Annotated in this window: 60 protein-coding genes and 1 other RNA gene (1 of these 61 only partly in view); 53 read left to right on the top strand and 8 right to left on the bottom strand. The window is 54.2% G+C overall.

Annotated elements, in window-relative coordinates; all coding sequences use genetic code 11:
• The first annotated feature begins 2 nt into the window (after positions 1-2).
• The 21 genes from folE (at position 3) to QWT68_RS06245 (ending at position 17,027) form a co-directional block, all read left to right on the top strand.
• Positions 3-566, top strand: a complete 564-nt coding sequence (gene folE, locus QWT68_RS06345) for a GTP cyclohydrolase I FolE (protein ID WP_040286735.1) — start codon at positions 3-5, stop codon at positions 564-566.
• A gap of 72 nt (positions 567-638) precedes the next feature.
• Entirely contained in the window at positions 639-860 is a 222-nt protein-coding gene (gene mtrB / locus QWT68_RS06340; protein ID WP_040286734.1) for a trp RNA-binding attenuation protein MtrB, read from the top strand.
• Positions 861-900: 40 nt separating this feature from the next.
• Positions 901-1,611: a heptaprenyl diphosphate synthase component 1 gene (locus QWT68_RS06335; RefSeq protein ID WP_040286733.1), complete on the top strand. Its 711-nt coding sequence runs from the start codon at positions 901-903 to the stop codon at positions 1,609-1,611.
• Positions 1,612-1,633: 22 nt separating this feature from the next.
• On the top strand, positions 1,634-2,329 hold the full coding sequence (locus QWT68_RS06330; RefSeq protein ID WP_290150218.1) for a demethylmenaquinone methyltransferase: 696 nt from the start codon (positions 1,634-1,636) through the stop codon (positions 2,327-2,329).
• A gap of 29 nt (positions 2,330-2,358) precedes the next feature.
• Entirely contained in the window at positions 2,359-3,333 is a 975-nt protein-coding gene (locus QWT68_RS06325; RefSeq protein ID WP_040286731.1) for a polyprenyl synthetase family protein, read from the top strand.
• A 99-nt stretch (positions 3,334-3,432) separates the two neighbouring features.
• Positions 3,433-3,879: a nucleoside-diphosphate kinase gene (gene ndk / locus QWT68_RS06320; protein ID WP_040286730.1), complete on the top strand. Its 447-nt coding sequence runs from the start codon at positions 3,433-3,435 to the stop codon at positions 3,877-3,879.
• Positions 3,880-3,957: 78 nt separating this feature from the next.
• Entirely contained in the window at positions 3,958-4,728 is a 771-nt protein-coding gene (locus QWT68_RS06315) for a CheR family methyltransferase (RefSeq protein WP_290150217.1), read from the top strand.
• A gap of 114 nt (positions 4,729-4,842) precedes the next feature.
• Positions 4,843-6,024, top strand: coding sequence for a chorismate synthase (aroC, locus tag QWT68_RS06310; protein WP_290150216.1), 1,182 nt, complete (start codon positions 4,843-4,845; stop codon positions 6,022-6,024).
• A 2-nt stretch (positions 6,025-6,026) separates the two neighbouring features.
• Complete coding sequence (aroB, locus tag QWT68_RS06305; RefSeq protein WP_290150214.1) at positions 6,027-7,133, top strand: 3-dehydroquinate synthase; 1,107 nt, start codon at positions 6,027-6,029, stop codon at positions 7,131-7,133.
• Positions 7,130-7,498, top strand: coding sequence for a chorismate mutase (aroH, locus tag QWT68_RS06300; RefSeq protein ID WP_290150212.1), 369 nt, complete (start codon positions 7,130-7,132; stop codon positions 7,496-7,498). Before aroB ends, aroH begins: the two co-directional genes overlap by 4 nt.
• A 20-nt stretch (positions 7,499-7,518) precedes the next feature.
• A complete protein-coding gene (hisC, locus tag QWT68_RS06295; protein ID WP_290150210.1) occupies positions 7,519-8,610 on the top strand; it encodes a histidinol-phosphate transaminase in 1,092 nt (363 codons plus the stop codon).
• Positions 8,611-8,614: 4 nt separating this feature from the next.
• Complete coding sequence (locus QWT68_RS06290; RefSeq protein ID WP_290150209.1) at positions 8,615-9,727, top strand: prephenate dehydrogenase; 1,113 nt, start codon at positions 8,615-8,617, stop codon at positions 9,725-9,727.
• Positions 9,728-9,750: 23 nt separating this feature from the next.
• Positions 9,751-11,037 carry a 3-phosphoshikimate 1-carboxyvinyltransferase gene (gene aroA, locus QWT68_RS06285; protein WP_290150459.1) on the top strand — a complete coding sequence of 429 codons (1,287 nt, stop codon included), beginning with the start codon at positions 9,751-9,753 and terminating at the stop codon, positions 11,035-11,037.
• A 51-nt stretch (positions 11,038-11,088) separates the two neighbouring features.
• Positions 11,089-12,360: a tetratricopeptide repeat protein gene (locus QWT68_RS06280; protein WP_290150208.1), complete on the top strand. Its 1,272-nt coding sequence runs from the start codon at positions 11,089-11,091 to the stop codon at positions 12,358-12,360.
• A 1-nt stretch (position 12,361) separates the two neighbouring features.
• Positions 12,362-12,916 carry a ReoY family proteolytic degradation factor gene (locus QWT68_RS06275; protein WP_290150207.1) on the top strand — a complete coding sequence of 185 codons (555 nt, stop codon included), beginning with the start codon at positions 12,362-12,364 and terminating at the stop codon, positions 12,914-12,916.
• Between the two features lie 49 nt (positions 12,917-12,965).
• On the top strand, positions 12,966-13,412 hold the full coding sequence (locus QWT68_RS06270) for a YpiF family protein (RefSeq protein WP_040286722.1): 447 nt from the start codon (positions 12,966-12,968) through the stop codon (positions 13,410-13,412).
• Positions 13,413-13,598: 186 nt separating this feature from the next.
• Positions 13,599-14,105, top strand: a complete 507-nt coding sequence (locus QWT68_RS06265; protein WP_179860774.1) for a Rieske (2Fe-2S) protein — start codon at positions 13,599-13,601, stop codon at positions 14,103-14,105.
• Between the two features lie 19 nt (positions 14,106-14,124).
• Positions 14,125-14,799: a menaquinol-cytochrome c reductase cytochrome b subunit gene (gene qcrB / locus QWT68_RS06260; protein ID WP_040286720.1), complete on the top strand. Its 675-nt coding sequence runs from the start codon at positions 14,125-14,127 to the stop codon at positions 14,797-14,799.
• Between the two features lie 39 nt (positions 14,800-14,838).
• Entirely contained in the window at positions 14,839-15,603 is a 765-nt protein-coding gene (locus QWT68_RS06255) for a menaquinol-cytochrome c reductase cytochrome b/c subunit (protein WP_040286719.1), read from the top strand.
• Positions 15,604-15,672: 69 nt separating this feature from the next.
• Positions 15,673-16,296, top strand: a complete 624-nt coding sequence (gene lhaT, locus QWT68_RS06250; RefSeq protein WP_290150458.1) for a lipoprotein heptaprenylglyceryl N-acetyltransferase LhaT — start codon at positions 15,673-15,675, stop codon at positions 16,294-16,296.
• A gap of 59 nt (positions 16,297-16,355) precedes the next feature.
• Entirely contained in the window at positions 16,356-17,027 is a 672-nt protein-coding gene (locus QWT68_RS06245; RefSeq protein ID WP_040286718.1) for a zinc metallopeptidase, read from the top strand.
• Between the two features lie 59 nt (positions 17,028-17,086).
• Here QWT68_RS06245 and QWT68_RS06240 read toward each other — a convergent pair whose 3' ends face one another.
• Positions 17,087-17,959, bottom strand: coding sequence for a YitT family protein (locus QWT68_RS06240; RefSeq protein ID WP_040286717.1), 873 nt, complete (start codon positions 17,957-17,959; stop codon positions 17,087-17,089).
• A 107-nt stretch (positions 17,960-18,066) separates the two neighbouring features.
• Between QWT68_RS06240 and QWT68_RS06235 the strand changes: the two genes are divergently transcribed.
• From QWT68_RS06235 to QWT68_RS06165, 15 genes are all read left to right on the top strand, one after another.
• Complete coding sequence (locus tag QWT68_RS06235; protein WP_040286716.1) at positions 18,067-18,405, top strand: nucleotide pyrophosphohydrolase; 339 nt, start codon at positions 18,067-18,069, stop codon at positions 18,403-18,405.
• Complete coding sequence (gene dapB, locus QWT68_RS06230) at positions 18,402-19,205, top strand: 4-hydroxy-tetrahydrodipicolinate reductase (protein ID WP_040286715.1); 804 nt, start codon at positions 18,402-18,404, stop codon at positions 19,203-19,205. Before QWT68_RS06235 ends, dapB begins: the two co-directional genes overlap by 4 nt.
• A 27-nt stretch (positions 19,206-19,232) precedes the next feature.
• On the top strand, positions 19,233-20,366 hold the full coding sequence (gene bshA, locus QWT68_RS06225; RefSeq protein ID WP_040286714.1) for an N-acetyl-alpha-D-glucosaminyl L-malate synthase BshA: 1,134 nt from the start codon (positions 19,233-19,235) through the stop codon (positions 20,364-20,366).
• 5 nt (positions 20,367-20,371) lie between these two features.
• Positions 20,372-21,553, top strand: a complete 1,182-nt coding sequence (locus QWT68_RS06220; protein WP_290150206.1) for a CCA tRNA nucleotidyltransferase — start codon at positions 20,372-20,374, stop codon at positions 21,551-21,553.
• Entirely contained in the window at positions 21,531-22,511 is a 981-nt protein-coding gene (locus QWT68_RS06215) for a biotin--[acetyl-CoA-carboxylase] ligase (protein ID WP_290150205.1), read from the top strand. Before QWT68_RS06220 ends, QWT68_RS06215 begins: the two co-directional genes overlap by 23 nt.
• A 238-nt stretch (positions 22,512-22,749) precedes the next feature.
• Positions 22,750-23,589 carry a 3-methyl-2-oxobutanoate hydroxymethyltransferase gene (gene panB, locus QWT68_RS06210; RefSeq protein WP_290150204.1) on the top strand — a complete coding sequence of 280 codons (840 nt, stop codon included), beginning with the start codon at positions 22,750-22,752 and terminating at the stop codon, positions 23,587-23,589.
• Positions 23,586-24,449, top strand: coding sequence for a pantoate--beta-alanine ligase (gene panC / locus QWT68_RS06205; protein ID WP_290150202.1), 864 nt, complete (start codon positions 23,586-23,588; stop codon positions 24,447-24,449). The genes panB and panC overlap by 4 nt, the downstream gene beginning before the upstream one ends.
• A gap of 4 nt (positions 24,450-24,453) precedes the next feature.
• Positions 24,454-24,834: an aspartate 1-decarboxylase gene (gene panD, locus QWT68_RS06200; protein ID WP_290150201.1), complete on the top strand. Its 381-nt coding sequence runs from the start codon at positions 24,454-24,456 to the stop codon at positions 24,832-24,834.
• A gap of 166 nt (positions 24,835-25,000) precedes the next feature.
• Complete coding sequence (gene dinG / locus QWT68_RS06195) at positions 25,001-27,775, top strand: ATP-dependent DNA helicase DinG (protein ID WP_290150200.1); 2,775 nt, start codon at positions 25,001-25,003, stop codon at positions 27,773-27,775.
• 77 nt (positions 27,776-27,852) lie between these two features.
• The gene (locus QWT68_RS06190; protein ID WP_290150198.1) at positions 27,853-28,338 is read left to right on the top strand and encodes a cell wall elongation regulator TseB-like domain-containing protein; all 486 of its coding nucleotides are present in this window, start codon (positions 27,853-27,855) and stop codon (positions 28,336-28,338) included.
• A gap of 38 nt (positions 28,339-28,376) precedes the next feature.
• On the top strand, positions 28,377-29,570 hold the full coding sequence (locus QWT68_RS06185) for a pyridoxal phosphate-dependent aminotransferase (RefSeq protein WP_290150197.1): 1,194 nt from the start codon (positions 28,377-28,379) through the stop codon (positions 29,568-29,570).
• A 45-nt stretch (positions 29,571-29,615) separates the two neighbouring features.
• Complete coding sequence (gene asnS, locus QWT68_RS06180) at positions 29,616-30,911, top strand: asparagine--tRNA ligase (protein ID WP_290150196.1); 1,296 nt, start codon at positions 29,616-29,618, stop codon at positions 30,909-30,911.
• A 27-nt stretch (positions 30,912-30,938) separates the two neighbouring features.
• Positions 30,939-31,652 carry a DnaD domain protein gene (locus tag QWT68_RS06175; RefSeq protein ID WP_040286704.1) on the top strand — a complete coding sequence of 238 codons (714 nt, stop codon included), beginning with the start codon at positions 30,939-30,941 and terminating at the stop codon, positions 31,650-31,652.
• Between the two features lie 5 nt (positions 31,653-31,657).
• Positions 31,658-32,311 (top strand): endonuclease III, encoded by a 654-nt coding sequence (gene nth, locus QWT68_RS06170; protein ID WP_040287260.1) that lies wholly within the window; start codon positions 31,658-31,660, stop codon positions 32,309-32,311.
• Positions 32,301-32,633, top strand: a complete 333-nt coding sequence (locus tag QWT68_RS06165) for a YpoC family protein (protein WP_040286703.1) — start codon at positions 32,301-32,303, stop codon at positions 32,631-32,633. The genes nth and QWT68_RS06165 overlap by 11 nt, the downstream gene beginning before the upstream one ends.
• Before the next feature lie 46 nt (positions 32,634-32,679).
• Here QWT68_RS06165 and QWT68_RS06160 read toward each other — a convergent pair whose 3' ends face one another.
• Together QWT68_RS06160 and recU are read right to left on the bottom strand one after the other, a co-directional pair.
• On the bottom strand, positions 32,680-35,538 hold the full coding sequence (locus QWT68_RS06160) for a PBP1A family penicillin-binding protein (RefSeq protein WP_290150195.1): 2,859 nt from the start codon (positions 35,536-35,538) through the stop codon (positions 32,680-32,682).
• A complete protein-coding gene (gene recU / locus QWT68_RS06155) occupies positions 35,538-36,164 on the bottom strand; it encodes a Holliday junction resolvase RecU (RefSeq protein ID WP_040286702.1) in 627 nt (208 codons plus the stop codon). Before recU ends, QWT68_RS06160 begins: the two co-directional genes overlap by 1 nt.
• A 183-nt stretch (positions 36,165-36,347) precedes the next feature.
• On the opposite strand from recU, the gene QWT68_RS06150 reads away from it, so the two are divergent.
• The 7 genes from QWT68_RS06150 (at position 36,348) to QWT68_RS06120 (ending at position 44,356) form a co-directional block, all read left to right on the top strand.
• Positions 36,348-36,728, top strand: coding sequence for a DUF1798 family protein (locus QWT68_RS06150; RefSeq protein ID WP_290150194.1), 381 nt, complete (start codon positions 36,348-36,350; stop codon positions 36,726-36,728).
• Entirely contained in the window at positions 36,715-38,997 is a 2,283-nt protein-coding gene (locus QWT68_RS06145; protein WP_040286700.1) for a DEAD/DEAH box helicase, read from the top strand. The genes QWT68_RS06150 and QWT68_RS06145 overlap by 14 nt, the downstream gene beginning before the upstream one ends.
• Complete coding sequence (locus tag QWT68_RS06140) at positions 38,987-40,270, top strand: ribonuclease H-like domain-containing protein (protein ID WP_290150192.1); 1,284 nt, start codon at positions 38,987-38,989, stop codon at positions 40,268-40,270. Before QWT68_RS06145 ends, QWT68_RS06140 begins: the two co-directional genes overlap by 11 nt.
• An 86-nt stretch (positions 40,271-40,356) precedes the next feature.
• The gene (gpsB, locus tag QWT68_RS06135) at positions 40,357-40,653 is read left to right on the top strand and encodes a cell division regulator GpsB (protein ID WP_040286698.1); all 297 of its coding nucleotides are present in this window, start codon (positions 40,357-40,359) and stop codon (positions 40,651-40,653) included.
• Positions 40,654-40,714: 61 nt separating this feature from the next.
• An RNA gene (gene rnpB, locus QWT68_RS06130) (RNase P RNA component class B) lies at positions 40,715-41,098 on the top strand.
• A 132-nt stretch (positions 41,099-41,230) separates the two neighbouring features.
• On the top strand, positions 41,231-42,358 hold the full coding sequence (locus QWT68_RS06125; RefSeq protein WP_040286697.1) for a THUMP domain-containing class I SAM-dependent RNA methyltransferase: 1,128 nt from the start codon (positions 41,231-41,233) through the stop codon (positions 42,356-42,358).
• 90 nt (positions 42,359-42,448) lie between these two features.
• Entirely contained in the window at positions 42,449-44,356 is a 1,908-nt protein-coding gene (locus QWT68_RS06120; protein ID WP_290150190.1) for an ATP-dependent DNA helicase, read from the top strand.
• Positions 44,357-44,399: 43 nt separating this feature from the next.
• Here QWT68_RS06120 and QWT68_RS06115 read toward each other — a convergent pair whose 3' ends face one another.
• Positions 44,400-44,852, bottom strand: a complete 453-nt coding sequence (locus QWT68_RS06115) for a chemotaxis protein CheX (protein WP_040286695.1) — start codon at positions 44,850-44,852, stop codon at positions 44,400-44,402.
• A gap of 147 nt (positions 44,853-44,999) precedes the next feature.
• Here QWT68_RS06115 and QWT68_RS06110 point away from each other — a divergent pair, with 147 nt between their 5' ends.
• The 3 genes from QWT68_RS06110 to QWT68_RS06100 are packed head-to-tail and all read left to right on the top strand — an operon-like array spanning position 45,000 to position 50,038.
• A complete protein-coding gene (locus tag QWT68_RS06110) occupies positions 45,000-48,605 on the top strand; it encodes a dynamin family protein (protein ID WP_290150189.1) in 3,606 nt (1,201 codons plus the stop codon).
• Positions 48,606-49,454 (top strand): sulfurtransferase, encoded by an 849-nt coding sequence (locus tag QWT68_RS06105; RefSeq protein WP_290150187.1) that lies wholly within the window; start codon positions 48,606-48,608, stop codon positions 49,452-49,454. It begins immediately after the preceding gene.
• A complete protein-coding gene (locus QWT68_RS06100) occupies positions 49,451-50,038 on the top strand; it encodes a metallophosphoesterase family protein (RefSeq protein WP_040286692.1) in 588 nt (195 codons plus the stop codon). The genes QWT68_RS06105 and QWT68_RS06100 overlap by 4 nt, the downstream gene beginning before the upstream one ends.
• A gap of 2 nt (positions 50,039-50,040) precedes the next feature.
• On the opposite strand, the gene QWT68_RS06095 is transcribed toward QWT68_RS06100, so the two are convergent.
• Positions 50,041-50,436, bottom strand: coding sequence for a ribonuclease HI family protein (locus QWT68_RS06095; protein WP_290150186.1), 396 nt, complete (start codon positions 50,434-50,436; stop codon positions 50,041-50,043).
• Between the two features lie 78 nt (positions 50,437-50,514).
• Here QWT68_RS06095 and QWT68_RS06090 point away from each other — a divergent pair, with 78 nt between their 5' ends.
• Entirely contained in the window at positions 50,515-50,703 is a 189-nt protein-coding gene (locus tag QWT68_RS06090; RefSeq protein WP_040286690.1) for a zinc-finger domain-containing protein, read from the top strand.
• Positions 50,704-50,746: 43 nt separating this feature from the next.
• On the opposite strand, the gene QWT68_RS06085 is transcribed toward QWT68_RS06090, so the two are convergent.
• Positions 50,747-50,950 carry a cold-shock protein gene (locus QWT68_RS06085; protein WP_040286689.1) on the bottom strand — a complete coding sequence of 68 codons (204 nt, stop codon included), beginning with the start codon at positions 50,948-50,950 and terminating at the stop codon, positions 50,747-50,749.
• Positions 50,951-51,082: 132 nt separating this feature from the next.
• Between QWT68_RS06085 and QWT68_RS06080 the strand changes: the two genes are divergently transcribed.
• Positions 51,083-51,715: an HD domain-containing protein gene (locus tag QWT68_RS06080; protein ID WP_290150185.1), complete on the top strand. Its 633-nt coding sequence runs from the start codon at positions 51,083-51,085 to the stop codon at positions 51,713-51,715.
• A gap of 18 nt (positions 51,716-51,733) precedes the next feature.
• Here QWT68_RS06080 and QWT68_RS06075 read toward each other — a convergent pair whose 3' ends face one another.
• Both QWT68_RS06075 and QWT68_RS06070 read right to left on the bottom strand, forming a co-directional pair.
• Positions 51,734-52,270, bottom strand: coding sequence for a transcription repressor NadR (locus tag QWT68_RS06075; protein ID WP_290150184.1), 537 nt, complete (start codon positions 52,268-52,270; stop codon positions 51,734-51,736).
• A gap of 24 nt (positions 52,271-52,294) precedes the next feature.
• On the bottom strand, positions 52,295-53,581 hold the full coding sequence (locus QWT68_RS06070) for a replication-associated recombination protein A (RefSeq protein WP_040286686.1): 1,287 nt from the start codon (positions 53,579-53,581) through the stop codon (positions 52,295-52,297).
• Between the two features lie 136 nt (positions 53,582-53,717).
• Between QWT68_RS06070 and cymR the strand changes: the two genes are divergently transcribed.
• The 5 genes in view from cymR to recD2 are tightly spaced (at most 16 nt apart) and all read left to right on the top strand, a layout consistent with a single transcriptional unit that may run on beyond the window.
• Positions 53,718-54,140 carry a cysteine metabolism transcriptional regulator CymR gene (cymR, locus tag QWT68_RS06065; RefSeq protein WP_040286685.1) on the top strand — a complete coding sequence of 141 codons (423 nt, stop codon included), beginning with the start codon at positions 53,718-53,720 and terminating at the stop codon, positions 54,138-54,140.
• A gap of 15 nt (positions 54,141-54,155) precedes the next feature.
• Positions 54,156-55,313 carry a cysteine desulfurase family protein gene (locus tag QWT68_RS06060; RefSeq protein ID WP_040286684.1) on the top strand — a complete coding sequence of 386 codons (1,158 nt, stop codon included), beginning with the start codon at positions 54,156-54,158 and terminating at the stop codon, positions 55,311-55,313.
• A 16-nt stretch (positions 55,314-55,329) separates the two neighbouring features.
• The gene (gene mnmA, locus QWT68_RS06055; protein ID WP_276327492.1) at positions 55,330-56,451 is read left to right on the top strand and encodes a tRNA 2-thiouridine(34) synthase MnmA; all 1,122 of its coding nucleotides are present in this window, start codon (positions 55,330-55,332) and stop codon (positions 56,449-56,451) included.
• A gap of 13 nt (positions 56,452-56,464) precedes the next feature.
• Positions 56,465-57,142, top strand: a complete 678-nt coding sequence (locus tag QWT68_RS06050) for a tetratricopeptide repeat protein (protein ID WP_040286683.1) — start codon at positions 56,465-56,467, stop codon at positions 57,140-57,142.
• Between the two features lie 10 nt (positions 57,143-57,152).
• Positions 57,153-57,671: the start of an SF1B family DNA helicase RecD2 gene (gene recD2 / locus QWT68_RS06045; protein ID WP_290150181.1), read on the top strand. Its footprint extends 1,950 nt past the window's final position; 519 of the gene's 2,469 nt are visible here — the first part of the coding sequence; the start codon lies at positions 57,153-57,155; its stop codon lies beyond the right edge, outside the window.

Below are 57,671 nucleotides of genomic sequence, written 5' to 3'. Positions count from 1 at the left end.
CCATGGAGGAAAATAATCTGCGCAAGATCGAACAGGCGGTGACGATGATCCTGGAGGCGATCGGTGAGGACCCGGGCCGGGAAGGTCTCCTGGATACACCGAAACGCGTAGCGAAGATGTACGGTGAAGTTTTTTCCGGCATGGATGAAGACCCGCGGGACTATTTCAAGACGATCTTCCATGAACAGCACGACGAAATGGTCCTGGTGAAAGACATTCCGTTCTACTCGATGTGCGAGCATCATCTCGTTCCGTTCTTCGGTGTTGCCCACATCGCCTATATTCCGCGTGACGGCGCCGTCGCAGGTCTCAGCAAGCTGGCAAGGGCTGTCGAGACGGCAGCAAAACGCCCGCAGCTGCAGGAAAGGATCACGACGACCATTGCGGATGCGATGATGGACATGCTGAAACCCCTTGGTGTATACGTGATCATCGAGGCGGAGCATATGTGCATGACGATGCGGGGAGTCAAGAAACCAGGTTCCAAAACCGTGACAACCGCCGCCCGCGGTATCTATGAACACGACGATGTCAAACGGTCGGAGATCCTGTCACTTGTAAAGTAGGCCGGGCTCCTTTGCGATAGGCGCTTTACCTGTGCTATGATAGACAGGATATGAAAGACGGGAGAGATAATCATGACTGCACCTGACTATATAATCATCAAGGCAGAAGAAGATGGTGTCAGCGTAATTGGGTTAACCCGCGGAAACGATACAAAGTTCCATCATACTGAGAAGCTGGATAACGGTGAAGTGATGATCGCCCAATTTACGGAGCACACATCCGCCATGAAAATCCGTGGGAAAGCAGAGATCACGACTGCCCACGGGATTGTCTCCAGTGAAGAGAGAGCCTGATCAGAGAGCGCAGCTCTTGCATTGGAATGGAGAAACAGTGATGAACAAACAGCAATTGGACACATTCATAGAAAATTATATGGCCGGCTTGCGGTCTGCATTGAAGGAACCGACCCTGGACCGGGAGATCGCGGATGTGCCGCTTGACCGGGACAAGGCCTTCTATCTGCTGCTTCCGCTGCTGAATGACGGGATGACAGCGGATAGACCAGCTGAGGAGGTCATGATCGCTGTAGGAGCCATCCAGGCTGCCTTGGATATCCATGACCGCATCGAAAAGAAGGGCGCAGCATCGGCTGTCCAGCAGCTGACGGTCCTGGCGGGGGATCATTTCAGCGGCGTCCATTACAAACTGCTGGCAGACATCGGGGAGTTCACTCTGATCCGTGAACTGTCACAGACCATTGGCCGTGTCAACGAACAGAAAGCCGCCCTGCAGACGGATTCCCGGCTGACCGCGGAGCGCCTGCTGTCCCGGCTGGCTGTCATTGAAACTGCGTGCATTTCGACTTTCTATGACCGTTACGGGTACGACAGGTACCGGAAACTGGCCGAGTACGCGCTTACATATATACGACTGCATGATCCCGAAGCCCTGAAGTCATTCGGCGTCGAAGAAGAGCTGGCACGCCGGGCGGTCGGACTGCTCGGTTCAAGATGGCAGTCGGAGACCGGGCAGGCTGCAGGGCTGTCCCCGGTCCTCGCGGATACAGTGCAGGATCGCCTGCATTCATTATCATCATCAAGCTGACCAATGAAAAGAGGGGATCCTTTTGAGTCAATCGAAAGAAGAAAAGGTACATTCCGTATTCCAATCCATTTCGAGTGAATACGACAAGATGAATTCAGTCATCAGTTTCAATCTGCACAAAGGCTGGCGTGCGGATATCATGGAACGTATGGATATCAAGCCGGGTATGAAAGCCCTGGATGTCTGCTGCGGAACGGCGGACTGGACGATCGCCCTCGCAAACGCTGTCGGCACGAACGGCACTGTCACCGGGCTGGACTTCAGCGAAGCCATGCTGTCGAGCGCGGCGCCTAAGACCGAAGACTATCCGAATATCACGCTTGTCCAGGGCAATGCCATGGAACTGCCATTCGAAGATAACACGTTCGATGTCGTAACGATCGGATTCGGTCTGCGGAATGTGCCGGACTACGAACAGGTGCTGAAAGAGCTGTACCGCGTCGTGAAACCCGGAGGCCTTGCCGCCTGTCTGGAAACATCACAGTCTCTCATTCCGGGATACCGGCAGGCATTCAGGCTGTACTTCCATTACATCATGCCGGTGTTCGGCAAGCTGTTTGCGAAAAGTTACAATGAGTATTCCTGGCTGCAGGAATCAGCAGACGACTTCCCCGGAAGGGAAGAGCTCGCGCATATGTTCAAGGATGCGGGGTTTGTCAGGGTCGACTATCGGCCATACAGCGGCGGCGTTGCTGCCGGACACATCGCAATCAAATAATATTATGCAGGCGGGAGAAGGGAATCATTTTGGAAAAATTGAAGGCGATGGCGTTATATACAGATTTCCGGAAGGAACTCATTTATATCGAGAAAGAGCTTGAGAATGCCGTTCAGTCGGATTCCCCGCTCATTCAGCAGGCGTCCATGCATCTGCTGAGAGCAGGAGGGAAGAGGATCCGTCCAATTTTCGTATTCCTTTCTTCAAAGTTCGGTTCGTATTCGATGGAACGCACAGCGAAAGTGGCGGTCTCGCTTGAACTTGTCCACATGGCCTCTCTCGTCCATGACGACGTGATCGACGATTCGGATATGAGAAGAAGCCGGAAGACCGTCAAAGCGAAATGGGATAACCGGATTGCAATGTACACCGGTGATTTCCTTTTCTCACGTGCACTGACGTCCATCGGCGAAATCGAAATGATTCCTGTCCACCGGCTGCTCGCGACAACAATGCTTGAAATCTGCAAGGGTGAGATCATCCAGTTCGATTACCAGAGGCAGACCGATCAGTCGCTGCGCGATTATCTGCGCCGTATCAAACGGAAAACGGCGCTTCTGCTGTCTTCCAGCTGTGAACTCGGCGCGCTCATTTCCGGCGCGGACGGTGACGTTGTGCGCAGACTGCGGAATTTCGGCTATTATGCAGGGATGGCATTCCAGATCGTCGATGATATACTGGATCTCACCTCATCCGACAAACAGCTCGGCAAACCGGCAGGATCCGATCTCCTGAACGGGCATATTACACTGCCGATCCTGTACATACGGGATGAGCCGGACTTCCAGCCGTATTTGACAAGCGCATTCGACGGCAGCCTGACTGAACACGAACGGTCTGCCATGCTGGACTACGTCCGCAAAAGCGGCGCTATCGAGAAAGCCCAGGCTGTCAGCGACCTCTATCTGCAGAAAGCCGCAGATGAAATCAAGTGGCTTCCGGACAGCGATGCAAAACAGGCATTCGAACAAATTGCCGATTTCCTCGGGAAACGGACGTATTGAGCATTGCCGAATAAAGAAAAAATTGAAAGATTGTCCTGTGTTTGATACTATTCAGTAGGGGCATCCCTGATTCGCAATGATAAGGAGAGATCATGTATTATGGAAAAAACATTTTTGATGGTAAAACCGGATGGCGTCCAGCGCGGACTTATCGGTGAGATCGTTAACCGTTTCGAAAGCAAAGGCTACCAGCTCGTCGGCGGTAAGCTGATGCAGATTTCACAGGAACTTGCCGAGCAGCACTACGGCGAGCACAAAGAGCGTCCGTTCTTCGGGGAACTTGTCGAGTTCATCACATCCGGTCCTGTATTTGCAATGGTCTGGGAAGGCGAGAATGTCATTTCGACAGCACGCCTCATGATGGGTGCAACAAACCCGAAAGATTCAGCACCGGGAACGATCCGCGGCGACTTCGCAGTCACTGTCGGCAAGAACATCATCCACGGTTCGGATTCACCTGAATCCGCTGAGCGTGAAATCGGCTTGTTCTTCAAGGAAGAGGAACTTACTTCCTACAAAAAAGATATCAACAGCTGGATCAACTAAATTCTTGCAAAAGCAGCCTAGCGGTTTCCGCCGGCTGTTTTTGTTATACATAACGAGCAAGGGAACGGGGGCAGAATCGTGTCGGATTATACGCAGTTCATAGCCAATGTGAAGAAGAAGACAGGAATCGACCTGTCTCTCTATAAAGAGGCACAGATGAAACGCCGGCTGACATCGCTGTATGAGAAACGGAAATGCCGGGACTTCATGGAATACTTCGAGCTCATCCGCAGTGATCAGGCGATGATGGATGAGTTTCTGGACAGGATGACCATCAACGTGTCTGAATTTTACCGCAACGGATCCAGATGGGAAGTCCTTGACCGTAAGATCATCCCGCAGCTGCTGGAGAATTCCAAAAAACTGAAATGCTGGAGTGCCGCCTGTTCGACAGGCGAAGAACCGTATTCCATGGCCATGGTTCTATCGAATCATATGCCGCTCCGCGAAGTATCCATCACAGCCACCGATCTGGACCAGGGTGTCATTGAAAAAGCGAAAGTCGGACTGTATCCGGAGCGTTCGCTGAAAGAGGTGCCGGCTGATGTGAAGAAGAAGTATTTCACACAGGAAGGCCAGTTCTTCCAGGTGACCGATGAAGTGAAACGTACGGTCTCCTTCAAGAAGCATAACCTGCTTGAAGACAGCTATGGCAGCGACTACGATCTGATCGTCTGCCGGAATGTCATGATCTATTTCACGGAAGAGGCGAAAGACCAGATCTATTCCAGCTTTGCGAAAGCTTTGAAGCCCGGCGGCATCCTATTTGTTGGCAGTACTGAGCAGATTTTCAGTCCCGACCGGTACGGCCTCGAGTCGGAAGATACGTTCTTTTATAAGAAATTATGAAAAAACCGGAGTTTTCCGGTTTTTTTCATTTAAACAAGTAGTCAACACGATTGTAGTTTGGTAAAGTGCTATCAATGGTCACATTCCAAGCGTGGCCAAAAGGGGGATGATCAGATGAGAGTACTGACAGCTGGTGAATCACACGGCCCTGAGCTGACAGCCATCATTGAAGGGATACCCGCACAGCTGCCGCTGACTGCGGAAATGATTACGAAGGAACTCAGCAGACGTCAGGGAGGCCATGGACGCGGACGGAGAATGCAGATCGAAAAGGATCAGGTCGTCATCTCATCCGGCGTCCGGCATGGGAAGACGCTCGGCTCCCCGATCACGTTGACAGTGGTCAATGATGATTGGAAACATTGGACATCCATCATGGGCATTGAGCCTCTTGGAGATGAGATCCGTCCTGAAGATATCAAACGGCAGATTACACGGCCGCGTCCGGGTCATGCCGACTTGGTGGGCGGCATCAAATACGGCCATCGGGATTTGCGGAATGTACTGGAACGGTCCTCTGCGCGTGAGACGACGATGCGTGTCGCAGCCGGAGCGGTCGCGAAACAGTTCCTGCGTGAACTGGGCATCCGGACAGCTGCACATGTCATTGAGATCGGAGGCATCACGGCAGACCCCGATACCGCCGCATCCTTGTCCGCAGACGAAATCAGGAAGCGCGTGGAAGAAGATCCGGTCTATTGTGCAGATCCTGCAGCTTCACCGGCCATGGTCGAGGCGATCGACGATGCGAAAGGCAGGGGAGATACGCTCGGAGGCGTCGTGGAAGTCGTGATTGAGGGCTGCCCGCCGGGAATGGGCAGTTACGTCCAGTTCGACCGTAAACTCGATGGCCGCCTCGCTGCTGCGATGATGTCCATCAATGCGTTCAAGGGTGTCGAATTCGGCATCGGATTCGAGATGGCCAAGCGTTTCGGCAGTGATGTACATGACGAAATCGCCTGGTCGGAAGAGAGAGGCTATTACAGGAAGACGAATCGTCTCGGCGGACTGGAGGGCGGAATGTCGACAGGAATGCCGATCATCATACGAGGGGTCATGAAGCCGATCCCGACGCTTTACAAACCGCTCGAAAGTGTCGATATCGACTCGAAAGAACCGTTCACTGCCACGATCGAACGTTCCGATCCTTGTGCGGTTCCTGCTGCTTCCGTAGTAGCGGAGCATGTCATCGCAACCGAGCTTGCCAAAGTGATCATCGAAGAATTCCGGTCATTTGAAATGGATGGCCTGAAAGAGGATGTCGACCAATACAGACGCTACGCGAAGGAGTTTTGACAATGGAACAGATCACTGTCCGTGCAGGCGGCACCCCCTATGACGTCCTGATCGGAACGGACGTCTACAGGCTTTTGCCGCGAGACTGCCGGGAACTGTTTGCAGGCAAGGACAAAGTAGCGGTATTTGCGGATGAAACAGCTGCCGGACTTCATTTGCACATACTTGAGGAAGCTCTGCAGGACACGGGGATCCCTTACATGGTGCGCCTGCTGCCGTCCGGTGAATCCTGTAAATCAGCGGACAGCTTCCTTGCGAGCCAGTCGTTCCTGCTGCAGAACAATTTCACCCGAAATTCCCTTCTTATTGCGTTCGGCGGCGGAGCCTGCGGTGATCTGACCGGATTCGTTGCAGCCACCTTCATGAGAGGGATTCCATTTGTGCAATGTCCGACGACCATACTTGCTCATGACAGTGCGGTAGGCGGCAAGACGGCCATCAATATGCCCGAAGGCAAAAATATGGTCGGTGCATTCCATCAGCCCGCAGCTGTCCTGTTCGAAACGGACTTATTCACCACGCTGCCGGACAGGGAAATCCGGTCGGGTATGGCGGAATTGCTGAAGCATGCATTCATCTCGGATGCCGGCTGGACGGAGTCATTGCTGAATAACCGCCAATTCCCGAAACTGCCCGCTTCCGAGCTTGAGGAAGAACTGGTGAAAGGAATCAGGGTCAAGACTGAAATCGTGGAACAGGATGTCTTCGAAGGCGGCCGGCGGAAGCACCTGAATTTCGGCCACACACTCGGCCATGCCGTGGAGGCTCATTTCGGGTACGGAACCCTCAGTCACGGTGAATGTGTCATGATCGGGATGGCATACAGCCTGCTGCTCAGTGAAACATACGGCAAAACGGACAGGCTGCTGACAGACCGGTTCATCCGTTTCGCTCTGGATGCTGCATATCCGATGGAGCGTATTCTGGAGATACCATTCGAACCGATCCTGACATATATGAAAAAAGATAAAAAGGCGGAATACGGCAACCTTGTTTTCGTGGTGCTGGAGCAGCCGGGCCAGCCATTCATCACACAAGTGCCGGAGGAGACGGCTGAATCAGCTTTTGCCGAACTCCAAAAACGGGTGGGAGAGGGGATGCGCAGATGACAGTCAGAGGAATCAGGGGAGCGACAACAGTCGTGTGCGATGAGGAGCAGGCGGTGCTGGAGGTAACAGCTCGTCTTGTGAAGCAGATGGCGCAGGAGAACAATCTGCTCCCGGATGATATCGCATCCGTCCTCATTTCCACTACAGTGGATGTGACATCGGCATTTCCGGCGAAAGCGGTCCGGACAATTGAAGGCTGGACGTATGTCCCGGTCATGTGCATGCACGAGATGGACGTGGCGGGCGGCATGCCGCTCTGTATCCGGGTGCTCATGCACGCGAATACATCCATCGGACAGAAAGATATCCGGCACGTCTACATGAATGATGCCGTGAAGCTGAGACCGGATCTTGCCGGGCAATAACTAAACCGAGGTGAATGCAGATGAAATGGAAAACCGCCCTGTCGGCTATGAAACCATACAAACCCGGGCGATCGATCGAAGATGTGCAGAAGGAATATGGCATCCGCACGATCGAAAAACTTGCGTCCAACGAAAATCCTTACGGCTGTGCGCCTTCAGTCCGAACCTTCCTGGAACAGGCACTCGTCCAGTATGAAATCTATCCGGAGACGGGAAGGCCGGCATTGAAGACCAAGCTATCTAAACTTATCGGTGCTGATGAGTCCATGATCCTGCTCGGGAACGGGTCCGATGATTTGATCACCATCATCTCCAGGGCACTGCTGACGCCGCAGAGCAATACGATCATGCCGTCTCCGACATTTCCCCAATATGCCCACAATGCCCGCATAGAAGGGGCGGACGTGCGCGAAATCCCGCTTATCGATGGCCAGCATGACCTCGATAAGTTCCTGGAAGCGACAGACGCGTCGACGTCCGTGATCTGGATCTGTTCACCGAACAATCCGACCGGTGACCTGCTGCCGTCCGACCGGCTTTTCAAGTTCCTGGAACAAGTGCCGTCCGATATTTTGGTCGTGCTGGATGAAGCCTATTACGAGTACATAACTGACAAAACCTATAAGGACCCGGTCCGATGGCTCGGGCAGTTCCCGAATCTGGTCATCCTCCGCACCTTCTCCAAAGCATACGGCCTGGCTTCGTTCCGGATCGGATACGCAATCGGTTCGCCGGCTGTCATTACGGAGCTGAACAAAGTCCGGAATCCGTTCAATACGGGCTCGCTCGCACTTGCTGCTGCGGAACAAGCGCTCGAGGATCAGGAATTCATCAGCCGCTGCCGTACGGAAAACGCCGAGCAGAAAAAACGCTTTGAACAGTTTGCGCGTGAGCATGGTCTGCATGTCAACCGGTCGGAAGCGAACTTCGTCCTGCTGGAAGTGCCGATGGATGCAGACGAAGCGGCAGAGCTGCTGCTGAAGGAAGGGTTCATCGTACGGAGCGGGAATCTCCTCGGGACTCCGAACCGCATCCGGGTGACAATCGGTTCTGAAGAACAGAATGACGGTTTTTTCAACGCATTGTCAGCAATACTTACAGACAGAGGGTAATAGGATGACAACACATGTATCGATCATAGGACTCGGGCTGATCGGCGGGTCACTGGCATTGGCACTGAAGCGCAGTCAGGGCGTCACAATTACGGGCTTCGACCGCACGTATAAGTCTGCGGACGAGGCATACCGCCGGGGGATCATCGATGCGGTCGCTCCGTCCGCCCGGGCGGCGGCAAAAGACGCTGATTTCGTAATTCTTGCCGTACCTGTTTCTGCGGCTGCAGCATTGCTGCAGGAAGCGGCTTCCTGGGAACTGAAGGACACGGTCATCGTGACCGATACAGGCAGCACGAAGCTGCCGATCATGGAAGCTGCGGATGGCCTGCTGGCCAGCGGAACCACCTTCATCGGAGGGCATCCGATGGCAGGGTCGCATAAGAGCGGTATCTCAGCAGCCATCGGCCATCTGTTCGAGAACGCTTATTACATCCTGACGCCGCCTCCCGGATGTGCTGAAGAAGACTTGAAACGGCTGCAGGACCTTCTGGCTGTGACGATGGGAAAGCTGGCTGTGCTGGATGCTGGTGAACATGACAAGATGACTGCGGTTGTCAGCCATTTCCCTCATATCATCGCTTCGTCCCTCGTCAACCTGCTGGCGGATCAGGAAGACAGCCGGCCGTTCATCAGACGCCTGGCCGCAGGCGGTTTCCGGGATCTTACCCGGATCGCTTCCGCAGATCCGGTCATGTGGCGGGATATCACACTACAGAACAGGACCGAATTAGCCGCGCAGCTGGATCGCTGGGCAGACGAAATGGCGCAGGTGGGACGGATGCTTGCACACAGCGACCCACAAGAAGTGGAAGCGTATTTCACGGAAGCGAAACGGTACAGGGACGAACTGCCGGCAGTCTCTGAAAATGCCGCACAGGGTGCGCTGTACATGCAATTCGATCTGCATATCGACGTACCGGATCATCCGGGCGTCATTTCGGAGATCACTCACATTCTGGCATCTCATGAAATCAGCCTGACGAACATCCGGATCGTTGAAACGCGTACGGATGTATACGGGATCCTGGTTATCAGTTTCCGCTCTGCGAGAGAGCGGAACCAGGCCTATGACGCACTTGGCAGTGAAACGGATTATTCCATGCAAATACTTTGACGGGGGTGCTTATAATGGAGAAAATGGATATACACGAAGTCTCATTCCACGGCGGCCCGCTGAAAGGGGAGCTGCGTGTCCCGGGAGACAAATCGATCTCCCATCGTGCAGTCATGCTCGGCGGGATGGCGGAAGGCACGACCACGATCAGCGGGTTTTTAGCAGGGGAAGACTGCCTGTCGACAATCAGCATATTCTCCCGGCTCGGTGCAGTGATCGAACGGGAGGGGACAGATGTGACGGTGAAAAGTCCGGGGATGGCGGGATGGAAATCATCTTCCCTCCCTCTGGATGCAGGCAATTCAGGCACGACAGCGAGACTGCTGCTCGGAATTCTGGCAGGCTCATCGGTCACGGCGACCGTCACGGGTGACCGGTATTTGTGCAAGCGTCCGATGAGACGGGTGACGGATCCGCTGGCTGCGATGGGTGCCGCTTTCGACTATGAAGGAGGCGGGGGCACCCTTCCGCTGACTGTGGAAGGAAGACAGCTGCAGGGCATCCAGTATGAGATGCCGGTCGCAAGTGCACAAGTGAAATCGGCTATCCTGCTCGCGGGCGTCTCGGCGGCAGGCACAACCACCGTGAAGGAAAAAACGGTATCCCGCGATCACACGGAACGGATGCTTGAGCAGTTTGGCGCTGCAGTCATTGCAGAGGATGGAAACGTGGCAATCGAGGGCGGTCAGCGGCTTACGGCGGCTTCGGTTAAAGTGCCGGGTGATATTTCATCCGCCGCTTTCTTCATGTGTGCAGCCGCCATGGTGCCGGGCAGTTCGGTTACGTTCAGGGGAGTCGGTCTCAATCCGACCCGTACAGGCATCGTCGATGTGCTGATCGGCATGGGAGCGGATGTTGTGCAGAATCCGGATCCCGATGCTGCAGGCGAGCCGTACGGCGACATAACTGTGAGTGCAGGCGGACTGAAAGCTGTGGAAATCGGTGGGGACCTCATTCCGCGGCTGATCGATGAACTCCCTGTCATTGCTCTCTTGGCGACGCAAGCGGAAGGGACGACTGTCATCAGGGATGCAGGAGAACTCCGTGTCAAAGAGACCGACCGGATCGAAGCGGTCTGTACCGAACTCCGGAAACTTGGTGCGGATATCGAGCCGACGCCCGACGGCATGATCATCAAAGGGCCGGCAAAGCTGAAAGGTGCCGTCCTGTCATCGAACGGAGACCACCGGCTCGGGATGATGGCTGCAATTGCCGCTCTTGCAGCGGACGGGCCTGTCTCAATAGAGGATGCCGGCTGCATCGATGTCTCCTATCCGGGATTCTTTGATGATCTGCAGTCTCTGATGTAACGTAAAAGACGATCAGCGTCGTGTATACAACATGCGCGGGAAGGTGAAACTATGGAACAGATACAGCAACTGGAAAGAAGCATCATGACAGGTGATCTTGAGGCTGTCGAAGAACTGGTGGGGCAGCTGGAGTCGGATCCGGATCTCGGGATGGTCTACGACAGTGCATCCCTGCTGATGGAAGTCGGTCTCGTTCCGCAGGCAGACCGCTTGTATGAGGCGCTGATAATCCAGATGCCGGACGCCGGGCAGCTTAAAATCGACCGCGCGGAAGCCTTCATGGCACTCGGCCGTGAAGACGAAGCCCTTCTGCTGCTTTCGGATATCAGGCCGGATGAAGAGGAATATGTGCAGTCACTCGTCCTGCTTGCCGATTATTATCAGACAATCGGGATGGCGGAGGTCGCATTGTCCAAGATCACCGAAGCTGAATCACTCGCTCCGGAGCAGCCTGTCATCCTGTTCGCCAAAGCCGAGCTGCTTCTCGGGAGCGGCAGATATGCGGAAGCCGCCCGTCTGTATCTCCTGCTTCAGGAACGGGGGGTGGAGGAGATGGCCGGGCTCGCGATCGAGGCCCGGATTGCGGAAGCCTTCAGTGCAGGAGCCGCCTATGAAGAAGCTCTGCCGCATTATGAAGCCCTGATCCAAAAAGGTGATGTCATGCCGGATACACTGTTCGGGGCAGCATACAGCCACTACCAGAGCGGACTTCCCCAGCAGGCGCTCACCTATCTGGATGAATTGCTTGAAATGGATCCCGATTACTTCTCTGCGTATATGCTGGCCGGCCAGGCAAGCCTGATGCTGGAAGAGAACGACCGGGCGCTGGAATACTTCACCGAAGGGATACGGCGTGACGAGTATGACAAAGAACTGCAGCTGGCAGCCGGCAAGGTTTCCCTGAAGCTCAGCCTGCCTGATGAAGCGGCAGCGCATTTTGCAGAAGCGCTGGCCCTCGACCCTGAATACACAGAGGCCAGGATTTCCCTGGCGTCGCTATATGAACAGCAGGGCGCCTTCGGGGAACTTCTCGATCTGCTGGAGGCTTCTCCTGAAGAGCAGCTTGAAATTCCGTTGCTGGCAGCATTCAAGGCGTATGCCGAAGAGGATGCCGAGCGGTTCGGAGAGGCATATGCTTCTTACACACAGGCATACACTGGCATGAAGGAAGACCCGGAATTCCTCGGGCGGTTCGCTTCGTTCCTGCTTGAAGAAGGCAGGCGTGAAGAGGCGGTCCGGATCGTCAGACAACTGACAGCTTTGGATCCGGGTCAATCCGAGTGGACGTCCTTTCTTGAGGATCAGGAAGAAGAGGAGGCATAAGATGGAAGCCATGATTCCTGTAGCTGCCAAAAAAGATTTCATCAGGTGGTTTTTGAAGCGCTATCGTCTGAAGCGCCGGGAATGCGTATGGATCTTGAATTACTTATTAAGCCATGAGAAGATTTTGGAGAATGTTCACTTCACCGAGGATGCCCATTTTTGCCCGCGTGCGATGGTCATTTCGGCTATTGAATCGAACGGCGTGCCTTTCCGCTTCTACAAAGGCAGCCTGATGACGACAGATGCGGAAAAATCGTTCCACGATCTGCGATTGCATCCTGACGAAAAGATGTTCATCCAGCTGAATTTCCAGAAAAGCAACAGTTCACCTCATTATGCGAGCGTCCTGGAAGAGAACCCATACTTTCCTGAAGATCAGCAGGTGAGCGAGCGCGACCGGAAGCTTGCCCGGCAGCTGCTGCATGAAAGTGCCGTGACCGCCTCCAAGGAAACGCTGATGAAGCAGGTCGATGCAGCCCTGGATGCAAACGATGAGGAGCGGTTCCTGGCGCTGTCCGGCATGCTGAATGAATTGAACGACATGAAAGAGCACTGACTCCGTCTGATCAGATGGAGTCTCTTCTCTATTAGAAAGGTGTGGCACCATGAATTGGAACGCAGAAGATATGAATGTTTTCCTGCAGCAGAAAGAATACATAGACACAGCGATCATCCCGCTCATCAAGATGGAAGTGGCGGAAGGACGCATGAAAGCCAGTGCGTCGGGCAGTGATTTCCTCATGAACCTGTCCGCCTATATGGAACAGCAGTTCAAAGGTAGGGTCATGGTGACACCTCCTTTCTCGTATTCCCCGTCCATGGACATGCAGTCATTCGGCAGCATGCTGTCGAACGATCTGGCGTCCTCTCCGTTCCGCTATGTGTTCTATCTGACGACGGACGCAGCATGGACAAGCCTGGAGATGAAAGGGAAAGTTCTGTGGCTGCCGGCGATCCCTATCGAACATATGGATGACCGGCTCAAGCAGACGATCATGGAAGACCAGCTGAAACAGCTTCTTCCGCAGCTGACCGCCGAATGGACTGATTGAAGGGGGACCTGAAGAATTTGTGAAATGTAATTGAGAAAAAGTCAATATTTGTTCACAAACAGAAACTGTGTCCAAATGCAACATTGAATTTCATGTGACGGTAGGATATTATAGATATGTCCTAGTAATAACAATTAGCAAAAGTATGTCCGCTGGACTGACTTTGGAGTAAGAGGAGGGAAATTGATGAGCAGCAAAGTGTCTAGACGCCAATTCCTGAACTACACATTAATGGGTGTCGGCGGATTCATGGTTTCTGCCGCAGCGATGCCGATGATCCGCTTTGCGATCGACCCTGTTTTAGCATCTTCGGAAGGTGCTGATTACGTGCCGACCGACCAGAAAGCCGACGAAGTGACGGAGACACCGGTGCGTGTCGACTTCACGATCAAGGACCGGAAAGATGCTTGGTACAAATCAGACGTTTCGAACACAGCATGGGTTTATAAAGATGGCGATAAGATCATCGCTCTGTCCCCTGTATGTAAACACCTGGGCTGCACAGTGAACTGGGCGGGGGATGAAGCACACCCGGACCAATATTACTGTCCATGCCATGGCGGCCGTTATGAAAAGAACGGTAAGAACATTCCCGGCACTCCGCCGACCGGTCCTCTGGATCAGTATGAAGTCGAAGTTATTGACGGATTCGTCCACATTGGTAAAACAATGCCGAACCAACTAGTTAAATAAGTCAGGGGGTACACTCAAATTGATGAACAAAATTTATGATTGGGTCGATGAACGGCTCGATGTCACCCCGATTTGGCGCGATATCGCCGATCATGAAGTACCCGAACACGTAAACCCCGCACATCATTTTTCTGCATTCATCTATTGTTTCGGAGGATTGACCTTCTTCGTCACAGTAATCCAAATCCTGTCCGGTATGTTCTTGACCATGTATTACACACCGGATATTGAAAATGCTTGGAAATCCGTCTACTACCTCCAAAATGAGGTGGCGTACGGGGAAATCGTGCGCGGCATGCACCACTGGGGAGCTTCACTCGTTATTGTCATGATGTTCTTGCACACGCTACGTGTCTTCTTTACTGGCGCTTATAAAAAACCTCGTGAATTGAATTGGGTGGTCGGCGTACTTCTGTTTGTCGTCATCCTGGGTCTCGGATTCACAGGATATCTGCTGCCATGGGATATGAAAGCTCTGTTCGCTACGAAAGTAGGAATCGAGATCGCTGGTTCCGTTCCGTTCATAGGAGAGTGGATCAAGATCCTCCTTGCCGGAGATGCGACAATACTCGGTGCACAGACACTGACACGTTTCTTTGCGATCCACGTATTCTTCCTGCCTGCAGCACTCCTCGGTTTGCTTGCAGCGCACTTTATCATGATCAGAAGACAAGGTATTTCCGGACCATTGTAAGCCGGAGACCCTTGATTTCTCACTAAGGAGGGGAACAAGATGCAACACGGAAAAGGCATGAAATTCGTTGGGGACTCGCGTATCAAAGCGGTCCGTAAGCCCAACGTACCGAAAGACTACTCCGAATATCCGGGGAAGACGGAAGCCTTCTGGCCGAACTTCCTCTTGAAAGAGTGGATGGTCGGTGCAATCTTCCTGATCGGTTATTTGATTATCACACTTGCACATCCATCGCCTCTTGAGCGTCAGGCGGATCCGACAGATACGACGTACATCCCTCTTCCGGACTGGTATTTCCTATTCATGTACCAGCTCCTGAAGTATGAGTTCGCATCCGGTCCATTCAACGTGGTCGGTGCTATCATCGTTCCGGGACTGGCTGTCGGTGCTCTCATGCTCGTGCCTTTCATGGATACGTCGAAAGAACGCCGTCCATGGAAACGTCCTCTGCCGACAGGCTTCATGCTTTTGGCATTCGCTGCAATCTTCTACCTTACATGGGAGTCTGTCGTCAACCACGACTGGGTGAAAGCGGAAGCACAGGGTAAGATCGTTGAAGAGGTCAATTTTGACGAGAGTGCTGAAGGATATCAAATTTACCAAGGTTCGACATGTATCGGCTGTCACGGCGATCAGTTCCAAGGCGGATTGGGTCTTCCGCTGACGGACACAGGCCTCAAACCTGAAGAGATTGAAAAGATCGCCCATGAAGGGATCGGCACAATGCCGCCGAACCAATGGGACGGTTCTGATGAAGATTTGAAAACGATGGCAGAATTCATTTCCAATCTCGGAAACGAATAATGGAAAAGGAGTCAGGAAACTGACTCCTTTTTTTTCGTAACTCCTTTTAAATTTTCCACAGCTGGGGTGATACGTTTGCAGCAGGCACGAATTTGGATCCGGTACATCCTGAATCATCAGGCATTCCTTTGGATCCTTCTTTTCATCAATATTATCGGGACGGTGTACGGCTATGACTGGTATATGTGGCAGCTTGAGATCACAGAGCCGAGGTTCTGGATTTTTGTGCCCGACAGTCCCACTGCCAGCCTGTTCTTCTGCTTTGTCCTGATCGGCTGGATTCTCCGCACGAATTTCAGGCTGTTCGAATCACTCGCTCTCCTGACGCTCGTGAAATACGGTATATGGGCAGTTGTCATGAACCTATGGACGCTCGAGGAAACCGGCAGCATCGGGGCGGCCGGCTGGATGCTCGTCATCTCACACGGCGCGATGGCGCTTCAGGCTGTCCTCTATTGGCGCAATTACCGGTTCGGCTGGGTGTCCATCGTTCTGGCTGCCATTTGGACACTGCACAATGATGTGATCGATTATGTGTTCGGCCAGATGCCGATCTATGGAGATCTCATGGAGTATGCGGCCAACATCGGCTATTTCACGTTCTGGCTGTCGGCTGCATGTATCGGTCTGGTCGTATGGAATTGGAAGAGCCGTCATAAAGTTGTAACAGAGCGGCTGGACCCTGGTGTCTAAAAGTTGCGGGCCATCGGGCAGGCCATATAAAATAGAAGCAGAGAAAGGGTGAGGGATGATTGAATTATCTAGTATATTTGGGCATTATCATTTTGCTGCCTTTGTATGCACAATTCAAAGTGAAAAGTACGTATAACAAGTATTCAAAAGTCCGTTCGACTTCCGGTATGACAGGTGCGCAAGTAGCCCGTCTCATTCTTGACCATAACGGACTGCAGGACGTGAAGGTGGTCGAGACACCTGGAGTTCTGAGTGACCATTACAATCCTGTCACGAAAATCGTCGCATTATCGAGCGATAATTATCACAATGCGTCTGTCGCCGGTACAGCCGTCGCTGCGCACGAAGTCGGTCATGCCATCCAGGACAAGGAAGCCTATGCGGCACTCCGTTTCCGTCACCGGCTTGCTCCTGTCGCCGGTCTGACATCGAACGCCAGCTGGTTCTTCATCATGGCAGGTCTGATCTTTTCGAGCATGAACAGTCTGCTCGGCATCGGGATCATCATGATGGCGGTCGGCGTCGTGTTCCAGATCGTCACGCTGCCGGTCGAGTTCAATGCCTCCAGCCGGGCGATGACACAAATCGTCGAGCTCGGGATTATCCGGAACGAAGAAGAACCGCATGCCAAGAAAGTGCTCAGTGCAGCTGCCATGACCTACGTTGCTGCAGCGGCTGTAGCCGTGTTGGAACTCGTGCGCCTTCTTTCGATCTTCCTGAACAGGGACTGAGAATAAAGCAAAACGCCTTATGCTGCCAAGTAAAGCGCAGCATAAGGCGTTTTTTTCCGTTATCGCGGAATCGGCTGTTTCTGATCGTCCAGCGTAAACCCTTCGCCCATGACATCATGGACGTCCATGACAGAGACGAATGCGTGCGGGTCAATCGATGTGATGATAGTCTTCACCCGCATGATTTCGTTCTTCGCAATGACACAGTATAAGATGTTACGGTCCGCTTTCGTGAAGTGGCCGTATCCTTTGAATACTGTCACGCCGCGGTCCATCTCGAGCGCAATCCGGGTGGCGATCGCATCCTGATGATCGGAAATGATGAACGCACCTCTGGCAGCATACGCCCCTTCCTGCACAAAATCGATGACGCGGGCGCCGACGAACAGGGCAACGAGCGTATACATGACGGACCGGTGATCCAAGTAGACGAACCACGACACGAGGATGACCGCCGCGTCGAACATGAACATCGTCTTCCCGATACTCCATCCCCAATGGACTTGGGCGAGCCTGGCGAGTATATCGACACCGCCCGTCGTGCCGCCGAAGCGGAAAATGATGCCGAGTCCGACACCGACGAAGATACCGGCAAACAGGGCGACGAGGAACATATCATCTTTCAGATGGATGTCGATCTGATACTTCATGAACACCCGCAAGAACAGGGACACCGCAACTGTCCCGACAAGTGTGTAGATGAAGATCCGTCTTCCGAGCATCCGCCAGCCGATGATGAACATCGGAATGTTGAGCACAAGGTTCATGACAGCCGGGTCCCATTTGAAGGCAAAGAACAGAATGAGCGTAATCCCTGTAAATCCGCCTTCTGCCAGTTCGTTCTGGATATTGAAATGCACCAGACCGAAACTGAAGATTGCAGAACCGAGTATGATGAAGAATATGTTTTTCAGTTTGATGTCTTTGAACATTCGATCACCTTCCTTCAAAAAGCACTAGTGCTATTATCAGCCATCCAATATATTTTGACAATAGCAAGATGAATGAATACGATAAAGAAGGAAAGGTGGGATCCATGATGACTGAACAAGTGACGATGAAAGCGATGCAGCAGCAAGTGGATGGATACATATCAGGATTCGAAGAAGGGTATTTCCCGCCGATGGAACTCATCGCACGGCTGACCGAGGAACTTGGCGAATTGTCGCGTGAAGTGCAGCACGTGCACGGCATGAAGAAAAAGAAGAACACGGAAGGCGCCAGCACGCTTGCAGAAGAGACGGGTGACCTGCTCTTCGTCCTCATCTGTTTTGCAAATTCGCAGGGAATCGACTTATCGGAAGCGCTCGACATGGTAATGACTAAGTTCAGGAGCCGGGACGCAGACCGCTGGACGAAAAAGGGGGAGACCGAGTGACAATACGCATCGCAATCGCAGGGATCCGGGGCCGCATGGGCAGTACTGCTGCCGCAGCCATTACGGAGGCCGCCGATATGGAGCTGGTCGCAGCGCTGGACTATAAGAATGACGGGATGGTCTATCATGAAGGAACTATCGCAGAGGAGGGGCCGGGTACGAGAATCTACACTTCTCTCGCTGACCTCCATGAACAGAAGCACCCGGATGTCCTGCTCGACCTGACAGATCCCGAATCGGTGTTCCCGAATGTCCAGAAGGCGCTCGTCCTCGGAATACGTCCCGTCATCGGCACATCCGGACTGACAGCGGAAGAATTGGCTCAGCTGGAGCAGCTGAGTACACAGAACGGGATCGCCTGCATTGTGGCGCCGAACTTTTCGATCGGTGCGGTGCTCATGATGAAATTCGCACAGCAGGCCGCCCGGTATCTCGGGGATGTGGAAATCATGGAAATGCATCACGACCGCAAATTGGATGCCCCGTCCGGGACAGCTGTCAAAACAGCCGACATGATCTCCGAGGTGCGGACTCCTCACTTGCAGGGGCATCCGGACGAACAGATCCATGCATATGGTGCGAGGGGAGCGGATGTACAGGGGATGAAGATCCACAGCGTCCGTCTGCCGGGCCTGCTTGCACATCAGCAGGTCATGCTGGGCGGAGAAGGGGAGCTGCTGTCGATCCGGCACGATTCATTCGACCGGAAAAGCTTTATGCCGGGTGTCCTGCTGGCCATCCGGGAAGCGGTCACCCAAAACCGGTTCATCAACGGACTTGAACACCTCATCACCGCGTGAGCATTTTATAACGGAAGAAGTGAAAGGATGAAACGACTGAAAATCGGGGTGATCTGCTACCCTTCCCTCGGCGGCTCAGGTGTTGTAGCGACAGAACTTGCCATGAAAATGGCGGAAAAGGGGCATGAAATCCATTTCATCACGTCCAGTCTGCCGTTCCGGTACAGCGAGCCGAATGAGCAGATCCATTTCCATGAGGTGAAAATTGATGGCTATGCCGTCTTCAAATATCCGCCGTATGACATAGCACTCGCCAATCGGATCGGCCAGGTCGTCGAAGCCGAGAGTCTCGACCTGCTGCACGTCCACTATGCAGTGCCGCATGCGGTTTCAGCCGTTCTTGCAAAAGATATGATCCAGTCGGATATCGGCATCATCACGACGCTCCATGGGACGGATGTGACGATTCTCGGGCATGATCCGGCACTGAAAAACACAGTGAAATACGGGATCGATAAATCAGATATCACAACGGCCGTCTCGGACTCGCTGCGGAAAGAGACCATCGAACTCATCGAGCCGTCAAAAGAGATCGTTACGGTCTATAACTTCATCGATGAAACGACATACCATCCCGTCGACGGAACTGCTGTACGGCGGGAGTTCGGTTTGGCGGAAGATGATAAAATCATTGTCCATATTTCCAACTTCCGCAGCGTCAAGCGGATCCCCGATCTGATCCGCGCTTTCGCCAGGATTGTCAAAGAACAGCCTGCCAAGCTGCTGCTTGTCGGAGAAGGACCTGAACTGCCCCGCATCCGCCGGCTTGCGAACAGCCTCAAAGTGGCGGATCACGTCATCTTCACAGGCAAGCGAAATGACTTGCCGGCCATCCTGTCCGTCAGTGACGTCATGGTGCTGCCATCCGAGAAAGAGGCGTTCGGCCTGGTGCTGCTGGAAGGGTTCGCATGCGGGGTACCGGCTGTCGGCACAACCGCCGGCGGCATCCCTGAAGTGATTGAAGATGGCGTGAATGGTTACCTGGTTCCGGTCGGAGATCCGGCTGCAATCGCAGAACGCACGTTGCGAATCTTGCAGGATCCCGAGAAGCAGCGCCTGTTCCAGCAGAATGCCCTGCAGACCGTTCACGGAAAGTTCGCATCGGAGCAGATCGTCTCGCAGTACGAGGAGCTCTATGGAAAACTGATAAGGAAAGGCTGATGCATATGTTTGGGACTGCCAACAGCAGAGCGGTGGCCGAACGGCTAGAACGGGCAGGCTTCGAAGCCGTATTCGTCGGGGGGGCAGTACGCGATCATCTGCTCGGCAAGGAGCCGAAAGACATCGATATCGCAACGGCGGCGATGCCTGAGCAAGTGAAGGCATTATTCCCTGCGACTGTCGATCTCGGAACAGATCACGGCACCGTCCTCGTGATCGAGCAGGGGGAACCGGTGGAAGTCACGACGTTCCGGACGGAAGGGACATACTCGGACAACCGCCGGCCTGACGACGTGCAGTTCGTCACCTCCCTTGATGAAGACTTGAAACGCCGCGATTTCACCATCAACGCTCTGGCGATGACGCTGGATGGCGGTATCATCGATCCTTTCGGCGGCCGGTCCGACCTGGCGTCCGGGATCATACGCGCTGTGGGTGAACCGGCCGTTCGGTTCGGCGAAGATGCACTCCGCATGGTGCGCGCAGTCCGTTTCGTTTCGGTGCTCGGCTTTTCGGTGGAATCCGCGACCCAAGAGGCGATCCGGCGGCTCAGCGGCACGGTACGGAATTTGTCGGTCGAGCGCATCAAAGCGGAATTCGACAAGCTGTTCACAGGCGCTTCGGCAGGACAGGCGCTCGGTCTGATCGAAGATACAGGACTTTCGGAGTCAATGCCGCTCTACCCGGCCGGAACTGTGCCGTTCCCCGCCTGTGCGCCTTTCCGGAATGCGCTCGATGGCTGGGCGTCCCTGATGGCGGCGGGCGGCTTCGAACCGTCCGCAGTCGCCAATGCCTATAAGCTGTCGAACAAGGAACGCGCCTATCTGAGGGCCGTGCAGGCGCTGCTGAAGACAAGACGGCGCGGCGGGTACACAGCAGCCGATTACTACGGCCGCTCGCTCGATGAACTGCTGACGGCCGAGAAACTTGCCGCTGTCCTGCTGGGGGACAAACCGGCAGCCGAGCAGACGATCCGGGACGCACTCGGCAGTCTGCCGATCCGGTCTAAGCAGGATCTCGCTGTACGGGGCGGGGACATCATCGGCTGGGAGCGGTCCCGCCGGCCCGGACAGTGGGTCGGTGCCGTACTGGATGCAGTCGAGCAGGCGGTTCTCCATGGAGAACTCCTAAATGACGCCAATGCGATTAAAGGATGGTATGAGCATGAATACAAACATGAAGAGTGAATTGCTGAAGCGGATGTCTGCCGGTATGGAAAATCCCGTATCCGGTCAGCAGCTGGCTGATGAGTACGGGGTGTCCCGAACGGCTGTCTGGAAATGTGTCAAGGACTTGGAAAATGAAGGGTACAAGATCGGCACTGTCCGGAAAAAAGGCTATTACCTGATCGGATCGCCGGATCTTGTCACAGGTCCGGCGATCGGTCAGCATCTGAAGACATCCGTGTACGGACGCACGATCCAATACATAGCCTCCTGCCCATCCACACAGCTGATTGCCCACGAAGCTGCACAAAACGAGGCTGCCGACGGAACGGTCATCATCGCGGATGAGCAGACAGCAGGCAAAGGCAGACTGTCCCGGCCATGGTCTTCGGCAGCCGGGAAAGGCATTTGGATGAGTGTGATCATCCGGCCGGATCTGCCGCCCCAGCAGGCTCCCCAGCTGACGCTCGTCGCCGCTGTGGCGATCGTGCGCGCCATCGAAGAGTGTACAGGAGTGTCGCCGTCCATCAAATGGCCGAACGATATTCTGGTGAACGGAAAAAAGCTGACAGGAATCCTCACGGAACTGCAGGCGGATCCTGACCGTGTCAAAGCGATCATCCTCGGGATCGGCATGAACGTCAATCAGACAGCAGAAGACTTTCCTGAAGAATTGGAGACGATCGCCACATCGCTTGCCATCGAGGAAGGCCGGCAGATCAGCCGCGCCGAACTGGCCGCTTCGGTCCTGTTCCACTTGGAGCAATATACCGGACTGTACGTCGAAAAAGGATTCGCTCCCATTAAGCTGCTGTGGGAGGGTTATGCGGATTCCATCGGCAGACGGATCAGGATTTCCACGCTGCACGAAACCTATGAAGCGGTGGCGCACGGCATATCGGAGGACGGCCGCCTGGAGGTCGAGCTGGATGACGGGACAATCCGTGGAATCTATTCGGCGGATATCCATATTGTCTGAAGAGTGGGCAAATGGGCTGGCATGATGACCCGACGCATGCTATAGTGAAAGGGAAGGGCGGTATCCGAACGAGCCGCACCTGCAAGACCTTTGGTTCAATAACTTGATAATTCTGCCTTGATCGTAATGGACAGGGACGGAGGAAACCGATGACACAAACTTACGCAATCCTTCTGTCCGTTTTTTGACAGAGGGGTTTTTGTTTTGGTTTTCTCCTGAAAAGGAGAGGAGACGGACAATGAAGACAGTCAATGACTTCAAGAAGATGAAAGCCTCCGGCGAGAAGATCGTCATGATGACGGCCTATGATCACCCGACAGCTGCCGCCGCAGAACAGGAGGGGGTCGACATCCTGCTGACAGGCGATTCGCTCGGTATGGTGGTGCTCGGCTATCCGTCAACCGTATATGTGACCGCCGATGATATGATCCATCATGGCAAGGCGGCAAGACGCGGGGCGCAGGATACGTTCCTGGTTGTCGATATGCCATTCGGAACGTTCCGCGGTTCGGAAGACCGGATCCTTGCTGAAGCGGTGCGGATCTTCCAAAAGACGGGCGCTGACGCATTGAAAGTGGAAGGTGCCGGAGAGGTCATCGAAACAATCTCCCTGCTGACGAAGACCGGGATTCCGGTTGTTGCCCATTTAGGCCTGCTGCCGCAGTCGGCGTCCGTGATCGGCGGGTACAAGGTGCAGGGGAAGACGGCGGAGAGCGCCCGGCAGCTGATCGAAGAGGCAAGAGCGTGCGAGTCGGCGGGCGCCTGCATGATCGTCGTCGAATGTATTCCCCATCAGCTGACAAAACAATTGTGCGAAGCCGTCAGCATACCGATCATCGGGATCGGCGCCGGTGCGGATGCGGATGGGCAGGTGCTCGTATTTCACGATCTCGTCCAGTACGGCACCCATCATCTGCCGAAATTTGCGAAGGGGTTCAGCAATGCGGGCGAGGCCGTGCACTCAGGCATCCGGTCGTATACACAGGCCGTACGGGACTGCTCATTCCCGGCGGCACAGCATCAGTTCACGATGAAGGAAGAAGAACTCGACGCGCTGTACGGAGGCGCCCGCTCATGAAAACCCAGCTTGGAATCGAGGTCATTGAAACGATACAGGAGCTGAAGATATGGCGTGCAGGACAGCAGTCAGCGGGCAAGACAGTCGGCTTCGTCCCGACAATGGGCTTTTTGCACGACGGGCATGCAGCGCTGATCGAACAGGCGAAAGACCAATATGATACTGTCGTCGCCAGCATCTTCGTCAACCCGACACAGTTCGGACCGGACGAGGACTTTGACGCGTATCCAAGGGACTTGGAAGCAGACAAGCGGACAGCTGCCGCTGCAGGCGCGTCCCTGCTGTTCTGCCCGTCCGCTGATGAAATGTATCCGTCGGACGGCGGCATCCGGATCACACCCGGCCCGCTTGCCGGCCGTCTGTGCGGGGCATCACGGCCGGGCCACTTCGACGGGGTGCTTCAAGTCGTTCTGAAACTCACCAATCTTGTCAGGCCGGACGGACTGTTCTTCGGCATGAAAGATGCCCAGCAGCTCGCAATCATCGAGACATTCTTCCGTGACTACAATATGCCTGCCAGAATACACCGGGTACCGACTGTCCGGGAGGCTGACGGGCTTGCGAAGAGCTCGAGGAATGTCAATCTGACCGTGCCGGAGAGACAGGAAGCGCCGCATATATGGGCGTCGCTGCAATACGGACAGCAATTGTTCACCCAGGGGGAGCGTCCGTCTGTCATCGAACTGCTTGTTGCAAAACGGCTGCAGGAACGGACATCCGGAGAGGTCGACTATGTGACGGTCCTCTCCTATCCCGACCTTGAAGAACGCAGCGGTGACCGTGAAATGATCCTGGCCTGCGCCGTCCGGTTCTCCAAAACACGGCTGATCGACAATATCATCATGACGAAAGAAGGCTGAACCTGTGTACCGAACAATGCTCACAAGCAAGCTCCACCGTGCTGTTGTCACGGAAGCGAATCTGAACTACGTCGGCAGCATTACGATCGATGCGGATCTGCTCGACGCAGCATCCATCCTGCCGAACGAAAAAGTGCAGATCGTCAATAACAATAACGGGGAACGGTTCGAGACGTATACGATCGCCGGAACACGCGGGAGCGGAATGATCTGCGTCAACGGGGCGGCAGCACGGCTCGTACAGCCGGGAGATGTCATCATCATCCTTGCCTATGCACTTATGGCAGACGACGATGCGAAGCATCATATCCCGACAGTGCTCCTCATGGATGAAAACAACCGGATTACAGAAACGATTAAAGAACTGCCGCAGATGACTGTCTGAACAATTCCTGCCAGCCACCGCGAGAAAACCGCCATTGCCCCTCTGAAGTGAGGGCATATGGCGGTTTTTCTTTTATTTCCGGCTGTCCGTCCGTTCTTCATGGAGCCGCCGCCTGAAAATATGATACAATCTGCTGTAGGAAATCGAACAGGAAGTTGATGATTCCATGGAAAAGTTGAAATTTGCTGTTGTCGATCTTGAAACAACCGGTCACTCCCCGGAAAAAGGGGACCGGATCATCCAGATTGCGATCATGTTTATCGAAAACGGCATACTGACGGACGAATACGTACGGTTCGTGAATCCCGGGCAGCCGATCCCTGTTTTCATCCAGGAACTGACCGGTATCTCGGACAAGGAAGTCGAGGAGGCCCCTGAATTCCGGGAAATAGCGCTTGAAGTATCCGAGCTGCTGTCCGGCTGGGTGTTTGCTGCTCATAACACGAACTTCGACCTGCCTTTTCTCCAGAAAGAATTCTCACGCTGCGGGGTACCGCTCTGGAGCGGCAGACAGGTCGACACGGTTGAATTAGCAAAGATTGTGTTTCCGACAGCGGTCAGCTACCGTTTGAAGGAACTGACGGAAGAGCTGGGAATCCCGCTTCCTTCCGCACACCGGGCAGACGACGACGCGAAGGCAACCGCTCAGTTACTGCTCCGCTGCATTGGAAAAGTACATCAGCTGCCTGCTGAAACGACGGCTCTCCTGCACAAACGCTCATTCTCATTGAAATCCGATCTTTCCATCTTGTTCTACAACGTACTGCAGCATCTGAATAAGAAAGTGTCAGGCAGCAGACTTCCCACGTTCAGGGGAATCCCGTACCGACAGGCCCGCCATTTGTCCAGACCGGAAGGCAGGAACACCGCCTATCCGGAATCACGCAAGGAAAAAGATGAGCTGCTGGCTGCCGCTTATCCGGCCTACGAGTCAAGGGAATCCCAGCTGGAATTCATGGATGCGGCCTGGACGTCACTGCAGCAAGGAACGGAAGCGATGGTGGAAGTGCCGACGGGCATGGGAAAGACAATCTCCTATCTGCTGCCTTCCGCAGTCCATGCAATCCGCTCAAGTCAAGCGGTCATCGTCAGTACGTACACGAACCACCTTGCAGACAAAATCATGAACGAAGAGCTGTCGGCTGTTTCACAGGCGCTCGGTCTTCCGGTCCAATCAGTTGTCCTGAAAGGGATGGGCAACTACATATCCTTAGCGAAATTGGCAGAGATGCTGCTGAGCGGGGAGTCGGGCTATGATGCCGTGTTCACGGAAATGCAGGTGCTCGTCTGGCTGACGGAAACGGAGACAGGTGACCTCAGTGAACTGAACTTATCGGGCGGCGGTACATACTTCATCGACCGGCTGAGAAAACGGACTGCCCGGCTCGCTGACGACGAGGATGGAGTCGATTATCATCAGGTTGCACTGCGAAACTGCAGCGAAGCGGATCTGGTGATCACCAATCATGCGCTGCTGCTGAGTGAAGGGGACAGCAGAGACCGGCTGATCCGTGAATCGGCGGGGCTGATCGTCGATGAGGCCCATCAATTCATCCACGCAGCATTCAAGACGAACGAAATCATCTTTTCGTATACAAGCTGGAAATATATGATGGGGCAGATTTCTTCCGAAGCGAACGATCAGATCAGCTGCCGGCTGGAGAAACTGCTCACTCGGAGACGTCTCTACCGTTCGAGACTCCACAGTGCAGTCAACTCAGCATTCGATAGATTTTCGAAATCCTTCGACCATGCAGTCCGCGAACTTGCCGGTTCGGGTTCCGGGAAAAAAGGGCATGTCAGAGGCAGCCGGATGCATATCGGACTGGATGAGCTGCCGGCTGACAAGGGTGTTTTCGAAGAAGTGTACAAAGCAATGGAGCAGCTCACCAGCTGTATGGACGATTATGTCCGTCCGCTCGGCAAGGAAAAGGGCAGTCTGTCACCGAAGGAGCAGGCCGTCCTTGCAGAATGGGAGTATTGGACAGGCGAATTGCGCGGCAGGACGTCCGACTGGATCGAATTGTTCCTGGAAAAGGAACGTGACAGCACTGCCTGGCTGGAGCTGGATGAACGCAGCATCCCGGGAAGCCTCATGGTCATCAAAAGTCCGGTCGACAGTGCAAAAGTGATCCGGCGGTCGCTGGAGCCCTTCCTGTCGGGAGGTAAGGGGATCATCTGGACATCGGGAACCCTTTCAGTGAAAAGCGATGAACGTTTCGTCGCCAGTCAGCTGGGCATAGCGGATTCCGTCCCTGTCCGGAAGTTACTGGCGCCTGATCACTTTTATAAAGGATCAGAGATTTTCATCGTACAGGATATGCCTGATATCCAGCAGGTGTCCCAGGCAGATTACGTGGAGGAAGTGGCAGAAGCGGTAATCCAGACAGTGATGGTGACGGAAGGGAGGCTGTTCGTCCTGTTCACCTCACAGGAGATGCTGAGGAACACATACGATCTGATTGCCGACAGCGGTCTGCTGGAGGAATACGCATTGATCGCCCAGGGGATCAGCTCGGGGAGCCGCTACCGGCTGCTGAAATCGTTCAAGCAGTATAACAAAGCAGTGTTATTCGGGACAAACAGCTTCTGGGAAGGCGTCGATGTTCCAGGCAATGCGCTTTCGGCGATCATCATCGTCCGCCTGCCGTTCTCCTCACCGTCGGAACCGGTCTTCAAGGCGAAGACCGCACAGCTGAACAGGAACGGCCAGAATGCATTCACCAGCTACGCCCTGCCTGAGGCGATACTCCGTCTCCGGCAGGGATTCGGGAGGCTGGTGCGCTCTTCGTCCGATACCGGTTTTTTCATCATCCTGGACAGACGGATCGAAACGAAATCATACGGACGGAAGTTTCTTGAAGCGCTTCCCGATGTGCCGGTGAAAAAAGTGTCACTTGCACGTATGGTAGATGAACTCAATAATTGCTATAATGAATGAGGTATCCGGCATAGCGATGGAACAATCTGCCGGGAAATCGTCTGCAGTAGTGACCTTTTTTAACGGGATGTGAAATTGTGGGGAACTGGATAAAGTTCTTTCTTGTCTTCTTCCTTGCCCTGACGGCAGCGCTGTCGACATTCGTCTTCTACAAAGCCTACCAGCCTGTCTCCCAGTGGAAAAACCAGGCCGAGCAGAAAGTCCTCGCCGCAGGTCTCTTGGAGGAGACGGATCGTGCTGAGGTGTTCAACGGTACGGAAGCGTGGACGGTCGTATATGGAGAAGACGGTGCAGGCACGGAAAAAGCGGTATTCGTCAGCAGGGAAGCGGGCGCTGGTAAGGACATGAAAGAAATCGTACTGAAAAAAGGAGTCACCGCAAAGCAGGCCGTCGACGCTGTGAAAAACGAAAAGGCGGTCCGGAAACTTCTGCATGTGAAACTCGGTATGGAAGACGATGAACCGATATGGGAAGTGGTCTTCAAAAATGATGCCGGCAAACTGAACTATGTGTATGTTTCATTCACCGACGGAAAATGGCAGAAGCGGATTTTAAATCTTTAAAGTGCTCGCAGCAGGCACTTGCAAAGGGAGCGATAGACTTGTCAAAGCAATTAGCGTCCAGAGTGGAGGCACTTTCACCTTCTGCTACACTCGCCATCACGGCAAAAGCGAAAGAAATGAAAGCCGCCGGCAAAGATGTGATCGGACTCGGTGCCGGGGAACCGGACTACAATACACCGGACAATATCCTGGAGGCGGCTTGGCAGTCCATGAAGGACGGCAAGACGAAATATACACCGTCCGGCGGTCTTCCTGAACTGAAAGATGCAGTGATCCGAAAATTGGAGAGAGATCAGCAGCTGACGTACGGCCGACAGGAGATCATGATCGGGATCGGGGCAAAGCATGTGCTCTATACGCTGTTCCAGACGATCCTGGATCCAGGTGATGAAGTGATCATTCCTGCGCCTTACTGGGTGAGCTATCCCGAACAGGTGAAGGTGGCAGGCGGCATTCCGGTCATCGTCGAAGCTGCCGCAAGTGCGGAGTACAAAGTGACCGCCCCGCAGATAGAAGCAGCGGTCACTCCGAAAACGAAGGCTGTCATCCTGAATTCACCTGGCAACCCGACAGGCATGGTCTACACACGTCAGGAACTGCAGGAGATTGCGGACGTGTGCAGGAAGCATGATCTGTGGATCGTTTCCGACGAAATCTATGAAAAACTGATTTACGGTCCGGCTGAGCATGTGTCGATCGCGCAGCTGAACGGCGATGCGAAAGGACGGACGTTCATCATCAACGGCGTCTCCAAGTCCCACTCGATGACAGGCTGGCGGATCGGATTCATCGCCGGCGACAGCGTTGTCGTCAAAGCGATGACGAATCTCGCGAGCCATTCGACCTCCAATCCTGTGACGACGTCCCAATATGCGGCAATCGAAGCATATAACGGTCCTCAGGATGCAGTCGAGACGATGCGGAAGGATTTCGAGTCGAGGCTGGAAAAGATCTACTCGCAGCTCGAGGCGATTCCGGGATTCCGGACGGTGAAACCGCAGGGGGCCTTCTATTTGCTTCCGGATGTGTCGGAAGCGTTAGAGCATACCGGGTACACGGATGTGGATTCATTCGCAGAGGCGCTGCTGGAAGAGGCGAATGTTGCCGTCATTCCGGGAAGCGGTTTCGGATCCGCAACGACGATCCGGCTATCCTATGCGACATCGATGGATCTTCTGGAAGAGGCAATAAAACGAATCCGTGCATTCGTAGAAGATAACTGGAAAGACTGATAAAAAATCGAGTAGGTGCGTCACCTATAGAATCTGGAGGCTTTTATGAAAACGATCATGATACACGAAATGCCCGATCACGAAGGCGAAACAGTACGGATAGGCGCTTGGCTCGCCAATAAACGTTCGAGCGGTAAGATTGCGTTCCTTCAGCTGCGCGATGGCTCGGGATTCGTCCAGGGCGTAGTCGTCAAAGAAGATGCGGGTGAAGAACTGTTTGCGAAAGCAAAAGGGCTGACGCAGGAATCTTCCCTGTATGTGACAGGCGAAGTGACAGCCGACACACGGTCAAGTTTTGGATATGAGCTGCAGGTGAAAGATCTTGAAATCATCCAGGCTGCTGAGGATTATCCAATCACACCGAAAGAGCATGGAACCGAATTCCTGATGGACCACCGCCACTTATGGCTCCGGTCCCGGAAGCAGCATGCTGTCATGAAGATCCGTGATGAAATCATCCGTGCAACCTATGAATTCTTCCACATGAACGGATTCGTCAAAATCGATCCGCCGATCCTGACAGGCTCATCGCCGGAAGGGACATCGGAGTTATTCCATACGAAATACTTCGACGAAGATGCATATCTCTCGCAATCCGGCCAGCTGTATATGGAAGCCGCATCGATGGCGCTCGGAAAAGTGTTCTCGTTCGGTCCTACATTCCGTGCCGAAAAGTCGAAAACCCGCCGCCATCTGATTGAATTCTGGATGATCGAACCGGAAATGGCATTCACTGAGCATGCACAAAGCCTTGAAGTGCAGGAGCAGTATGTCACACACGTCGTCCAGTCCGTCCTGCAGAACTGCAAGCTGGAACTTGAACGCCTGGGCCGGGACACATCGAAGCTGGAAAAGATCCAGGCTCCATTCCCGCGCATCACATACGACGAAGCAATTGAATTCCTCCATAAGAATGGTTTCGACGATATCGAATGGGGGGACGATTTCGGTTCACCTCATGAAACAGCGATTGCTGAGAGCTTTGACATGCCGGTGTTCATCGTCAACTATCCGATCGGCATCAAGCCGTTCTACATGCAGCCGCATTCAGAACGGGATGATGTCGTCCTCTGCGCTGACCTCATCGCTCCGGAAGGGTATGGGGAAATCATCGGGGGTTCTGAACGGATCCACGACTACGAATTGATGAAGAAACGGATTGAAGAGCACCAGCTCGATCCGGCAGCCTACGAATGGTATTTGGAACTCAGTAAATACGGTTCCGTCCCGCACTCAGGTTTCGGTCTCGGACTTGAGCGGACGGTCGCATGGATTTCCGGTGTCGAACACGTACGGGAAACAATTCCGTTCCCGCGTCTCTTGAACCGTCTGTATCCATGATTGGCAAAACAGGAAGGAGTTCGCGATATGCAGTACGATGACCGGCTCCGGATGTGGATTGAGCAGGGGAATGTAACCATTCCCCAGCTTTTTTTTAACTCCTATAAAAAATTGGGCATCCGGGATGCCGATGCAATGCTTATATTACAGATGGAAGCCTATCGTCTGCAGGCGGTGGAGTTTCCGACACCGTCTGACTTTGCCTCGCGGATGCACTTCAGCGAAAATGAAATCTCCGAAGTGCTCCAGCGTCTTATGCAGAAAGGCTACTTGAAGATCGATCAGGCCAGTGATTCAAATGGTGTATTGTACGAGCAGTTCTCTCTGCTGCCGCTTTGGGAAGCGGTGGCGAATCATGAAATGGAGCGCCGTACGGCTTCCTGTGATACAGGAGGCAAGGAAGAGGAAGGACAGATCTTTCATATTTTTGAACAGGAATTCGGACGCCTGCTGTCCCCGATGGAGTGTGAAACGATTTCAATGTGGATGGACCAGGACTACCACAGTCCGGAGATCATCAAAGCCGCATTGAAGGAAGCTGTCATTGCGCAGAAACTGAGTATGCGGTACATCGACAGGATCCTGTTCGAATGGAAGAAAAAGAATGTGACGACGCTTGCGGATGTGGAGCGGCAGACGAAAGCGTTCCGTTCACCGGTCCAGACCGGTCAGGCGGCGCATAAGCAAGAAACGAAAAAACGGGTCCCTCTCTATAATTGGCTGGAGGACCGGGATGGGTGAGTGCTGTGCTGACAAAGACTGAATGGCAATTCTGCCTTGAAGAGATCGACCGCATGTTTCCGGAAGCACACTGTGAACTGGTGCATGACAACGCATTCGAGCTGCTGATTGCGACACTCCTGTCCGCCCAGTGTACCGACGTGCTCGTCAATCGGGTGACCGCAGACCTGTTCAAAAAGTACAAAACACCGGGCGATTACCTGGAGGTGCCGATCGGGGAACTGGAACAGGACATCCGGTCGATCGGTCTGTACAGGAACAAAGCTAAGAACATTCAGGCGCTGTCGCTAATGCTGCTCAGCCAGTTCGGCGGAGAAGTGCCGGAGGACCGGGACACATTGACGACGCTGCCGGGGGTCGGCCGGAAGACGGCGAATGTTGTCGTCTCCAATGCATTCGGTGTGCCGGCGCTGGCGGTCGATACACATGTCGAACGTGTGGCCAAACGGCTCGGCATGAACCGGTGGAAAGATTCCCCGCTTGCAGTCGAAGAGAAACTGATGCGCTGGACACCGAGGGACCGGTGGACACAGACTCATCACCAGCTCATCTTTTTCGGGAGATACCACTGCAAAGCCCAGAAGCCGAATTGCCCGGAGTGCCCGCTTCTCGCAGTATGCCGGGAGGGTAAAAAAAGGATGAAAGCTTATGGAATCTAACAGGCGGATGGTCACTAAAGAACGTATCGCACCATATTTTGAGGAATGGCGGGCCAGTATGCCGGCCATCCAGCAGAAATACGAAGCGAAAGACGGTACCGTGAGAGAAGACATGGAGAACGCCATAACAAAGTATGAAGAACTGCTAGTAATCTGTTCTGCCGCAGGTGGAAGTGACAGGCGTACGCGGCTCGTTCCGCTGAACGGCGAGGAGCGGCTGGCATTCGTGAAAGATAAGATTATCAGTCCGTTCGCTCTGGTTCAGCTGGATGCCCTCTACACGGAACTGCAGAAAAAGACAGCGCGTTATACGGCAAAATAAGCAAAAGCGCCACCCGATCATGATAGATCGGGTGGCGCTTTTTTGATCAGTCTTCCGAAGACTCGCTGTCGGAAGGTGAGGCAGCAGGTTTTTTCGGTGTGCTCGCAGTGTTGGACTGGGACCCCGGCGAGTTGTTGCTGCTGACATCGCCGGAATTGCCGGAGGAGCTGCCCCCGCTGCCGCCGTTGTTTCCATTACCATTCTGGCCGCCCTGGTTTTTATCGTTTCCATTCGTACCTTGGCCGCCATTGTTATTGTTTCCCTGGCCGCCCTGATTGTTGTTGTTTCCGTTGTTGCCGTTATTGCCATTGTTCTCGTTGTTACCATTGTTTCCGTTGTTGCCTTGGTTGTTGTTTCCGTTGTTATTGCTGCCGTTGTTATTGTTCTGGTCGTTCTGTCCGTCAGAATTATCGCTGCCGTCATCCTGATCATCGTTATCCTGATCGCCGTCTCCATTGTCGTCGTCCTGCTGATCATCATCAGCATCCTGTTCAGGAGGGGTTTCCTCTTCACCTTGGATCATCAATGTCGTTGACGCAGGGGAACTTGTGACACTGCCGGCTTTTGCGGTCACTGAGAACGTATACGTATGACCGGGTTCCACGCCGCCGAATGTATAGGAATCGTCATTCGTTGACGTCAGACCCTGCGATCCGCCGCCGTCGATGGAAACGGAAACGTCGAACACGATGTCGCCATCGTAATCATCCGAATCCGGCTCATTGTGGTTCCAGCTGAGTTCGATTTCCTTATTATCCGAATCATAGTCCGCTGTCAGGTCGGTCGGTGCTTCCAGCTCGAACGATTCGTCTTCCTCAGGTTCCGGCGGCACGTACGTGCTCTCCGGCAGGGTGCCCCGGACGAACAGTTCGTCACTCTTCATATTATATGGTGTCGAGCCTGATGCGAGTTTCAGCGGATTCGAGCCAACAACGATGGCCGCTTCCTCGACACTGCTCGGCTGCTTGAATGTACCCGGGGACTGGGCGGAAGCCAGATCAGTCATCACCTGACGGAACAGTGACTTCGGCATATCCCGACCGCCCGGGAAGCCGACGATCGGATCGGTCCGTTTTTCGTGACCGCCCCATACGGCGATCGTATAGTCTGTCGTATAGCCCGCAAACCAGGCATCCGGTACACTTTCACGGCCGATGTTATTTTTCGCTTTGAAATCGGCATCGTAGTTCGTTGTGCCGGTCTTACCCGCAAGATCGACGCCGGGAATGTTCGCGGAACGCCCTGTACCGTTCGAAGCAGTGAGCACATCGCGCAGCATATCGGTGATCATATAGGCTGTTGAATCTTTCATGGCTGTGACCGGGTCCGGTGTCAGGTTGATCTCCGTCTTGCCGTCCCGGAGGATGATCTTCTTGACTGCGTGCGGTGCGTTATAGATGCCTTCGTTTCCGAATGCGGCATAGGCGCCTGCCATCTGCATCGTCGACACATCATTACCGCCGCCGCCGATTGCATCGGACTGGTTGAGTTTCTTCATCGGGAGGCCGAGTCCCTGTGCAAAGTCGGCAGCCTTCGCCGTGCCGACTTCACTGAACGCCTTGATGGCTGGAACGTTGCGTGACTCATAGAGTGCGTGCCGCATCGTGATGGCCCCCTTGTAGCGGCCGTCAACGTTATTTGCCTTGATGCCTTTTGTCTTTTCATCCACGATCGTCTGGCCGGTCGACCAGTTCAGATACTCGATCGCCGGACCGTAATCGAGGATCGGTTTGATGGATGAACCCGGCTGGCGTTTCTGGTCGGAAGCATAGTTGTGGTTGAACAGCTTGTAATTGCGGCCGCCGCCGACAGCTACGATTTCACCTGTTTTCGTGTCGACGACTGTCATCCCTGCCTGGATCGTGTCCGATTCGAAATTGGACGGGTCTGCCAGCGCCTGTTCGACAGACTGCTGTGCGTCCGGGTTCATGGCAGTGACGATGGTGACACCTTCCGCTTCAATGTCCTTATAGCCTTTCTGCTGCAGTTCGGCCATGACGATATCGATATAAGCCTGGTACTTCGTAACAGTTGCGAGCTGGCGCTGGTCTTCCGGCAGCACGGTCTGTGCTACGTGCACGGTCTTTGCTTCCTCCATCTGGTTTTTCGTGATCTTGCCGTGCTGGTTCATGAGCTTGAGAACGATATCACGGCGTTTTTCGGCGCGTTCCGGATGCTTGAACGGATTATAAGCGTTCGGCGACTGCGGCATGCCGGCCAGCTGTGCCATCTCGGGCAATGTCAGTTCGTTGACATCCTTGCCATAGAAATACTTGGCCGCTGTCCCGATGCCGTATTTGTTGCCAGACATGAGAACTTTGTTGAAATACATTTCAAAAATCTCTTCTTTTGAATATTGCCGTTCGAGCTGGAAGGCGAGCCATGCTTCCTGCGCTTTCCGTTTCAATGTTTTTTCATTCTTCAGGAATGAGTTCTTGATGACTTGCTGTGTCAGAGTGGAAGCCCCCTGCGACCCGAAGCCGCTTCTGAAGTTGGCTAGTACTGCACCGCCAAGTCGCCAGAAGTCGATGCCGTGGTGCTTGAAGAAGCGGACATCTTCCGTTGCCAGAATGGCATCCCTCAATTCATCGGGGATCTGGTCGTATGGCACATAATCCCGTTTTTCGGCACCTGTCTCGTAGAGCACCGTCTTTTCGTCAGCCAATGTGATTTTAGAGGACAGCGGGTCCTTCAGCAGGCTTTCATCGAGTTTGGGCGCTGTGCTGGCATAGAAGGCGAACAGTCCGGCACCCGCCACGAGAAACAGAAGTCCGGCGATGACGATTGTTTTAATGATCGTTTTTATGACGCCTTTTTTCTTTTTCGGAGCTTTCTTGCGTGATGTTTTCTGATCTGCTTCCGCTTGCTTTCTGCGGGCAGTCCGTGATTTCGGAGTATTGTCCATTAGGATTCCTGCCTTTCGGTTCGTTCACTTTCCGTCAATGCGTTCAATGCCTGCAAATAATCGAGTCGCGGCTGGTAGCCCGGTGTCAGTTCGATGGACAGGTCTTCGATTTCCGAAAGCGTCATCGATTTCCGGCCGCCGTTCTGCATCCGCTCCCATTTGTCACGGAATGGGGCGAATGGCAGTACGAAATAGCGGTCCAGCTGTGCGAAGCGGATGATCAGGAATGTGATGCCGCCCTGATCGTGCACCTGCTGCATATGGTCCACCTGATGGTCGTGTATATTCTTCAATGGGAATGATGTCCTGTTTTTCGTCTCCTTCGCTTCGAAATCGACATACTTTCCGTTCCAGATGCCGTTATAATCCGTCGTGGAAGCGGTCTTGAAGTATGCTTCCGTGATGACGGCAGCACTTCTGGCCGGATACCGGACGTTGACGATCTGGATGGGCACCGGTTTTTTGTGGATGACGGCAATCCGTCTGCTGTTGTAGAACTCATTACTGTCGTTCAGTTCGTCTTCCAGCGTCTTTCCGCGGTTGCTGAAAGACAGCTGAGCTTTCTTAGCATGCGGCTCCGCTGCTGCAGGTGTATATTTTTTTCCGTTAGGATAGCGTATTGCCAATAACCTCACCTCACATCATCAGTCTATCATACCACATTATTGTGACGTCAAAACGTCAGGCGGGTTGCATTTCCAAGTCAGCCGGAAGCAGCTGCAGCGGAATGCACGTTCGCTCCTTGTAGAACAATGCCGTCAAATTTGGTAAACTGGCATAATAGAAGGAACTAAAGAGGTGAAGGGTAAATGGATTTGCTGCTGCTGACAGAACAGCTGCTTCAAGTGTGCGATGAGTGCCTGAAGCGCCATGAGATGATGAGGAAAGAAGACCGGGAACCGCATTTCTATAATGAAGTGAAGCCGTACGCGGATCACTGGCATAGGAAGATAGACGAATGGAGCAGTCAGACGGAGGAGTGGATCCGGAAAACGCGCCCGAAGCATGTCAGGCCTCTGCAGGTTTCGACATTGAACGACCTGATGAAACAATTCACGGTCCAGTCGTTCTATCAGAAGACCGGCAAAAAGAGATTTGCAGAATCGATCCAGTCGGCTGCCTATACATTGAATACAGTTCGTATTGCCCTGAACAGGCAGAAGGAGGAGGTCGGCCATGAAAGCGAATAGGGACCTGCAGCAAGTCATCGAAGAGCTGAAAAATGACCCGGAGTTTGCACCGAACGTCAAGCACTACCGGGTCATCGAAGGCAAGGATGCTGTCTATGCCCCGTTTCCGGATTCACTCCATCCTTCGCTGACTTCCGCTTTAGCCCAGAAAGGGATCAGCCGGCTGTACAGCCATCAGCGGCAGGCCTATGATACAGCGGAACAGGGGCGTCCGTTCACGGCAGTGACGCCGACTGCCTCGGGCAAATCCCTCTGTTATCATCTTCCCGTCCTGCAGAGCATACTGGAAGATGACTCCTCCCGTGCACTCTACTTGTTTCCGACAAAGGCGCTGGCCCAGGACCAGCTCGCCGATCTGCACGAACTGATCGAAGCGAGCGGAGAGACTGTGCTCAGTTATACGTATGACGGGGATACGGCTCCCGGTTTGCGGACGAAAGTGAGGAAATCGGGCCATATCGTCCTGACGAATCCCGATATGCTCCATTCAGGAATTTTACCGCATCATACAAAATGGGTGTCACTGTTTGAAAATCTGAAGTATATCGTCATCGATGAACTGCATACGTATAAAGGGGTGTTCGGCACGCATGTCGCTCACGTCCTGAGACGGCTGCAGCGGATCTGCGCCTACTATGGAAGTGATCCGGTGTTCATCTGCACGTCTGCTACCATCGCAAATCCGAAACAGCTTGCAGAGAACCTGACGAACCGGCAGATGGAATTGATTGCTGAAAATGGGGCTCCCTCAGGGAAAAAGCATTTCCTCTTCTATAATCCTCCCGTCGTCCACGAAACGTTCGGTATCCGGCGGAGTGCTGTGCTGGAAGTCCGTGATATTGCATCGCGTCTCTATCGCGAGAGCGTCCAGACGATTGTGTTCGCAAAGAGCCGTGTCCGGGTGGAGATGCTGGTGACGTATATGAAGGAACTGACAAAGAAGAAACTGATGGATGACACGATCATGGGGTACAGAGGCGGCTATCTCCCTTCCGAGCGGCGAAGGATCGAAAGGGGACTGCGCGAAGGAACCATCAAGACGGTCGTCAGCACGAACGCACTGGAACTCGGCATCGACATCGGTCAGCTGCAGGCGTGCGTGATGACAGGTTACCCGGGAAATATCGCGAGCGCCCTGCAGCAGGCGGGACGCGCTGGCAGGCGGCAGGATGACGCACTGATCATCTATGTCGCCCAGTCGATGCCGCTGGATCAATACATCATCGAAAATCCCGGTTATCTGCTCGGCGGATCACCCGAAGAGGCCCATATCCATCCCGATAATATTCTGATCTTGATGGACCACCTCCGCTGTGCATCGTTCGAACTCCCGTTTTCCACGGCGGACCGCTATGCGGAATTCGATGTCCAGCAGCTGCTTGAATTTCTGGCATTGGAAGGGGTGCTCATCCTGGCGGGAGACCGCTGGCACTGGATGACCGACCGTTTCCCGGCAAGTGAAGTGAGCCTGCGGTCGGCGTCGCAGGAAAATGTCGTCATCATCGATAAGTCGCGGCCGAAAGAGACGACGGTCATCGGCGAGATGGATCGCTACAGCGCGATGACCCTGCTTCATGAAGAGGCGATCTACATCCACCAGGGGACCCAATACCAGGTGGAGATGCTCGACTGGGAAGAGAAGAAGGCGTATGTCACGGAAGTGGATGTCGATTATTTCACGGATGCCAACCTGGCTGTCGAACTGAAGGTCATCAGTGAAGATAAGAAGGAAGAACACACTTCGGGGGCGGTCGCGTTCGGTGACCTCGCTGTCCTGGCCATTCCGACAATATTCAAGAAGATCCGGTTCGATTCCCATGATAATATCGGGTCGGGACCGATCCATCTGCCTGCCGAGGAACTTCACACGACATCGACGTGGCTCTCATTCGACGTACCGGACGGCTGGACGGAGGCTGCACTGACCGACGCGATGACCGGCGCGGCTCACGCGATGCAGTCGTTCATCCCGCTGTTCGTCCAGTGTGATCGGACCGATATTCACGTCGTCCCTCAGGTGAAAGCCGTCCATACCGGCAGACCGACGTTTTTCATCTACGACAGCTACCCGGGCGGCATCGGTCTCAGTGAAAAGATGTACGGCATGTGGGATGATCTGCTGCAGCAGGCTGCCCAGCACGTGAATTCCTGTGGCTGTGTGTCGGGCTGTCCGGTATGCACAGGTCCGCCGGAGTCTGAACTCAATGTGAAAACAGGTGCGGAGGCCCTGCTGAAAAGCCTGGCGGACGGTGAACTGCATGTCGTATGAGAAGAATCTGATGAAGATGAAGGGCATGCTGAAGAAAACGGAACCGTCCGCAGACATACCGCCGGCCGCTGAAGCGAAAAAGATAACACAGGCACCGACGCCGGAGTACGAAGAACAATGGCTGGCAGCCGGGCTCGCCAAAGAGACCAATCCGTATGGGACTGTCTACACAAAGACAGTCGATTATCCGGAAGAGTATATGCACGGGGACTGCCAGCTCTCTGAACTGCCGGCAGTGCTGCAGAAGTGGGAGCAATCCGGCGAGTGCCATCCGCTTGCGCCGGATCCAGGCAGGCGGCTGCTGTTTTTCGATACCGAGACGACCGGCCTGAAGGGGACCGGCACGCTGATCTTTTTGATCGGTCTTATCGAACAGAGGAAGACCGGGTTCCGTCTCACGCAGTATGTACTGCCGGGTCCGGCGCACGAAGCGGCTTTCCTGTATGCGACAGGCCTGTGGCAGCAGCCGGTGACGCTTGTCATGTATAACGGGAAAAGTTTCGACATGCCCCAGCTCGAAACCCGCTGGACGATGAACCGGGATGTCCTGCCGCCTCTGCCGAAGCATGCAGCCATCGATCTGCTGCATGGCTCCCGGCGCATCTGGAAAGGCGAGATGGAGTCCTTCAGGCTGCCGGCCGTGGAAGAAGAGCAGCTCGGCTTCTTCCGGAAGGATGACATGCCGGGACACATGGCCCCGATCATCTATCAGGATGCCGTGAAGAACGGACGTGCAGGAATGCTCATGGAAATCCTGCGACATAACGAAGACGACATCCTGTCGCTCGTTGCACTGTATGTCCGGTCGACCGATCTGCTGCTGACCGAGCAGCTGACCGGCACGGTTATCAGCCAGACGAATATCGGCAAATGGTATAAAGATCTGAAGTCACACAACCGGGCGACCGCCGTGCTTGAACAGGTGATCGAAGAATACGGGACCCAGCATCCGACAACCCACTTCCATTTCGGCTTCCTGCTGAAGAAAGAACGGCGATATGAGGAAGCACTGCAGTCATTCGGCGTGTGCATGACGAAATCTTCCGGCCGGGAGCGCATCCTTGCACTTGAAGAGATGGCGAAACTGTACGAGCACCAGCAGAAAGACTGCACGAAAGCATTGCAGATCACAGGCATCGCACTCAGTCTGCTTGCAAAAGACAGGTCTCTGACGGAAACATTTGCAAAACGCGGGAAATCGGAGTTCGAAAAGAGGGAAATGAGACTGAAGAAGAAATTATTTCCCGGGCAAGCGCACAAACCGACAAAATAACCCGACCCGGTCCGGCGCAATGAGACAGACTTGGACAGGATATGCTATACTTAGGGCAGTTACCACTGACGGAAGGACGTTGTTGAATGGATATTAAACTGGATTCAAAAACGATTCTGGAAAAAGAGTTCAAAACTGCGATGCGCGGCTATAATCAGGAAGAAGTCGACCTGTTCCTGGATGACGTGATCCAGGATTACGAAGCGTTCAAAAAGAGGATCGCTGAGCTGGAACGTGAAAATGACGAACTGCGGAACGAAGTCTCGACTGCACAGAGACGGCCGGCATCCAGCGCTCCGGGGACGACGAACTTCGATTTGCTGAAGAGGATCTCCAATCTGGAGAAGGCAGTATTCGGCAGTAAACTCTCCGGAACGGAATGATCTTGTCCGCTTCCCCTTGCGATCAGGTCAGTTATACTGTATACTTGTTTAGCCATGAAGGAAATTCAGGTAATTGCTGCAGTGCTTGACACTGGAGAGGAAAGTCCATGCTCACACGGTACTGAGATGTCCGTAGTGTTCGTGCCCGGCCAAAAAATAAGCCGGGGCGCCGGCGATGCCGGCTGACGGCGGAAATAATTCCTACGTCCTTCGGGATATGGAAGACGTTTCCTGAAAAGTGCCACAGTGACGGAGCTGTACGGGAAACGGTACAGGTGGAACGAGGTAAACCCCGCGAGTGAGAAACCCAAATTATGGTAGGGGCGCTCTTCCGAAGGAAATGAACGGAGGAAGGGACAGACAGATGTCTGTAGATAGATGATTACCGCTCTTCGTACGAGGCGCAGGCCGTTCGAGTACAGGAGAACAAAACATGGCTTACGAATTTCCTGACGGCACTTACAACATATTCGACACATGCTCTCCACATTATCTGGAGAGCATTTCTTTGTTAAAAACCTGGTGAGGGACCCATGATATACATAACAGAAACCCGATGGAGAGGACGTGGGGCACGATGACACAATATAAACTAGCAGCAACAGCTGCAATGGGCCTGGAAGGGATCGTCGCGGACGAAGTGAAAGCACTCGGATACGAAACGACGACAGAAAACGGCAAAGTATTCTTCACTGGCGGGCCAGAGGCAATCGCTAAAACGAATATGTGGCTCCGTACCGCCGACCGTGTACGGGTTATCGCCGGCGAGTTCAGGGCGACAACGTTCGATGAACTGTTCGAAAAGACGAAAGCATTGCCGTGGGAGCAGTTCCTCCCTGTGGACGCCGCCTTCCCGGTAGCCGGCAAATCCGTCAAGTCGATTCTGTTCAGCGTGCCGGACTGCCAGGCCATCGTGAAAAAAGCGATCGCAGAGCGAATGAAAACAGCCTATAGAAGAGTTGGATTCCTGGATGAAACCGGTCCGCTGTTCAAACTGGAAGTCTCCATATTGAAAGACAAAGTCACGCTGACCATCGATTCGAGCGGTGCCGGTCTGCATAAGAGGGGCTACCGCGTCGGACAGGGGGATGCTCCGCTGAAAGAGACGCTTGCAGCTGCACTGGTCAAATTGACGAAGTGGAACCCGGACCGGCCGTTCGTCGATCCGTTCTGCGGGTCCGGCACCATTCCGATAGAGGCGGCCATGATCGGACAGAACCTGGCCCCCGGCTACAACCGTGAATTCGCGAGCGAACAGTGGCCGTGGATGGACGCAGCGGTTTGGGACCGGATCCGTGAAGAGGTCGAAGACACGGCACAGTATGACCGGAAGCTGTTGATCACCGGATCGGATCATGATCCGTCGATGATCCGCATTGCTGAAAAGAATGCCGCGGAGGCGGGCTTCCTCGGGATCATCGATTGGCAGCAGCGGGACGTGAGGGATCTGAAGCTTGAAGGTGTCAATGGTGTGCTGGTCGGAAATCCCCCTTACGGCGAACGGCTGGGGGAACGTGAGGAAGCGGAAGAGATTACTACCATCCTCGGAGGGATCATGGCGGACTACCCGTCGTGGAGCACGTACATGCTGTCCTCCCTGGATAACTTCGAAACGATGTACGGCAGGAAAGCGACAAAGAAACGGAAACTGTTCAACGGTTTCATCCGCACCGACTTCTACCAATACTGGGGCAGGCGGGTCTGATAAGGGAGCATCGAAGAGAGGGCGATCCTCTCTTTTCTCTTGGAGCGGAACGGCCAACCATAGATTGCAATGTAAAGAAAGGGGTTCACTATGGCAGGAAAGATACCATTTGCGCTGACCCGCGAAAAGACTTTTTTCGAATCACTCAATGAGTGGATCGGTGATACATTATATGACGACCTGACGGAAAAAGGATTCGATCTGAGGGACGAACAGATCTACATGGCGTTCCAGATCGAACAGGCACTCCGTGAAAAAGAGATCCTGTTCGCCGAAGCTGGCGTCGGCACAGGCAAGACAATCGCCTATCTGCTTCCGGCAATCGCTTATGCGCGTTATACCGGCAGGCCGGCACTGATCTCCTGTGCCGATGAGACGCTCATCGACCAGCTCGTGAAGCAGGAGGGGGATATCCATAAGCTCGGCAAAGCGCTGGACCTGACCATCGATGTCCGTCTGGCAAAGTCGAGGGATCAGTACCTCTGCCTGAAACGTCTGGAGGAGATGAACCGCACCGGCGAACCCTATGCGGAAGACGTGGAAGTGCAGCTGCCCGACTTCGTCTATGGCAACGCGTCCTTGGCCGAAGTATTTCCATACGGTGAGCGGTCTTCCTACCCGGAGCTCAGCGACAGCCAATGGGAGACGATCAATTACCATCCTATCCAGCAATGCGGCGGCTGTGAGCTGAGGAACCGCTGCGGCCAGACGATCCATCGCAGTGAGTACAGGAATGCGGCAGATCTGATCATTTGCTCCCATGACTTCTTCATGGAGCATATCTGGACGAAGGAATCGAGGAAGCGGCAGGGGCAGCTGCCGTTACTTCCTGATATTTCCATGACTGTTTTCGACGAAGGCCACCTGCTGGAATATGCAGCACAGCGGGCCCTCACCTATGAAGTGCAGGACAGCACGCTGCTCGGCCTTCTGGAACGTGTGATGGCCGACGGTGTCCGGGAAGAGACCCTGCAGCTCATGGAGCAGCTGATGGAGTGCCATGAGCTCTTCTTCGACTATCTTTCCGAATCCGCCGAAGACGATGGAGCGGAACGGCTGGCAGTCCGGAAGAGTGATGTTCTCCAGAAAACAGCGAAAGAGGCAGTGAGACTGTCGAATGCTCTCCTGGAAGAATTCGTTTTTGACAGTGAACTGTATGTGATCCCCGAATATGACCTCCGGATGGTGGAAGAGTATCTGGAACAATATATTTACTCGCTTGAGCTGTTTGCGGACCATTCGGAAGCTGTTGTCTGGGCAGAGGACCGGGAAGGTGAATTGACGCTTGTCATCATGCCCCGCCTTGTGACGGACGTCCTGCAGGAACGGCTGTTTTCCGAGAAGATGCCAATCGTCTTCTCATCAGCAACGTTATCCGTCAACAAAGATTTCACCTACCTGGCAGACAGCCTGGGCATCCATGAGTATACATCGTTCTCCATCGACTCGCCGTATGATTATGAGGAAGTGATGGAATTGTCGGTGGAATCCGTAGCGGCGGAACGGAAACCGCAGAAACTTGCGGATCTCCTGTCGGACGGACAGCAGACATTGGTGCTGTTCAAATCGAAACAATCGATGGAACAGTTCCGTTCGGCGGTCTCACCGGAGCTGCTGCGCAATACCGTGTTCGAAGGGGACCGCGAGCTGTCATCGATGGTAAAGGAATTCCAATCGAAACAGTGGACCGCTTTCTGTTCCTATCATCTCTGGGAAGGGCTCGATATTCCGCATGATGCGCTGACACGTGTCATCATATACGATCTGCCGCTGCCTCCGTCGGATCCCCTGTTCGACGCAAAACGGCAGCATGCGGATTCTCCATTCCAGGAGGTCGATCTGCCGTACATGATCCTCCGCCTGCGCCAGGGTGCCGGGCGCCTGATCCGGACGGCGACCGACTCGGGATCTGTGCGCATATTGCTGACTCCTGAAGAACTGCCGCTGCTTTCCGAATTCGAAACGGTATTCCCGGTCACGCCTGAACTGCTGATCTGAAAAAAAGCTGTTCTGCGCCAGAAATGGCACGGAACAGCTTTTCTTATACATCTATCGTAAGAAGGACATTCGTCGGTGAAACATCCGCGAATCGGAGGGGAAGCTTGAATGCCTGGCTGAAGCCGTAAAATTTCGTCTCGCCCGTCAATACGGTCGGCGGGGAAATATCGAGAGTGAGTGAGTCTTTTTCAAGTAATGTGCACAGGTTGCCGGCGACCATGTTGCCGAGTTCCCCTGTGAACGATTCGATCATTTCACCTTCGATCTTCATGCCGAACATCGCCTCGCCAATCCGGGATACGGTCCCTTCGTTCGTATCGATGATGAGTCTGCCCCGCACATCCCCGAGCAGGGCGATCAGGACGCTTAGTTCTTTTTGTTCATAGGGCTGGGTTGTAAGGGAAGGGGCGAGAACATCGAATTGGATGGGGATGACAGAAGTCAATGATTGGATGGTGCTGTTCAATATATGCTGGACAGTCGCTGCATCGGTCATAAAGACACTCCTTAAGTGATAGTATTAGTTCTATTATACCATCGCGTGTATTTTCTGTATAGCCGCTTTTCCATGTTCTTTTTATAGGGCACATCCCGAAATGATGATATGATAGACAAAGTTACAGACGAAAGGATCGAACGGCATATGACTTCCCACGAAGAATTTCTACACGAAACAGCAGCATTAGGACTGCTGTGCAAAGAAGACGGAGACGAAGAACGATACCGGAAAGCGGAAAAGCTGGCAGAGAAACTAGTGAAAGATGAGTATACGATCGCATTCGCAGGCCACTTCTCGGCCGGTAAATCTTCGATGATCAATGCATTGACAGGAGATGACCTCCTGCCTTCAAGCCCGATTCCGACGAGTGCCAATATCGTCAAAGTACATAAAGCGGACGAAGATTTCGCGATCGTCCACCGGCAGGACGGCTCATCAGTCAAAGTGGTCGGTCATGGGTTTGCGGACGCGGTGAAGAGGATGAGTAAGGAAGGCGCAACGATCAGTTCGCTTGAAATCGGACATACCGGATCCGGACTGCCGGACGGCATCTCTGTCATGGATACTCCGGGGGTCGATTCGACCGACGATGCGCACCGGCTTTCAACGGAATCCGCCCTTCATCTGGCAGATATCGTATTTTACACAATGGACTACAACCACGTGCAGTCCGAACTGAACTTCCGGTTCACGAAAGAACTGATGCGGTACAATCCGAATGTCTATCTGATCGTCAACCAGATCGATAAGCACCGGGACAGTGAGCTGTCGTTTGCGGACTTCAAGGAATCGGTCCGTCACTCGTTCTCCCTCTGGGGAGTTGAGCCGAAAGGGATCTTCTTCACTTCCTTGAAGACCCCGGATCTTGCGGAAAACGATTTTGCCGCGGTCAAGAAGATTGTCAGCAGTTCCATCGACCACCGTGATGAGCAATTCACTGCAACGATCGAAGGGACACTCGCTCAGCTGAAAGATGAGCATACCGACTATCTGAAGCAGGAGGTCACCGAAGCGAGGGAGAACCATCCGGAAATCATGGAATCCGAATGGGCTGAACCCCATGACCTGGAAGAGGCTGTTCAGGAACTGTCGAAACGTATTTCACTGCTCGGCGGAGATGCCTTCCATATCCATTTCGAGAAGAAGAGGAAAGAGCTGCTGGAAAGTGCGTCCCTGACACCTTATGAAACGCGGGAACTGCTGAAAGAGTATTTGGAGTCGCAGACGAGCCACTTTAAAGTCGGCGTCTTCTTCAGTGCCAAGAAGACTGAAGAGGAGCGCGCACGGCGCAGGCAGGCGCTGAGTGAGTCGCTGGAGAAACTGGCCCATACACAAGTGGAGGTCCACTTGCGCACCCTCATGAAACAGGTACTGAAAGAAGCGGGGCTGCTGACGGACGAGAACTCGATGGCAATCGACACTATGGACCTGACTTTCCGTTTTGGGGACATCGTCCAGGAACTGACGACACCTGATATTCTGACCGGTGAGCTCATTTTGAACGCGTCGGGCCAGCTGCGTGATGCCATCCTGTCATTCTATAAGAAAAAGACGGACGCCTGGAAGCTCGAGATGGCCGAGGAAGCGAAACGGCAGGGAAGCGGAAAGGCGGCCGGTCTGCAGCGGCAGCTCGACGAAAACGAGGCCAAACTGGCGATCATCCGGCAGGCCGGCAGCAAAGCGGCCAATCTGGCGCGCTTCGAGTCAGGACAGATGCACAGCTGGACAGCTGAGGAAAAAGCTGAAATCGGACGTCTTATCCGCGATTGGGAAAAACAAACCGAGCCTGAAGTGCTGCGCGCAGACGAGGCGGCTGCAGAAACAGCTGCCAGGGAAGCTGAAGCCCGTCACAAAGAGACGGATGAAGAAGGACCGGCCGAAGAACGGACGGAAGATGCAGCACCGGTCGTGCGCCGTGCTGAAGAAGTGGCTGTACAAGTGGGCGGAATACCCGGCTTCGGAGATACGGCAGCGTACTTGCAATCCAAGTCGGAACGGCTCAAACAGAAGGAGTTCACAGTGGCCTTGTTCGGCGCCTTCAGCGCCGGGAAATCATCATTCTCCAATGCGCTGCTCGGCGAGGCGGTACTGCCGGTTTCGCCGAATCCGACAACGGCTGCCATCAACCGGATCCGTCCGGTTTCCGAATCCAACCTGGACGGCACCGCGGATATCCGTTTCAAAACAGCTGAACAGATGACCGAAGACGTCCTGGATGCGTTCCGATTGGTCGGACTGCCGGTTACCTCCCTGGAAGAAGCGTACGGCCGGGCGGATGAAGCGCTGGCTGTAAAGCTGAAGGAGGAGTCACTCCACATCCACAAATCGTTCATACGCGCCTTCCGGACCGGCTACCCTGCGCACCATGAGCAGCTTGGACAGGTGGTGACCGCTGAGCGGGATGAATTTGTCAGGTATGTGGCGGAAGAGTCACGCAGCTGCTTTGTCGAGTCCATCGATTTCTATTTCGACTGTGAACTGACACGGCAGGGCATTACGCTGGTGGATACGCCCGGTGCTGATTCCATCAATGCCCGGCATACCGATGTCGCGTTCGAATATATCCGCAATGCCGACGCTATTCTGTTCATCACGTATTTCAACCATGCATTCTCAAGGGCGGACCGGGAATTCCTGATTCAGCTCGGCCGGGTGAAAGACGCCTTCGAAATGGATAAGATGTTCTTCGTCGTCAATGCGATCGATCTTGCGGACAATGAAGAAGAGGCCGATGAAGTGAAAAACTTCGTCGCATCCGAGCTGACGAAGTTCGGTATCCGGAATCCCCGGGTACACGGCATTTCGAGCCTGCAGGCACTGGAGGCGAAGCGGGATGGCGGCGCCGAGAAGAAGATGGAAGAGTTCGAAGGCCGGTTCTATTCGTTCCTCGAGCATGACTTGAATGCGCTGGCCGTCCAGGCGCTGCAGGAAGAGACTGAAAAGACCGTACAGCGGGTGGATGATCTCATCCGCCGCACAGAATCGAACCGGGAGCGGAAAGCGGAACGTCTGGCGGACCTTGCTGAGATAGAGCAGAAGGTGCAGCAGCACTACGAAACAGGATTCGCACCGGTGCTGCGCCATGCCGCACACGAAGAATTGAAGGAGCTTGTCTTCTATATCCATCAGCGGGTGTTCCTCCGGTTCTCCGACTTTTTCAAAGAGGGCTACACACCGTCGCTCTTCGTCCATCATTCTGCATCCGATGCCCTTCGCATCGCACTTGAGGAGACTGCCGGCATGACCGGCTATGACTTCGCGCAGGAATTGAAAGTCGCGAACTTCCGGATGCTGACGTATATGAAAAAACAGATCGAAAGCCGTCAGCAGACGGAGCGGCGCTGGCTTGCAGAACTCGATGATGCCCTGTCGCCTTCACTGTTCGATGCGCCAGACGCCGAACTCCTGACATTCAGCGCACCTTTCAGGGAGCTGGACCGGTACAGGCATGTGAACCGATTGTTCAAGAACGCCAAGTCATTCTTCGAAAAAGGGGACCGTACCCTCCTGCAGGAGAAACTGATGGAACTTTTGAAGAAAGATGCGGATGCCTATCTGGAAGAGGAACGGCAGCGTCTTGGCGTGTGGGTCGACCGCTGGCTGGACAGTACATCGGAACAGCTGGCTGTGCATCTTCAGCAGGAAGCGGCTGCACAGCTTGCGGCTGAGCGCAATCTTCTGGAAAGCCATGAGCAGCTCGAAGACTGGAAACTGATCTACAGTAAAATCCGGCAGAAGGAGATGGTCTGAATGTCAGTGTTCAAACAAGTCACGAAAGAACAGCTCGCGGATCCGGAAATCAGATGGATTGATGCGCGATTTTCCCTTCAGGATCCCGAAGCGGGCAGAAGGCAATATGATGAGGGGCACATACGCGGGGCGGTCCACTGGGATCTTGAGAAGGACTTGTCGGATATGACAGCAAAAGGCGGGCGTCATCCTCTCCCTAGCCGTGACAGGCTGACAGCTCTGTTCCGGAAAAGCGGTCTCCGTCCCGACGATGAGATTATCGTCTATGATGACGGCGGTGAACCATTTGCTGCCAGGGCATGGTGGATCCTGCAATATGCGGGATTCCGGAATGCTTTCATTTCGCTGGAAGGGTTTGGCGGACTTGAAAAGTTAGGGGGGGACATCGAGCAGGCTGCGCCTGCGCCAGCACCGACGCCGGTCGAGCCGGAATGGAACGAATCCATATTGGCGCACAAGGAAGATGTCGCGGATTTGACGGAAAGACCGGGAGAAGGGCTGCTGCTCGATGCGCGGGCTGCTGAACGGTACAGAGGCGAGGTGGAACCGCTCGACCGGGTGGCAGGCCATATCCCGGGGGCGAAGAACTTCGACTGGTCCCAGCTGGCCTCAGACGGGACATTCGACAGAGACGGGGAAGCGGCAGGACGGCTTGCGGAAATGGCCGGATCCGGTGAGCCTGTCACCGTATACTGCGGCAGCGGTGTGACAGCTGCACCGTTATTCGCCATGTTGAAGGAAAAAGGGATCCGGGATGTACGCCTGTACGCAGGCAGCTACAGTGACTGGATCGAAGATGGGGACAGGGAAGTGGAGACAGGGAACACCGGGAGCGGTGACGGCTTGTGAGATACGCACTCTTCGGTGACATCCATTCATCCAAACATGAATTGGAACAGGTCTTAAGCCAAATTGAAGAACAAGCACCGGATGCCAAGAAGATCGTCCTCGGCGATCTGTTCGAATGCACCATATCGAAAAAGGACCTGGACGGCACAGTCTATCCATCGCTGGATGACGTGCTGCTGGATCCCCCGGGATTCGAACGGATGCTCAAGTTCCCCTCCATTCGGGGAAATCAGGAAGAACGGATCCTGCTCGTCACCCGATCCGGTGACCCGCTGCGGGAGAAGATCGCCGCGCTCCCCGAACGGATGGCCATCGATGGCGCGATGCTCATCCACGGGCACCAATGGCCGTATAACGAACTCCCGCCGTCCCGGGTGATCGGTGGCGAACGGCTGACATTCCACGGCCATACCCATCGCTCATCCTGGTCAGCGGAAGGGATCATCCGGCCATTCGTGTATTCAGAACTCATCCGGCTTCCGGACGCGAATGTAATTGTGAACGTGGGGTCGGTCACCGACCATCTGGAGTGGGTGCTCTATGATTCAGTCGAAAGGACGATCACCTTCATGAAGGCGAGATGACATCATCCGTTTTTCTGCCGCTGGATGGCCTCCCTGGCGAGCGCATCGGCTGCCCGGTTGGAGCTGTCCGGGATCCATTTGATGAAAAAGTATTCAAAATTTGATGTCAGACGGAGGACTTGCTGCAAATATGGATGATATTCAGGATTTTTGACGAATTCCTTTTCGACAGCCTGGACAACGAGCTGGGAATCGCTCCGCACTGACAGCATGCCATCTGTCAGGGAAGCCGCTTCTTCCAGTCCGCGGATCAGCGCCTGAAATTCGGCCGTATGGTTGTCGCAGGGAGGGATCGGCTCGGAAAGTTTCACCGAGTGCCCTTCCCCTGTCAGATAGATGCCGATGCCGCTGACGCCCGGATTGCCGGCGCTGGCACCGTCGGTATACAGTTCAATCATTCAGTTAAGCCTCCCGGATAGTTGCAGCCGCCTGCCGAATCCCTGTACAATGGAAGAGTGATCAGAAGGGAGGGGCGTATGGAAAAAGCTGCAATCATTTCTGATATTGACGAATTGCTCGATGAGTATTGTGAAGGTTGTCTTGTGAAGAAAACGCTGACCTCAGAACGCGGCAAGGCGGAGGCCCACAAGTTCTGCATCAAAGAATGCACAGTGGGAGATCAGCTTCGTTTCCTCGGTTCCGAGATGAATAAATACATGAAATAAGATCCCGCTGAGCGGCTCAGCGGGATCTTTGTATGTGATATGATCAGTCTTCTGCAGTGACGTTAGCCGCTTGAGGACCACGGTTGCCTTCTATGATTTCAAACGAGACACGCTGTCCCTCATCCAATGTCTTAAAGCCTTCTCCAAGGATGCCTGTGAAATGGACGAAAACGTCTTGTCCGTCATCCGCTTCAATGAACCCGTATCCTTTTTCATTACTGAACCATTTGACTTTACCGTGGTGCATTGTGATTCCTCCTCGGCGCTGGATGTCTTCCCATAAAATTCATGGTGCTTTCACTATACCCTACCGGCTTATCCAGGTCAAACCGGCCGATACACGACTACTTATGAAACAGAAAGGTGCTGACCAGCTGCAATGACATATATTCAACAGTGTGCGGAACTGACGAAGGATCTATACAGCAAATTTGACGCAAGCCACGATATGGACCATATCCTCCGGGTGCTGCAGAATGCACGGACCATCATGGAAGAGGAGCGGACGGCGGACCGGACGGCAGTCGAGCTGGCCGTGTACCTCCATGATATCGATGATCCGAAGTACGCCGCCGCGGGAAACCCATCGGCCGCAGATCTCCTGAAGGCGATGAATGTCCCCGCCCAGCTCGCAGATCATGTCCTGGCGATCATCCGCTCCGTATCGTTCAACGGAGGGAACGAGGAACCGATCATGTCGCCTGAGGCCGCGATCGTCCGCGATGCTGACCGGCTGGATGCCATCGGGGCTGTCGGAATTGCCAGGGCGTTTGCATTCGGCGGGGCGAGAGGGCGGAAGCTGTATGATTGGGAAGAATCCTCAAGGAGTTCGATGACCGAGGAGGAGTACCGATCGAAAAACACGTCGACGGTCACCCATTTCCATGAAAAGCTGTTCCTGCTGAAGGACCTGATGGTAACGGAACGCGGCAGGCAGCTTGCACAGCAGCGGCATACTTTCATGGAAGCCTTTCTGAAGCAGCTGGAACTGGAAACGGGCGAACGGTTATGAATGCAAAAAAAGCAGGCATCACTCCACGAGGATGCCTGCTTTTCGTAAGCATTCGAACGCCCGGTCGATCTGTGCCGGATCGTCTGCGGAAACGGTATGCAGATGTGTATGGTCTTCGCTCAGAGCAGACAGATAGACGGCATTCGATGATGCGACCTTTGCCAGGAATTCTTTGACTTCCATTCGGTTTGCAACCATGATGGACGCTGTCAGATCTCCGTAGACAGGGTGCTCGACCTTGACGTCCTTCACCGTCACGCCATGATCGACGAACGCAGTCAATTCCTCCTCCGTCTGCTCAGGAGCGTGCCGGCAGACTGCAATCCGTTCAAACTGCTGCCCGCCCTTTTCTTTGTCCATATAGACATACCCTCTGCTTGTGGCGATGATCGGTTCATCCACTGCCTTCAGCAGATTGATATCCCCGACGACCACCTGCCGGCTGACGCCCGTCCGCTCGCCGATCTCTTTTCCGGTCAGCGGCCTGTCTGACTGTTTCAGCAGGTCAAGTATTTGATGCCTCCGTGTTTCACCAGCGCTCAGTTTAGCGGTCATCTGCCTTCCACCCTCCGTATGTCATCATTTCTTTTTCCTGAACTCTTTCAGCCGCTCGTAGATTGCTGCGGTCTTCTTTTCCTCTCCGGCCTGCACAGGGACATAGAATTCCGCATCGGAAACGGCATCAGGCAGGTATTCCTGGTCGACCCATCCGCCGAACGAGCCGATCGGGTGGTCGTGCGGATAGATATATCCCTCATGTCCGAGAGCTGCCGATCCTGCATAATGGCTGTCCCTGAGATGGAGCGGAATTTCACCCGTCTTTCCGCCGCTGACGGACTGGATCGCTGAACCGATGGCTTTGTAGGCTGAATTCGATTTACTCGCCAGACACATCTCGATGACGGCGTTCGCGAGAGGGATACGGGCTTCCGGCATGCCGAGCCGGTCGGCGGCATCCGCTGCAGCCAGGACTCTCGGGCCGGTATCAGGGGATGCCAGACCGATATCCTCATATGCCATGACGAGCAGGCGCCGGCTGACAGCTGTCAGATCACCTGTCTCAAGCAATTGCGCCAAATAATACAGCGCTGCATTCGTATCGCTGCCGCGCACGGATTTCTGGAGTGCGGACAGCAGGTTGTAATGATGGGAGCCGTTTTTGTCTCCGAAGACACCGATGCGGCCGAGCAGGTTGTCGATCAGCCAGTCCTCGATGAGTATCTGCCCGCCTTCCTCGTCTGAAGCGGACACCAATGATTCAAGCAGGGTCAGTGCTTTGCGGGCATCCCCATTGACACCTGAGGCGATTTTCCGGATCTGGCTGTCCGATATGGCGATATCCTGTTTTCCGAGTCCGCGGGATCCATCATGGATGGCCCGGTCGAGAAGTGTCACCAGGTCCTCCTCCTCCAGCCGTTTCAGCTGCAGAATGTCCCCGCAGCGGGACCGGATTGCCGGGTTGACGTCGTGGAACGGATTCTCGGTTGTCGCACCGATCAGAACGACCGAGCCGTTCTCGACATGGGGCAGCAGTGTATCCTGCTGAAGCTTGTTGAACCTGTGGATTTCATCGAGGAACAGGATCACTTTCCCTGTCAGCCGTGCCTCATCGACAACGCGCTCGATATCCTTCTTGCCTGATGTCGTCGCATTCAGCGGGATGAATGTCAGGTCGGTCGAGCCGGCGATGGCATAGGCGAGCGAAGTCTTGCCGATACCCGGTTCACCGTACAGGAGCATGGACGGGATATGTCCGTTTTTGACCATCCTGTACAGCGCGGTATCCGGTCCGATGACATGCTGCTGTCCCGCGATTTCATCGATCGTCTGCGGACGCATCCTGAATGCGAGTGGTTCGTTATGCATAAGATCCCTGCTTCCATTCGAAAATATCTGATGACCCTAAGTATACATGGCGGGCGTGCTGAAGTCATTTCAAGGAATTCGGGCAGATGAGTATGGTATACTGTCTGCAGCAATTTTAAAAAGAGGACGATGCCTGATGAGGATTTCAACTAAAGGACGCTACGGACTGACCATTATCGTGGAGCTCGGGAAACGGTACGGAGAAGGACCGGTGCCCCTGCGTAAAATCGCGGAAGAACAGACCCTGTCGGAGGCGTATCTGGAGCAGCTGATCCCGCTGCTGCGCAACGGAGGGCTCGTGAAGAGCATCCGCGGCGCATATGGCGGCTACAAGCTGTCCAAGGAACCATGCGAAATGACAGCGGGAGATGTGGTCCGTCTGCTGGAGGGGCCGATCCAGCTCGTCGAAGGGCTGGACAGCGAGGAAATACCGCAGCAGTCGCTCTGGCTGAAAATCAGCGAAGCCGTGCGAGAAGTGCTGGATACGACGACAATCGAAGACTTGATACTTGCCGAACGGGATGAGGAGAAACCCGACGGTTATATGTTCTATATCTAAAAGGAGTTTACCATTATGAAACCATCTATCTATCTGGACCATGCGGCGACTTCTCCGATCCGGCCGGAAGCTGCCGCTGTATATATGGAAGCGATGCAGACGCTCCCGGGCAATCCGTCGAGTGTCCACAGTCATGGACGGGAAGCGAGGAAGCGGACAGACGATGCCCGGCGGATCCTGGCGGGAACGATCCATGCAGCCCCCGGTGAGATCGTCTTCACTTCCGGCGGTACGGAAGCGGATAATTATGCGATTGCCGGTACAGCCGGAAGCCGGGCGCACCTCGGCCGCCATATTATCACGACGGCGATCGAACACCACGCAGTCCTGAATACGTGCGGTGAGCTTGAACGGCATGGGTTTGAAGTCACCTATCTTCAGCCTGACAGGAACGGCCGGATTGACGCCGGACAGGTCGCTGATGCACTTCGTGATGATACGATCCTTGTCTCGGTCATGTACGGCAACAACGAAGTCGGCACGATCCAGCCGATCCGGGAAATCGGCGGACTCTTAGACGGTCACCAGGCGCTATTCCATACGGATGCTGTACAGGCATACGGCATGCTGCCGATCGATGTGCAGGATCTGCAAGTGGACCTTCTATCAGTGTCCGCCCATAAAGTCAACGGACCGAAAGGCATCGGATTCCTGTATCAGCGCAGAGGGATCGACCTGAAACCGCTGCTGACCGGCGGTTCCCAGGAACGCAAACGGCGTGCGGGTACCGAAAATGTGCCGGCAATCCTCGCATTTTCCGAAGCCGCCCGTCTTGCTGCTGCCGAGCAGCTGGAGAAGTCGGTGCGCTGCAAGGAATTCGAAACAGCGATGATGGACGTCTTCGATGCAGCAGGTGTCAAGTACCGGGTGAACGTGATTGATGGTGTCCCGAAGCTGCCGCATATCGCGAACTTCCATTTCCCGGGGACGGACATCGAATCGCTGCTTGTCAACCTGGACTTGGACGGCGTATCCGTCTCTAGCGGATCCGCATGCACAGCAGGATCACTGGATCCATCCCATGTACTGGTCGCGATGTTCGGAGGGGACTCGCCGGAATTGAGAAGTTCCGTCCGCTTCAGTTTCGGTTACGGCACAACGGAAGCGGACGTACGTGAAGCCGCCGAGCGGACCGCGCGGATCATCGGACGCACTGCAACTACCACACATTAAAGGAATGAACGAAAAGATGAGAATTGATAAAGCGAAAAAAGATACGCGCGTCGTTGTCGGGATGTCGGGCGGGGTCGATTCATCTGTCGCCGCCTACCTGCTGAAGCAGGAAGGATACGAAGTCATCGGCATCTTCATGAAAAACTGGGATGACACGGATGAATCGGGAGTCTGCACGGCGACGGAAGATTACGAAGACGTCATCAGTGTCTGCAACCAGATCGGCATCCCATATTATGCTGTGAACTTCGAACAGCAATATTGGGACAAAGTGTTCACGTACTTCCTGGACGAATACAAAGCGGGCAGGACGCCGAACCCGGACGTCATGTGCAATAAGGAAATCAAGTTCAAGGCGTTCCTGGCGCATGCGATGAGTCTCGGTGCGGATTTCCTCGCAACCGGCCACTATGCGCGGATTGCGGAAACCGAAGACGGGGTCGCCATGCTGCGCGGCGTCGACAGCAACAAAGATCAGACCTATTTCCTGAATCAGCTGTCACAGGGCCAGCTGTCCAAAGTGATGTTTCCGATCGGTGAACTGGAAAAGAGCCGGGTCCGTGAAATTGCAGAGGAGGCAGGACTTGCCACTGCAAAGAAAAAAGATTCGACAGGCATCTGCTTCATCGGGGAACGGAATTTCAAGGAATTCCTCGGCAATTACCTGCCTGCCCAGCCGGGTGATATGAAGACGATGTCCGGAGAAAGGATGGGGCGCCATGACGGCCTCATGTATTATACGATCGGTCAGCGGCACGGCCTCGGTATCGGCGGTTCGGGTGAGCCGTGGTTCGTCATCGGCAAAGACCTCAAAACGAACACGCTGCTTGTCGGACAGGGATTCCATCATGACGCATTATATTCGGACAGTCTGACAGCAGCGGACGTCAGTTTTACGGGGGGACAGCCGATGCCTGAACAATTCCGCTGTACAGCAAAATTCAGGTACCGGCAGGCAGATACCGGAGTGACAGTGAAGATGACCTCTGCAGATGCTGCTGAAGTGATCTTCGATTCACCAGTCCGCGCCATCACCCCGGGTCAGGCTGTCGTGTTCTATGATGGGGATGAATGCCTCGGTGGCGGGACGATCGATACGGTCATCAAGAACGGCACAACACTCGATTACGTCGGTTAAGGAGGAATTTCGGATGGGACATAACGAAGAAGCGATCCAGGCATTGGAAGCCGGGAATTTTGAAAAGGCAGTTGCGGAATTCATCAAGGCGGCTGAGGAAGCACCGGATGATCCGGTCGGCTATGTGAACGTCGGGAACGTGTTTGCATCCATCGGCGATACGGAGAAAGCGGAGCCCTTCTTCCAGAAAGCGCTGACCCTCGATCCGGAAATGGGGACGGCTTTCTATGGGCTCGCCAATCTGTATTTCAACCAGGAACGATACGGCGAAGCGGCGACTTTGTACGAGAAAGCGGTCCAGGCGGGTGTGCAGGAAGCGGATGCCTATTATATGCTGGGCAAAAGTCTGGAGCGTGCAGAAAAGGGCCGGCTTGCCCTCCCATACATGCAGCGTGCTCTGGAGCTGGCGCCGGATGATCAGGAAATCCGTCTGTCCTATGGCATCCTCCTTGCGAACGAAGGTGTCTATGACCTGGCGAAAGAAGAATTCGAACGGCTTCTCGATGAGAACCCGGAAAATGCCGATGCACAATTCAATTTAGGATTCCTGTACGCGGTCTCCACCGATGACAGGGAGCAGGCGCTGCATCACCTGGAACGTGCGTTCACCATCGATCCCGAACATGTCCAGGCGAGGTACATCCATGACATGATCCTGACGGGGGAAGAGAACAGCAGCAGCGGGGAATGAGGTGATTGTGATGGGACAGTCCGAAATAGCGAATACCGAAGAACCCTTCCTGATCGGGCGGGCGGTTGTGACGATTTTCCACAACCCGGACAGTCTGTTCACGATCGCCAAACTGAAAGTGAAAAAGACGAACTGCTCTTTTGAAGGGAAGGAAATCGTCGTGAAGGGAAGTTTTCCGCGACTTTCCGAGGAAGAGGACTATAGGTTCACAGGCAGGCTGATCACACATCCGACCTACGGACTCCAGTTCGAGGTGAAAACGTTCCGGAAAGAACTTCCCGGCACGGAAACCGGGCTCATCCATTACTTATCCGGGGACCTGTTCCCCGGTATCGGCAGGAAGACGGCGGAAACGATCATCGAGCATCTCGGCCAGGAAGCGATCAGCAAAATCCTGGAAAACGAAGATGTGCTCGATGAAATCCCGAGACTCAATGCAGAAAAGAAAGAGACGCTCGTATCCGTCCTTCGTGAGAATCTTGGGCTGGAGCGTACCATCGTCCGTTTGAACGAGTGGGGGTTCGGACCG

This window comes from Sporosarcina trichiuri, assembly GCF_030406775.1.
Lineage (GTDB): Bacteria > Bacillota > Bacilli > Bacillales_A > Planococcaceae > Sporosarcina > Sporosarcina trichiuri.
This window is presented reverse-complemented; position numbering and strand designations above follow the sequence as displayed.

Coding starts and splice junctions, on each gene's coding strand:
- folE (WP_040286735.1), top strand. CDS start 3: ATGGAGGAAAATAATCTGCGCAAGATCGAACAGGCGGTGACGATGATC.
- mtrB (WP_040286734.1), top strand. CDS start 639: ATGACTGCACCTGACTATATAATCATCAAGGCAGAAGAAGATGGTGTC.
- QWT68_RS06335 (WP_040286733.1), top strand. CDS start 901: ATGAACAAACAGCAATTGGACACATTCATAGAAAATTATATGGCCGGC.
- ndk (WP_040286730.1), top strand. CDS start 3,433: ATGGAAAAAACATTTTTGATGGTAAAACCGGATGGCGTCCAGCGCGGA.
- aroC (WP_290150216.1), top strand. CDS start 4,843: ATGAGAGTACTGACAGCTGGTGAATCACACGGCCCTGAGCTGACAGCC.
- aroB (WP_290150214.1), top strand. CDS start 6,027: ATGGAACAGATCACTGTCCGTGCAGGCGGCACCCCCTATGACGTCCTG.
- aroH (WP_290150212.1), top strand. CDS start 7,130: ATGACAGTCAGAGGAATCAGGGGAGCGACAACAGTCGTGTGCGATGAG.
- hisC (WP_290150210.1), top strand. CDS start 7,519: ATGAAATGGAAAACCGCCCTGTCGGCTATGAAACCATACAAACCCGGG.
- QWT68_RS06290 (WP_290150209.1), top strand. CDS start 8,615: ATGACAACACATGTATCGATCATAGGACTCGGGCTGATCGGCGGGTCA.
- aroA (WP_290150459.1), top strand. CDS start 9,751: ATGGATATACACGAAGTCTCATTCCACGGCGGCCCGCTGAAAGGGGAG.
- QWT68_RS06280 (WP_290150208.1), top strand. CDS start 11,089: ATGGAACAGATACAGCAACTGGAAAGAAGCATCATGACAGGTGATCTT.
- QWT68_RS06275 (WP_290150207.1), top strand. CDS start 12,362: ATGGAAGCCATGATTCCTGTAGCTGCCAAAAAAGATTTCATCAGGTGG.
- QWT68_RS06270 (WP_040286722.1), top strand. CDS start 12,966: ATGAATTGGAACGCAGAAGATATGAATGTTTTCCTGCAGCAGAAAGAA.
- QWT68_RS06265 (WP_179860774.1), top strand. CDS start 13,599: ATGAGCAGCAAAGTGTCTAGACGCCAATTCCTGAACTACACATTAATG.
- QWT68_RS06255 (WP_040286719.1), top strand. CDS start 14,839: ATGCAACACGGAAAAGGCATGAAATTCGTTGGGGACTCGCGTATCAAA.
- QWT68_RS06240 (WP_040286717.1), bottom strand. CDS start 17,959: ATGTTCAAAGACATCAAACTGAAAAACATATTCTTCATCATACTCGGT.
- QWT68_RS06235 (WP_040286716.1), top strand. CDS start 18,067: ATGACTGAACAAGTGACGATGAAAGCGATGCAGCAGCAAGTGGATGGA.
- bshA (WP_040286714.1), top strand. CDS start 19,233: ATGAAACGACTGAAAATCGGGGTGATCTGCTACCCTTCCCTCGGCGGC.
- QWT68_RS06220 (WP_290150206.1), top strand. CDS start 20,372: ATGTTTGGGACTGCCAACAGCAGAGCGGTGGCCGAACGGCTAGAACGG.
- QWT68_RS06215 (WP_290150205.1), top strand. CDS start 21,531: ATGAATACAAACATGAAGAGTGAATTGCTGAAGCGGATGTCTGCCGGT.
- panB (WP_290150204.1), top strand. CDS start 22,750: ATGAAGACAGTCAATGACTTCAAGAAGATGAAAGCCTCCGGCGAGAAG.
- panC (WP_290150202.1), top strand. CDS start 23,586: ATGAAAACCCAGCTTGGAATCGAGGTCATTGAAACGATACAGGAGCTG.
- dinG (WP_290150200.1), top strand. CDS start 25,001: ATGGAAAAGTTGAAATTTGCTGTTGTCGATCTTGAAACAACCGGTCAC.
- asnS (WP_290150196.1), top strand. CDS start 29,616: ATGAAAACGATCATGATACACGAAATGCCCGATCACGAAGGCGAAACA.
- QWT68_RS06175 (WP_040286704.1), top strand. CDS start 30,939: ATGCAGTACGATGACCGGCTCCGGATGTGGATTGAGCAGGGGAATGTA.
- QWT68_RS06165 (WP_040286703.1), top strand. CDS start 32,301: ATGGAATCTAACAGGCGGATGGTCACTAAAGAACGTATCGCACCATAT.
- QWT68_RS06160 (WP_290150195.1), bottom strand. CDS start 35,538: ATGGACAATACTCCGAAATCACGGACTGCCCGCAGAAAGCAAGCGGAA.
- QWT68_RS06150 (WP_290150194.1), top strand. CDS start 36,348: ATGGATTTGCTGCTGCTGACAGAACAGCTGCTTCAAGTGTGCGATGAG.
- QWT68_RS06145 (WP_040286700.1), top strand. CDS start 36,715: ATGAAAGCGAATAGGGACCTGCAGCAAGTCATCGAAGAGCTGAAAAAT.
- QWT68_RS06140 (WP_290150192.1), top strand. CDS start 38,987: ATGTCGTATGAGAAGAATCTGATGAAGATGAAGGGCATGCTGAAGAAA.
- gpsB (WP_040286698.1), top strand. CDS start 40,357: ATGGATATTAAACTGGATTCAAAAACGATTCTGGAAAAAGAGTTCAAA.
- QWT68_RS06125 (WP_040286697.1), top strand. CDS start 41,231: ATGACACAATATAAACTAGCAGCAACAGCTGCAATGGGCCTGGAAGGG.
- QWT68_RS06120 (WP_290150190.1), top strand. CDS start 42,449: ATGGCAGGAAAGATACCATTTGCGCTGACCCGCGAAAAGACTTTTTTC.
- QWT68_RS06115 (WP_040286695.1), bottom strand. CDS start 44,852: ATGACCGATGCAGCGACTGTCCAGCATATATTGAACAGCACCATCCAA.
- QWT68_RS06110 (WP_290150189.1), top strand. CDS start 45,000: ATGACTTCCCACGAAGAATTTCTACACGAAACAGCAGCATTAGGACTG.
- QWT68_RS06105 (WP_290150187.1), top strand. CDS start 48,606: ATGTCAGTGTTCAAACAAGTCACGAAAGAACAGCTCGCGGATCCGGAA.
- QWT68_RS06095 (WP_290150186.1), bottom strand. CDS start 50,436: ATGATTGAACTGTATACCGACGGTGCCAGCGCCGGCAATCCGGGCGTC.
- QWT68_RS06090 (WP_040286690.1), top strand. CDS start 50,515: ATGGAAAAAGCTGCAATCATTTCTGATATTGACGAATTGCTCGATGAG.
- QWT68_RS06085 (WP_040286689.1), bottom strand. CDS start 50,950: ATGCACCACGGTAAAGTCAAATGGTTCAGTAATGAAAAAGGATACGGG.
- QWT68_RS06080 (WP_290150185.1), top strand. CDS start 51,083: ATGACATATATTCAACAGTGTGCGGAACTGACGAAGGATCTATACAGC.
- QWT68_RS06075 (WP_290150184.1), bottom strand. CDS start 52,270: ATGACCGCTAAACTGAGCGCTGGTGAAACACGGAGGCATCAAATACTT.
- QWT68_RS06070 (WP_040286686.1), bottom strand. CDS start 53,581: ATGCATAACGAACCACTCGCATTCAGGATGCGTCCGCAGACGATCGAT.
- cymR (WP_040286685.1), top strand. CDS start 53,718: ATGAGGATTTCAACTAAAGGACGCTACGGACTGACCATTATCGTGGAG.
- QWT68_RS06060 (WP_040286684.1), top strand. CDS start 54,156: ATGAAACCATCTATCTATCTGGACCATGCGGCGACTTCTCCGATCCGG.
- mnmA (WP_276327492.1), top strand. CDS start 55,330: ATGAGAATTGATAAAGCGAAAAAAGATACGCGCGTCGTTGTCGGGATG.
- QWT68_RS06050 (WP_040286683.1), top strand. CDS start 56,465: ATGGGACATAACGAAGAAGCGATCCAGGCATTGGAAGCCGGGAATTTT.